The following is a 45822-nucleotide window of genomic DNA, read 5'->3' as shown; positions in this document are numbered from 1 at the left end:
TCGATACAGACCAATTAACTGCTGCAGTCTATCTTCACGATATNGGCNTNTAAGTATGTCGGGCGAGACTAAAGACATGCCGATATCGTGAAGATAGACTGCAGCAGTTAATTGGTCTGTATCGATAGGCTCTTCAAGGTCTTTGTTGGTAGATAAGCACAACTCTAGAATGGAATCTGTTCTACCTTGTTTGTATATGCCTAAGTCATCTAGCTGTAAGGCAAGCTTTCTAAAAAATGCTAAGTCAGGGTTGTCCTGATGCTCAAGGCTCAGCGCGATACTGCCGGGTTTTTCTTCTTCAGTGCTACTTTTCTTCGCCCCGACCAGCTGGTCCATTGCTTTATCAAGTGCTTTCAGGTCCTGGCCTGCAGTGCAGCCTCTGACATCTTCGATAACCTTAAGCATGGTCGCCTGAGGCGTACCTTCTACCTGGCCATCACTAATCAGTGTATTGATCATATCCCGTATACGAATAACGATGGCAAAGATAAATTCGCCGTACATAGGAAGATAGGTACGCTGGCCTTGGCGCATGTCAGAGACGATTTCTTCGAGAGCGTGAATTGTTTCGACCAAGGGGTCGAGAAATACCATACGGCAATTACCTTTTAGAGAGTGAATGTCTCTAAAAAGGCGATGAACAAGTTCCGGATCTTTTGAGTTATCAAGTAATGCGATACAAGCTTCGATCTGCTCAATATTCTCTTGTAAACACTCTGCAAAATCTTGCGTTATTTCATTGTCTAGCTCAGTAAACTGAGGGCAGGTGGTAACCATCATTTCAATCCCGTTTTGATAAGCGCTATTAAGTCCTACTTTTAAGAATAGACCATGAGAGGAAAAATAAACGAAATTTTTGACTAGTTCACAAACTTAGGCTTGGCTTATAAGATTCTACTTAAAGTCCGAACCATTCTGGTTTGATCAATAAGACCAAAAGAACGCTTACCTGAATCGCAATAAATGGCATTACACCACGGTAGATATCACTGGTTTTGATGCTCGGCGGTGCCACACCCTTTAAATAGAACAAACTAAAGCCAAAGGGAGGGGTGAGGAAGCTGGTTTGCAGGTTCATTGCAATCAGAATTGCAAACCAAAGCATGCTGATACCTAGGGTTTCTGCGATAGGTGCCAGAACAGGGATGATAATAAAAGAGATTTCAACAAAGTCGATAAAGAAGCCTAGAATCAGAATGACCAACATAGTGAGAATCAAGAAACCCCATTTTTCGCCTGGAAGTTGCAACAACCATTCTTCCAGTATCATATCGCCGCCAGAATAGCTGAAGGTCATAGAGAAGGCCGTGGCACCGATCAGAATAGCGAACACCATTGCTGTGACGTTGACGGTTTCCTTAGCGCTATCCCAGAGCATCTGGAAATTAAACTGCTTGTAGAGTAGAACCAGAAATATCGCACCAATACCACCTAATGCTGAACTTTCCGTTGGTGTAGCAATACCGGCAAAAATAGAACCGAGTACAACAAAAATCAGCGCTAAGGGAGGAATAATGGCTAATAAGGCTTTGCGTATTTGTTCGCTCTTATCTTCCTCTGAAATAGGCATAGCAGGAGCCAAGGCCGGGTTTCGACTTGTTACAAATACTATGTAGCCAATGTAAAGAGCTATCAGCAAAACCCCCGGCGCAACAGCGGCTCTAAACAGGTCGCCAACAGGTAAACCCAGTACATCGCCAAGAATAATTAAAATAATAGAAGGCGGCACGATTTGACCAAGGGTGCCCGATGCGCAAATGGTGCCGCAGCTGAGTTGTTTATCGTAGTTATACTTGAGCATGCAAGGCAGGGATATCAAACCCATCGCAACCACACTGGCACCGACTACACCGGTTGAGGCGGCGAGCAAAGAGCCGACGAGTATGGTGCTAATGGCTACGCCACCATTGAGTCTGCCGAATAACTGTGCCATCGATTCAAGGAGTTGCTCAGCCAGCTTGGTTTTCTGGAGTATGACGCCCATAAAAATGAACAAGGGAATAGCCATCAGAATGGTATTTTCCATAATGCTCTGTATGCGGTAGGGCATAAAAGCAAACAGCTCAAAACCCTCTGCCCAAATACCAAATGCCAGAGCCACTCCTGCAAAAGTAAAGGCGACGGGAAAGCCCAGCATCAGCATTAGCAGGGCAACCACGAACATGACGATACCGCTCATGACAAGCCGACCTCTTTGCTTCTTGGGTAAGCTTCTTTCCCAACGATTACACGGAGAGCCTGAGTGATCATGCTTAAACTTGCCAAACCAATCAGTATAAAAGACAAAGGAATCAGGCTCTTGATTAACCAGCGATGAGGTAGGCCGCCCGGGTCACCACTGCCTTCACCCATTTGATAAGACTCATAAGCAAAACCAAGGCTAAAGTGAGTCACAAGTATAATGAAGGGAAGGATAAGAATGAGCGTACCTAAGAGGTTAATCCAGGCCTTGGTCTGGTCTTGCCAGTGATCATAGAAAATATCCACGCGGACATGGGCATTTTCTTGAATCGCATAGGGAATACCTAGTAGAAACACGCAAGAGAAGAGATGCCACTCCAGTTCCTGCATACCGATCGATACATCATTAAAGCCATAGCGCATGACCACATCGTAGAAAACGTTGATGAGTAGTAAGAGCATGGCGCTAGCCGAGAGTACTCCGCATAAACGCGCAATGCTTTTAAACAGAGTATCCAGGGCTAGAATTACTTGCATAGTATTAACGTGCAGACCTTATCTTAGGGGGCTGTGCTATCTAAATAGGCCTTATCAGACATATTGGTCCAGGCACGTGCTTTTTCCAGATACTCTTTCTGAGACTTAAGCACTCGCGCAGCGAACTCATCTTTAGAGGCGCTTTCGGCTAGCAGGTCTTCATTTGCCTGACGCATCGCAGCAAGTACTTCAGTAGGGAAGGTTTTAACTTGAATATTCGGATATTCGGTACTAATCGTTGCCCAGTTCTTAGCGCTTTCATGCATAGCTTGCGCATACATATCGTATGAGGAAGCTTTCATAGCTGTTTTAAGGATTTCTTGAAGATCTGCCGGTAGGCCTTCAAACTTCTTCTTGTTAACCAGGAACTGAAGTTCAGCACCGGGCTCATGCCAACCGGTATAGTAATACGGTGCAATTTTGTGGAAACCCATGCGCAGGTCAAGAGAGGGGCCTACCCACTCGAGCGCATCAATGGTGCCGCGTTCAAGTGCGGTATATAACTCGCCTGGGGGAATATTCGTAGGTTTGGCGCCCAGTTTGGCAATGACTTCACCCGCGAAGCCAGGAATACGCATTTTCAATCCTTGCAGGTCTTCTACAGTATTAATTTCTTTCTGGAACCAGCCGCCCATCTGGTTAGCTGTGTTACCGCCAGGGAAGGACATGAGATTGTACTGGTCATATAGCTCATTCATTAATTCCATGCCACCGCCGTAGTAAAACCATGCATATTGTTCGGAGGCGATCATACCAAAAGGCATGGTAGTGAAGTACATGGTGGCAGGCACTTTACCTTTCCAATAGTAAGATGCAGAGTGGCCCATATCGTATTGGCCTGACTTAACCATATCGAAGATACCAAAAGGAGACTTATGCTTGTTTGAAGAGTGAATGACGACCTTTAAGCGACCGTTCGACATCTTCTCGACCATCGATGCCATATTCTTGGAGGTGTCACCAAAAATAGGAAAATTAGGCCCCCAGGTTTCTGCCAGTTTTAGCGTGTATGAGTCTTGTTTTTCTACTTTGTGGGTGTGTTCAACCTTGTCATCACAGGCAACTAAAAACTGAACTGATATGACGATTGCTAGAAAGCTCACGACTTTTCGTAGAGACATTTGTGGCATCCTTGTTATTTTTGAAAGTGGAGCGCGAAATTTAACAGAACTAGGGTGTGCTTGAAAGCGTGGAATTGCTTTTATAGGTTTCTATTCAGAGCCATTAAGGCTACTCTTCGAACTCTTTATATGGGACCAAAATACCTAATATGCATCGATTATTCGCACTTTTGTTATTTCCACTATCTGCTTGGTCTGGTGAAGATAATCTGCACTCTTTAAGCTTTAGTTATGGCGTGCATAGCGAAACGCTTAGCTTCAATAGTTTTGATGCTGATTTAAGCCCGGAATCTATAGATCTCACATACACCTTTATTAGCCAGAAAGGGCCGATGCTCACGCTGGATACTTGGCAAGAAACCGCAAATACTAGCTTTGCCCAAGATGCTGAGTTAGAGAAAAAGGTGTGGGGCTTTGGTGTTTCATTAGCCTACCCTGTTTTATCAGTTGATCTGGTATTGAGTTATGTCTATAGCAAACCCGAGATGAAGGCTTGGGCAGCGTCTGGTAATCGGCTTGAAGAATATAGCGAGACCAGTGAATACAGTGCGGGAGTTAGTGGCTATTTTGCTTATGATGCTTGGTCGCTCGTACCTTCACTTCAGCTTGGCTTCCAATATGTTGACTCCCTCAACCAAAGCTACCTCAATGAAAATGTTATTACTTTGGAAGCCAGTCAGTCTGGCTGGTTTGCGGCTCCGTCTTTGAGTTTAAGCTACTTCTATGAATTGAATAGCCACGCTGCATTAAGTCCATTTTTTGGTCTGTCCTGGACTAACTTCTTCCAAGGCGAAGGCTTGACGCGAACGAGTATCTTCCGCCGGAGTGCTTCATTAACGTCTAGCACTGAAAGTGATCTGGAAACCGATAGCTCTGGTTCAATCAACGCAGGCCTTGAGCTGTTAATCGATCGATATCAAGTCGAGTTATCGTTTGAAGAAGCGATTGACCTCGACAATATCGGTACCCAATGGAACCTGCGCTTTGGGCTGGTTTGGTAGAAGAAGTGACTAAGGCTTGCGAATATTACGTCTTAGCTTTGCTCTTTGGCTTGGGCTGAGCCGCTTGAAGCTCTGACGCAGCTTTTGCTTTTTTGCCTCTGGGAGTTGCTTAAATTTACGCATACTCTTTCTCAGAGAGTTCTGATGCTCAGCAGGCAGGGCTTTAAAGCGCTGCATTTTATCTTTTAAGGCCGAGCGTGCTTCAGGTGATAGCGTTTGCCATTTGGAAAAGCGCTGCTTCGCAAGTTCTCTTTGCTCCTTATCCATATTTGCCCAACGATTTGCCCCTGTAACCAAGGCTTCTTGCTTGGTTTTGTCTAAGCTATCCCATTGTGATTGAAAAGGGCTGAGTAATATTTGGGTTTCGTTTGGCAAAGATGACCATTCCTCTGCAAAAGAAAGCGAAACAAAGCTGGCCAGTAATAATGTGATTAAGTGCTTGGGAAGCTTATTCATGGTTTGCCTCCTGTTCGCTATTTTCAGGTTCACTGGGCACCAAGTCGTGATCCTTGGAGTTGGACAGCTCGTTATCGCTAATCTGCTGTAAGTCGATAGGCGTTACAAGTTCTTTGCCATTGACGATTGTCTCGGCCAGAAACAGAAAGAAGCTCATATCTTGAATAGGCGCTTCGTTAGCTCGAACTTGAAAAGTAGTGAATGCATTAGCCATTACGCAGCTCACTAACAGATAAGGTTTCAGGTATTGTTTCATTTTCTAGTTGTTCCGATAACCAATAGGAGAACTCTAAATCTTCTGCAATATCCAAGTCTGTTTCGTCGAAGTTCGATAGTAGAACAAAGTCGTCAATATTTGCTTGAACAAGGTTTGGAATATTTTCTCCTTGCTTCTGTGGCAAATAGTTTATCAACAGAACAGCCGAAAAGCTTGCTGCCACTGTGAATCCTACTAAGGGGTGCCTAAACCATGGCTTTGAATTTTGTGCCATAGCGTCTTGTCTTGCTTGATATAGGCTGCGCTGTACTTTAGGGGAAAGATTCCGGGTACTTTCGTCCAGCGCTTGCTTAGCTCGTTGTTGAATTTCTTTATCGTTCATTCTCTTGACCTGAACTCTGGTTTACTGCAATTGCGCTTTTGATGAGCGCAGCTTTTCCATAGCGCGAAAGTAATGGCTCTTCACACTATTTTCGTTGATCTTCATTACTTCTGCAGTCTCCCGAACCGATAAACCTTCCCACGTCCTGAGTAAGAAGCATTGCTGCTGCTTGACTGGAAGTTGTTCGATGACTTTAAGTAAATGTTCTCCTAGTTTTTCACTGTCCAATAAGTTCAGTGGGTCTGCGCTGAGGTCAGCCATTTCGACTTCGCTTTCGGCGTCACTTTCATCAATTCGCCAGAAGAATATTTTCTTTTTTAGCTGCTCCTTACGGTGCCAATCCAAAATGCTGTTTTCCAATATTCTGAAGAATAGGGGTCTCAAGTCAGCAAGCGGCTTGTTGCTATACTTGTTGACGAGCTTGATCATCGCTTCTTGTACGATATCTAGCGCATCAGCTTCGTTTCGCGTAGCAAATTGGGTCATACGGAATGCCCGTTGCTCGACTTCTTTCAAAAAGTGCTCTATTTCCTGCACAGTTTGCCCATTCTGTCTTTGCTTCCCGAAACAGTGATTTTAGTTTATTGGACTACACGAATGGTCGTGTAGTCCAATTCTTTCTATTCCTGATCTTGCTCTAGGTCCTGCGGTTCGCTTAAACGTAGCGTCACATAATTTACGTCTAGTGACTTAAGGCTGTCGGTATACTGCCCCGTTGCAGTTAACTGATGCACTGCAAGGCCATTTTGTAGATACTCACTTGCCGAGCCAATAAAGCTGTCAAAATCCGTAAACATATGGACGCCTTCACCGCGAATCAAAATACTGAAACGTCCTTCTTCAGCAGTACTAACAAGCTTTTCAGGAGAGAAGCTTAACTGGCTTGAGCCGGGGATACCTTTCAAGTGTAGCTTTGTTCTAGCATCTTCAAGTGATAATACGATTTCACTCGACTCAATTGTTAGCCCTGTCGTACTAGGCGACTGCCATAAAGCGAACATTCGGGCAGGGTGGGAGCTAAAGTCCGGGTTGATAATGCTTAAGGCGTCAAAGTCTGATGGTGATGAGCCGAAAGAACTGGGGTAACCGCGTACCTGCATCCACTCATCTTCTTCGATAGCGCTAATATCCAGTGTAGAGCTGTTGATTTCATACTGTTCAGGTGAAGCATCATTAGCCGCATCAAGGCCTGTGCCACTAAAGTCAAAAAGATCAATTGGTCGTTTGTTGATATGGCTAAGATCCAACTCCAAAGGAGATGCCTGCACCACTTCGCCCACAATGGCATTGAGCTTCATTCTGACATGGCCTTGACTACTATCGAATTCATTATTGTCAGCGTTAAATTCACCCAACGCTAGTATTCGTTGCCCTACCGATAAATTGGCGATGCTGGCATCACCTAAGCGATAACCTGTGACAACAGTATCTTCAGTAACCGCCAGTGTGACTTCTGTCTGAAAGTGAGCCGCCTGGTCGCCAGTCTCGACGACTGCACCTTGAATCGAAATGCTTGAGTCACTGCGTGCAGTGATGATGCCTTTCAATACATCTTGTTCAGCCCAAGGAACACTGTTACCGGCGAGTACCTGTGTTGCCAAGTAGCGTTGCTCACCTTCTTCTGAAGGGCCACCAAAAGCAATAAGAGGGGTCCCCTCAGCTTGTTCTGCTAGTAAGCTTAAGCCTTCTTCAGACGTGTACTCAACGCCATCAATCTCATACAGTGTATTGTCATCGACATGGAAGTTGAAATCGCCAAAGGTTCCGCGACGTAAGCGCATCGGAATTAGTTTCATGTCGATGGTATTAGTGGCCAGATCAACACTTTCGAGTAAACCCCTTAGTCGATGTTCCCTATCGATATCCAGCTCGGTACTGCCGACCATGAAAGGCTCTACAGTTACTAAGGGTGGCTCGAAAGACTCAATAGTATTTGAGGCAGCCAAGTCTAAATCAAGCGTCAATTGAGCGGTTTTGAAAGGGGATATATTGATGCTATTGCCTTCATTAAGATTTAGCTCCACATCAATTTGAGTAATCGCATTACCATTGGCATCTTGTATGGCAGCTTCATAAGAAGCACCCTCTTCGTCTTGAATAACGATATCAGCCTCACTGTAATCCAGGCCCAATATAACACTTTGGTATTCGCCTGCGGGTACAGACAATACGGCAAAAAGCTCAGAAAGCTCCTGATATTGTACAAAGTCTATTTCACTCTGAAGCGGTAGCACTTCGACAAGTGAGCCATTAGCTTTTTTGAGTTGTATGGATTCCAATTCAATTCGATAGGTCAAAAAGTCTTCTTCAGCGTCGGTGACGGCGACTTGCAAGTCTCCCATTAGTGCGGTGTCATCCTGGTTACTTGAGTCGCCACAGCCAGCCACAAAAAGACTGGTTGAAAAGGCAAAGGTATAAGCCAGTAGCTTTGATTGATTCATTTCTAACTCCATTTGTTTGTCGGTTGTATTGCGTAAACGAATGAAGTTAGAAAAGGTTTACACGGAGGAAGAAAAATTAATAACTTTTTGCAGATACATGATTTAGGAATAGAAATACATGTTAATCCGACATGGCTTCTTGCACGAAAGTTTGTACGATTTTCTGATAAGTGCCATCTTCGCGTATGCGCCTAAGTGCTGAATTAAAGTCGTTTAGAAATGGGGTCATCTTAAGTACTTTAGGAATAATTAGGTAAACATCATTGATTGAAAAGGCATTGGGCAAAGCGCTCACTTTATCTTCGATTCCCAAAATGCGTGTATAAGAATCGCCTGATATCTGATCTAGTATGACGCAGTCGATTCTTCCCAGGGCGAGAATTTTAAAATTATCGTGAGGGTCATTACGTACATTTGGAGTGAATAAACCATTTTCTCTGGCTGTATCGAATGCTTGGCCATAGGACCAGCCGCGATTAACGCCAACAACCTTTCCTTTCAGGTCTTCAATTGAATTGAATTCAAAAGGCTTATCTTTATTGATAAATAAAACCAGTTTTTCCTGGTACAGTGGTGCGGAGTAATCGTAGGTTTTTATGCGCTCATCACTTTTATACGCGCCGTCGACAGCGCCTTTGCCGCTTGCGCTATACAATAAAGCGCGCTTCCAGGGTAACGCTTTAATTTCAGTTTTGAGCCCGGCCTGTTTGATGGTTGCTTCTAGTAGTCTTGGATATAAACCGTCAGCTTCTGTTTTTTCAACTTGATACATATGAGGCGGGTAACTTTTGTCGACAAATATGATCAATTTGTCATCGCCTTGAGCGTTGGCATGTGAAAAGCAGATTAAGACCAATAGTGCGAGAGCAAAAAGTTTTTGAGCAAGTAGAGAGACTACCACAGTAAGCTTCTTCTCCATTTCTAGTTTGCGAGTAATTTATTGCATAGCAAGAGACCTTCTGTAATACGACAGGCAACCTCAACCTATCCCTTAATATTAGTTGGTTTTTGAAGATAAGCCTCAATTTGCATAAAAAAGGCAGTCTTTTAACTATACGTATAAAGTGACAAAGTACCTAAAGCTTAGGGGTAAGTTAAGTAATCCATTGTTTTATAGACGTAATTCTCTTATGGTTAAGAAAATTATTCTGGCTTAGGAAGGTTATGTATGAGTGAACTGTCTCAAGAAGTATTGCAGGAATTTTCGGACCAAGTTGCCGAAATTTGTGAAAACATGCAATTGGAGCCAGATCAGATGCTAGACGCGATTGGCAGCACCTTTATTGGAGCCGTGCTTAGTTTTGGCAAAACCGATTATCGGGTAGAAGTCTCTGGAGTTGCCTCTGCAATGGTAGAAACGATTTTTGAAGCTGGGGAGTGAGAGTAGAGCTAACTACAAAGTTTGCTTATAAGACCTTATGAAAGAGTATCCGACGACTGAAGGATGCGTACTTGATTGCTTGGTTATGGGTGCTTAACCATTATTGGGTATTAAATGGTATACGAGAGGTGACAAAGTGCCGAAGAATACAAGCACAACTTTAGGTGACCACTTTGATGGCTTTATTGCACAGCAAATTGATGAAGGTAGATAAACCTCGCGTCTTAATGAAAATCTCTAGAACGACTCTGTAAGCCTGCTAATTGTTCCGTCATGTCTTCTAGCTTGCCCGCAATCACATGGGTGACTTCTCCTTCACGTTCCAGGATGCCTTTGATCTTGAGGATTTTTGCGCTCAAGTAAGCTTTTTTTTGTGCCCGCGCCGTGCCTGCCCAAATAACGACATTGATGTTTCCGGTGTCATCTTCCAAGGTCATAAAGGTTACACCTGAAGCGGTTCCTGGGGATTGTTTTCCTGTGACGACACCGGCTATATCAACAAAGGATTGATGTTTAATCTTTGCTAGCTGTGTTGATCGGGTAAATTTTCCTAAGCAACCTATACGGTCTAATAAGGTAATAGGGTGCTGCTCAAGGCTTAGTTGTAGCGAGGCGTAATCTTCAATCAGGTTGTCAAAGTTGCTCGGCCGGTATTGGTATTGTGCTTCCTCTTTTACTTGCAGCTTTGAATCTTGCTCAGGTAGTGCCAAGTTTTGAGGCGGATTCATAAGCGCCCAGCGCGCTGCGTAGCGGTTTTCTGCAAAACATTGTAAAGCATTGGCAGAAGCGAGGGCCTCAAGGTCCTTTTGGTTCAATGTCAGCTGATGAAGTGCCTGTGCATTTTGATAACCAGCATTCGGGCGTTTGCTGAGAATTTCCCTGGCGCCTTTTTCGCTGAGGTTCTTTATCTGCCGTAAGCCTAACCTCATGGCGTGGCTGTAATGACTAGAGCCTTTTTCAGGCAGTTTTTCTAAACGATGGTCATAATCTGACTGGTTAATACATACGGGGCGTACTTCAATGTTGTGGCGTACAGCGTCTTGTACGAGCTGCGAAACGCTATAGAAACCCATGGGTAGGCTGTTGAGTAAGGATGTGTAGAACTCAACTGGGTAGTAATGCTTTAACCATGCAGAAGCGTATGCGAGTACGGCAAATGAAGCTGAATGACTCTCAGGAAAACCGTACTCTCCAAAGCCGCAGATTTGTTCAAAAATCCGTTCTGCAAAGGCTTGCTCATAGCCCCTTTCCAGCATCCCCTCAATCAGTTTCGATCTAAATTGCATCAGCTTACCCGTCTTTTTCCAAGAGGCCATGGCGCGTCTGAGTTGATCAGCTTCGCCCCCGGTAAATCCGGCGGCGACCATAGCCAGCTTGATCACTTGCTCCTGAAAAATGGGTACTCCCAGCGTGCGGGATAAGACTTCCTTAACAGCTTCCGAAGGATATTCGATGTTCTCTTCACCATTACGCCGCTTTAGGAAGGGGTGAACCATATCGCCCTGTATTGGCCCGGGTCTGACAATAGCGATCTGAATCACCAGGTCATAATAATTTTCTGGTTTTAAACGTGGCAGCATACTCATCTGTGCACGAGACTCGATCTGGAACACGCCAATAGTGTCGGCTCGCTGAATCATCTGATAAACCTTTGGGTCATCCTGCATACGGGTGATATCTGCGATGCTCAAGTCTCGTTGGTGGTATTGTTGAATAAGGGAAAATGTCTTACGGATAGCGCTGAGCATACCGAGCGCCAATACATCGACTTTCAGTAGCCCAAGGCTTTCCAGGTCATCTTTATCCCATTGAATGACGGTACGTGCCTCCATACTGGCATTTTCGACAGGTACGAGTTCGTATAGCGGTCCGGATGAAATGACAAAGCCACCAACATGTTGTGAAAGGTGACGAGGAAATCCCATAATTTCATTAACGAGATTAATAAACTGCTGGCCTTTACCTGTGTCTGGGTTGAGTCCTAATTCGATGATCTGTGACTGCCAAGTCAAGCTGTGGTCACGTCGATTAACGTTCTTAATAAAAAACTCAAGTTGTGTTTCGGCGATACCTAAGGCTTTACCAACATCCCTGACGGCGCTTTTAAAGCGATAAGTGATGACGCTTGCAGCTAAGGCTGCTCGTTCTCGGCCGTATTTCTGATAAATATACTGAATGACTTCTTCACGGCGTTCGTGTTCGAAATCGACGTCGATATCAGGCGGCTCATTGCGCTCCTTACTGATAAAGCGCTCAAACAATACAGATATCTGGCGAGGGTCGACAGAGGTGATTTCCAGGCAATAACACACTACCGAGTTGGCTGCAGAGCCTCTTCCTTGATAAAGAATTCCTCTTTGTTTGGCGAACATTACAATGTCGTGGATCGTTAGGAAGAAGTAGGCATAGTCCAGCTCTGCAATTAGATTCAGCTCTTTGTCTATGGTTGACTGAATATGATCAGGAATACCTTGAGGGAAACGAAACCTCACGCCTTGTGTGACTAAAGTACGCAGGTAAGAGATGGGTGTTTCATTGTTCGGGACTAGCTCGCTAGGGTATTCGTAACGAAGTTCATTAAGCTTGAATTGGCATTGTTGGGCGATAACAAGAGTTTCGTGTAAATACTCCTCGCGAAACAGTTTGCTTATTTTCTGTCTGGACCTTAAACAACGCTCGGTATTGTTAAGTAGCTGCTTGCCAGACTGAGCAATGGTACGGCCTTTTCTGATGGCTGTCAGAGCGTGCTGTAGCGGTAGGCGTGTTGCGGTATGCATTAATACACCACCGCAGGCGGTGATGGCTAAGTCCCAACTTTCGGCCAAACGCTGGCAGTGCTGGATATATTGTTTATCGTTGTATTTCAGGTGGCGCTGTAAGCCAAGCCAAAGTCTGTTGGCGTGATGCTTCTTCAGCCATTTGGCTTGGGAATGGTCATGCGCCTTACCGCTGGGTAACCAGATAAGCAGGCAATGCTGAATGCTCATGATATCCCAGTCTGTTAATTGGTATTCACCTTTCTTGGCTCGACGTCTAGCATTCGTAATTAAGCGACATAGCTCGGCATAAGCTTGTCGATGGGGGCAGAGTAGTATCAATTCTAGATGTTTGCCGAGGCGGAAGAGGCTGCCGACAATCAGCTTTATTGGTAGCTGATGCTCTTTTATCGCCGTATGTGCTTTGACTACACCGGCGACTGAACATTCATCGGTAATAGCGAGTGCTTGATAGCCTAAAAATGAAGCCTGGATAGCCAGTTCTTCAGCATGAGACGCGCCTTCCAAAAAAGAGAAGTTACTCTGGCAGAAAAGCTCGGCATAGTGAGGCTGCATTAGGCAAATACTCCATGTAAATACCAACGTTGTTCAGGTGTTCTGAATACCCATAGCCAAGCGCCGCTATGTGCACGCGCAATAAAGTAGTCACGAATAACGTTTTGCTCATCCCACCAGCCTGTCGCGATACGTTCAGGCCCCTCAATAAGCGTGACGCGTTCTCTTAATACTTTTGGTTTGGGGAATAAAAGGCTGGGACGAAGCTTTGCTTTGTCGATTGTCAGGTGGTTCGCCATGCCTTTTTTTATAGGCCGGTTTTGATAGTTACGTAAACAGGTGCTTAGCTCAGGCCGTGGGTCATCTACTAAATCAATATTCTTAATTGAATCAGGGCCCAGTTTTGCCTGAAGTGTTGAGATGAGCTCTAAAGAAGAGCCATTGCGCTGTCCGCCCTCAAAAAAATCCATGCTTTCTTCGTGCTTGGCTTTTGTTTTATGTGCCGAGATAGTGATGCCAATAACTGGCGAAGGGACTTTAACCGACTCAAAACGTAAGCTGAATAAATCCAGCCATACCTTTGCCAGATAATCACCTTTTGCTGAGCTGGCAAAAACTTCTTGAAAGCCTTTATCTCGTAAATGAAGTTGTAGTTTTAACTCATAGGCATAAAGATTTTGGATTCGTAAAAACTCTTCCAGTGCATTGAGTAAGCGCAGTAAGGGCTTTTCAAGAAGCTGAAGATTAGAGAGTTCAAATAGTAATTCCAAATAACGTGAAAACTGCATGGGAGGATGATAGAAATGGACGGCTTGTGGCAGAGTGCCGGTGAGTTGTCCGACATAATTAACCAGGGATAGGTCAAAACGTTTGGCAAGCTCTGCTGAGGGAACAGCCAGGAGTGCTTGCATGTCTCGAATACCGACACGTTGCAAGCGCTCAATTTGTTTATCAGGCAAGCGGCTTTCACTAAGCTTTTGCTGCTTGAGGTGCGCTAGCACTTGTTTACGTTCGTCACTAATCAGATTTAGGCCCGATCTTGCGAGTAGTTCAGCCGCTAGAGGTGAGTATGCACTGGCGTATTGATAATGGACTTGCTGTTTTTCCAAATGCTGTTTTAGGGTTTGCCAATAACTCGTGAGCCCATCATATAGGCTCAACATATTACTGACCCGTAACAACAAACCATTTGAACCGCAAAGGCTTATGTCGGAGGTGACTAAATAGAGCCAGTGAGCTATTTCAAGCAGTTTCTTTCTTTCTATTTCGGGATCATAAGCATGCACACAGAGCTCACGACATAAGGAGGCAGCGCTACCTAGCCCCATTCCCAAATGAATACCTTGCTGTAGGGCATGATCATTGGCTTGAACTACGATGTTTTTTTGACCATTGATTACGATAACGGCTTGCTGTTCGTCCTGATTGCATGCTGCCTGGTTTAAAAACAGGCTATCGATTTGTAGTGAAGGGAAGTGGAGGTAAAGCCATAAAGTTGATAGAGACATAGCATCACCTTTATACCGCTTTAGAAGCAGGGAAAGGGATGATGTTGTTCGTGTTTTGTAGTGCCAGTGAAGGCCAATAAGAAGACATATTGAGAGAGAATTCGGGTTTTGGCCAGGCACCTTTTTGTTTTGCGATGGTAATCGCGATACCTCGCTCTTCAGCCTTTAGTTGCAAGCTCAAATTGACTGGTAGTGAAAGGCTTTGCTGCTTTGCTGTTCGAAAGATGAACTGACGGCACTGCCCCTGATTACTGGCTAATTGTAAGCGTTGAATATGATGAACTTCTAGTTGGTTTTGCCACAGGAGTACGGCCTCACAGGCACCACTTTTCAAGCACTGTTCTGCAGACCACAAGGCTTCATTCGCAGAGTTAGTATTAATAAGTAGTATGCGCTCTAACTCAATGCCTTGATGATAAAAGAACTCAGCACTCAAAATACCTGGCGGGTTGATAAATATGCAGAGGCCTTGTTTGTTTATTAACGAGGGTAATAACAGGCGAAGCTCGCCGATACCACAAGTTGAGTGCAGCATTACAACGCCTTTTTTTGGAAAGCCGCCAGACAAGTGAACATCGAGCTCGGAGTAGCCGGATGTTTCGAACTCAGGTGCTTGTTGCCTACTCCGGCCATGCCAGATTAGCTGTTTCTTTTCGAGTAAATCAATGAAGTTTTTCATAGTAAATGCCTGTATGGATATACAGTATATTATTTCTTGAATATATTCTGCAAGTGTAATTTCAGTCGCCTATTTGTAGCGCTTAGTTTAGTGTCTGTTCAAAAAATAAGCGGGAATGGCCTGATACTTGCTGTATGACTGCGTAAAACCATGAAAGAAAATAATAACGGAAGAGATGATGGCAATGACCAATCGTGCGGTTAAAGACGAGGCTGATGAGCTAAATGGACCTGATTCGCTACTGTATGAGCCTTTGAGGGTTTATCTTGCGGATGTATCTTACTTTAGCGGTAAGCTTGAAGCCTTACTGCGTTATAAAGAGATTCCCTTTGAACGGGTAAATGCTTCTGTAGGGGACTTGGTGAATAAGGTTTACCCTCATACAGGTTTAATGAAAGTCCCCGTGGTGCGTTTAGCCAATGGGCAGTGGTTAAAGGATACGACGCCTATGTTCGATTGGTTGGAGTCGAATTTTCCACAGCACTCAATTATGCCAGAAGACCCTGTTGACTTATTCATGTCAAAATTAATTGAAGACTATGCTGATGAATGGTGTTGGCGCTCAGCGATGTTTTGGCGTTGGCGTTACCCCGAGACTCGTCAGCTTCTTGCTCAGAGAATTAGTGAAGAAGTCTTGTCAGACTGGCCTTTGCCTAAAAAAATCGGTGCTTGGTATTTTGCGCAACGACAAACCAAAACCTTTCTAGAAGGGGATGGCGTGTCTTCAAAAACAGAACCCTATGTTAGAAATCATTATTATCATTTGCTTTGTGCAATGAAAGTATTATTGAGAGATCAGCCCTTTCTATTGGGTAATCGGCCAAGTCTGGTTGATTTTGCTTTTTTTGGGCCGATGTTTCGTCACTTTTCACTAGACCCAGCACCGGCCCAAGTAATGCGAGAAGAAGCTCCGGAAGTCTATGAATGGGTAGCTAGAATGTGGAATGTCAAAGGAAGTGGGGTTAAAGGAAGGGCGCACCAGAGTGACTTTAGCCATAAAGGTTGGCATTACTTTTTGAAAGATATTATGAAAACTTATTGGCCTATGCTGCTGAAAAATGCAGAAGCTTGGCTGGATGGGCGAGCTGTCATGGATTTTGCGAATGAAGACGTTTCATTTTCAAACTTGAAGGTCGTGCATTACCGGGTTTATTGCTTGGAAGTTCTTCAGGATTTGTACTGTTCATTAAATAAGTCAGACCGCCTAAGGGTTGATACCTTGTTAGCACCCTATGGCCGACTTGTGTTGATGGAGGGGCTTGATTCAGGTCTGAAAGAAGATTACCAGCTACCCTTAGATAGTGAAGCTCGTCCGGTGAATTTACTGCAAAAACTAAGTTTAATGGCAACAGGAACACCTTGGGATAAGCCGTTTGGACGCCTATTTTCTTAGAAAGCTGGCACCGGGATACAAAAGCGTTTGCTCCCGGTGTTTGAATATTAAGTAAACAAAGGTTTAATCGGAAGCAAAGGTTCAAAGTCTGGGTCAGTCTTCATCGCTTTGGCCTGGAAGCACTTCATCATATCCTGTGGACGGAACATGCCTGATTGCCAGGTGGCCATGTATTTGAGGCTGTCAGCAACGCTATGGTCGCGGCTATAGTTGATCATTTCCTTACAACCAGCCACAGCAACCGGAGACTGTTTGGCTATCTCGGCTGCGATACTCATTACGCCTTCCAGCATTTCTTCTTGGTTTGCGAAAACCTTGTTCACTAAACCGATTTCTTTTGCTTCTGCAGCGTCGAACTTACGTCCGGTATAAGCCAACTCACGCATGATGCCTTCTGGAATGAGTTTAGGTAGGCGTTGCATGGTGCCTAAATCTGCTGTCATACCAAGCTGGGTTTCTTTGATGGTGAAGAATGATTCTTCAGTACAGTAACGGCTGTCACTCGCACAAACCATATCTACAGCACCACCAATGCAGCCACCTTGAATGGCAGTCAGAACCGGGATACGCGCCTCTTCTAATACGTTAAAAGCATCTTGAAGTTCTAGCACGGCACGGCGTAGGTTTTCAGCCATGCGTGAAGGGTCGCCGCCCATTGGAATTGAGTTACCGCTGGTGAATACAGCTAGGTCCATGCCCGCGCTGAAGTGCTTGCCAGTAGAAGATATCACTATTACGCGCGCTTCTGCTGAGGCATCGATTTCACGGATAGCAACAGGTAGCTCTTGCCAGAAATCGATATTCATCGCGTTAAGCGCATCAGGGCGATTAAGCTTAAGGTGAGCGATGTGATTTTCGGTGGTGATCTCGAGAGTTTTGAAGCTCATTTTGCATCTTCTCCTACGGTAGCAGTAGATAAATAGTGATTTAAGGTCAAAGTTGACAGTGTCAAGATAAGCATTAATCTTGACGTTGTCAAGATGGCGTGCGAGCATTGAGTTATGAGTGAACAACAGCAATATCATCATGGTGACCTTCGAAACAAGCTGATCTCAATCTCGCTGGAGATGCTACAAGAGAATGGTATGCCGGGTTTATCTTTGCGTAAGCTCGCCGAGCGGGCGGGCGTGTCAAGATCAGCGCCGTATCATCATTTTAAAGATAAGAATGACTTATTAGCGGCGGTGGCAGAGCAAGGCTTTGAGGTGTTGACCGAACAGCTTTCCTCTGCAATTTCAAGAACCGACTTAAGTATGCAGGAGCGTCTGGAGCTAACGATTCAGTGCTATTTATCTTTTGCGATGGAGAACGACACCCAATATGAGTTAATGTTCGGTAGAGAGCTATGGCGCGATAACCCTTCGCCCCGTTTGCAGCGAACAGCCAAGGATTGCTTTCGTGCCTATGCGCAGCTGCCCGAGCAGTTTCATCAACAAGGTTTGTTAAAAGCAGATGATGACCCACTTCGACTAGCACAGGTGATGTGGTCTACTTTACATGGCTTGATTAAAATATCTCATGATGGCATTGTGGTTCGTAAGGAAGATTTAGCTGACATATCACGCTATGCTCTCGCTCATCTCATTCCCGTAACTACAAGCTCGTAAACCAGAAGAATAAAGGTTTAAAAAGGATAAAACAATCAGCCAGCCTTTGCGTGTTTATGCAGGTGAACAGGCTTTACAACATGTGCGTGCTCAGGGCTTAAGTCCGTTCGATATCAAAGTGTTATTAGGTGCTTCAAGTGGGCCGAAATGGTTGGTATTACATGGTATCGATTGTTTCTTGCAGCAATTTTTTAAGGCCAGCGAGTCGGACTTGGAGCTACTAGGTACGTCTGCAGGTGCCTGGCGCATGGCAACTTACGCTCACCAAAATCCTGAAACAGCATATCGAAATTTAAGCGAAGCCTATATTGAGCAAACGTATTCGGCGAAACCCAGCGGCAAAGAAATTCAGGAAGGTTGTAGAAAGGTAATTCACCAGCTGTTGGGAGAACAAGGTGCAGAGGCGGTGCTTGCGACGAAGGGGCGGCACCTTAATGTGATTGCGACGCAATGTCATGGCTTGACCGCTAGCAAAAATAAACACCTCAAATCACTCGGCTATGGCTTAGCTGCGATAAACAATCGCTGCTCACGAAAAACACTTGCCTGGCAGTTTTCCCGCATCTTAATACATGACCCGAGAAGTCAGTTGTTCAATAGACGGCTCACCGATTTACCGACACGTTATGCAGACCTCTATAGCGGAAATCTGGAGGACACCTTACTTGCGACAGGTGCTATTCCCGTCATTATTGATGGCGTGGAAGGCCTCGCGGGTGAAGGCGTCTACCAAGATGGGGGCATTACAGATTATGCTTTTGACTTACCTTTGTTGCCTAAAGATGGTTTTGTTCTGTTTCCACACTTTGCGAATATTCCGGTGCCATCAGAAGAATTTGTGGCCAGCCTGCCTTATAAGAAAATCCCTGATCGTCATGACTTCTTGAATCTAAGTGACCAAGAGCGAATAAGCTACTGGCGAAAGGTAGTGGCGCAAACAGAGGTCTTAACAGATGACCTGGCTACGATGCATTGGCAATCAAGAGTTGAGCCTCTGCCTTGGTAAGGCTTAGAGAGCTAGTTCTTAGTACTTTTTCCAATTCGCTAACTGAGTAAACTGTTCCACCGTCAGGTTCTCTGGTCGCAGCCCTGCATCGATATTCAAATCCTCAAGTGCTTCAGGTTCTACTGCGCCGCTGAGCGCATTACGTAGAGTTTTACGACGCTTAGTGAAGGCTGTGCGTACAATATGCTGAAGACGCTCTACCGATTCAACAGGATAAGGAAGCGTAGCATGCGGAACCAGGCGGACAATGGCTGACTCAACTTTTGGTGCCGGGTCAAATGATTCAGGGCCGACAATAAACAGTGGTTGAACACGGCAATAGTACTGAGTCATGATACCCAAGCGGCCATAGTGTGAAGTGCTCGGTGCTGCAGCCATACGCTCTACTACTTCTTTTTGTAGCATAAAATGCATGTCTTTCAGGTTAGTAATGCTTTCCAGCAAATGAAAGATGAGCGGTGTTGATATGTTATAAGGCAGGTTGCCGACGATTCTTAACTTATGTTCGTCATCTGCCAGTTGATCAAAGTCGAACTTCAAGGCATCTGATTCGTGAATGACGAAGTCGGGATAGTTAAAGAATTTTGTGCGCAGGATAGGGATCAAGTCACGATCAAGCTCTACGACTTGGAGATTTCCTTCGCTTGCCTCAAGCAAGGGTTCAGTAAGCGCACCAAGACCAGGCCCAATCTCTACCAAACGATCATCAGGTTGGGGGTTGATGCCGCTAATGATTCGGCTGATGACTGCGTCGTCATGAAGAAAGTTTTGACCAAAGCGCTTACGAGCCTGGTGACCTGCTTTCTGATTGTGTTTAGCCATCTTGCCTGCCTTCTCTTGAATTTTGGGTGTTAAACTGTTTGTTTAGCCTTGAGCGGACGCCATTTGCAAAGCGATATCTACGGCCGTTTTCAAACTACCGACATCTGCTTGCCCGCTGCCAGCGAGATCTAGTGCTGTGCCATGGTCTACTGAAGTACGGATGATCGGCAGGCCGAGCGTAATATTGACCGACTCACCAAAGCCATCGAACTTTAACACAGGTAGGCCCTGATCGTGATACATGGCCAGTACTGCATCGGCTTCTTCTAAGTATTTTTTATTGAATAAGGTATCGGCAGGTAAGGGGCCTAGTAATTCTGCCTGGCTCTTAAAGCTTGCCATAACAGGCGCAATAATATCGATTTCTTCCCTGCCCATATGGCCGTTTTCACCTGCATGAGGGTTTAAGCCTGCCACGAGAATACGTGGTTGCTTGATACCAAACTTGCTCTTCAGGTCGTCAATGAGAATCTGAATGACCTGTTTCAGGTTGTCAGGGGCAATATTACGACTAACTTCTGCTAAAGGAAGATGAGTCGTTGCTAGTGCCACTTTCATACGAGGGCTTGCTAGCATCATCACAACTTTACTAACGCCGCATCGCATTTGCAGGTGTTCGGTGTGCCCTGTGAAAGCAGTACCCGAGTCATTGATGATGCCTTTGTGTAAGGGGGCAGTAACCAAGGCATCGGCACGACCTGATGAGCAAGCATCAATCGCCTGGTCAAGGCATTCAACGACATAGGAGGCGTTGGCCACATTGAGCTGACCGGCTTGGCAAGGGCGAGCGAGCGAGACGTGTTGAATATATAGCCCAGGTTCATTTTGCCGAGAATACTCCTGCCAATCTTTTACTGAGAAGCCAAGATTCAAGAGTGCCGCCCGTTCTTCCATCATTTGCTTATCAGCAAAAATAAGCAGTGAACAGGCTAGCTCGCTTTGCGCTAGTTGAATGACTAATTCAGGGCCAATACCGGCTGGCTCACCAGGCGTGAGTGCCAGTACAGGAGGGGCGTTAGAAATATTCTCGGCCATGCTTAGGATTCTTCTGCAAACTCTTCTTTAATTTCGATATAAGCTTCGCCCTTTATTTCGAGCAGCCAGTTGGATAGCTCCTCTTCAAATTTGCGGCGATGTAGGGTTTGCTGAGCCTGGTTATTCTGAATCAACTCTGCCATATCTTTCACGCGTCGCTCTGTTACTTGAAGGATGTGCCAGCCAAATTGAGAACGGAAAGGCTCACTTAACTCGCCTACGTTTGTCTGAGTCATTGTTTGTTCAAAAGCAGGAACCATTTGACCAGGATTAACCCAATCAAGATTACCACCATCAATAGCGGAAACCGGGTCATCTGAATTGGACTTGGCTATGGCAGCAAAGTCGTCTCCACCCAGTAGGCGTTCGTGAAGTTTGTAGATGATTTCTTTTGCTTCTTCTTCAGTTCTAATCTCGCTTGGTGAAATCAGAATATGTCTGACTTGCGATTGCTCAATTAGCTTTTCCTGACCACCGCGTTTATCTAGCACGGTAACAATGTGGAAGCCACTTCCGGTACGAATAAGTGATGAGGGCTCCTGAATGGCCAAACTGGGTATGATGTCAGCTGCGATAGTTGGTAGCTCACTTTCTTTACGCCAGCCAATTACACCGCCTTCAAGTGCTTGGCGACCGTCAGATTGCGCAACAGCCGTTTTCTGGAAATCTTCACCTGCCTTGAGTTCTTTAAGAATGTTGTTTGCTTTATCTAGCGCTACTCTTTCTTGTTCTTTATCTGCTGATTCAGGGAGTGCGATTAAGATATGGCCAATCAAGTACTCAAGGCCAGATTGTGTTCGACCTTCTTTTGAGGCTAAGAATGCTTGAACCTCTTGCTCGGTGACTCTTACGCGTTGGTCAACCTGTCTTTTTTGAACTCTGGAGATGACCATTTCCCGGTGTATTTGTTCACGAGCACTGGCGTAGGTGTCGCCTTCTAGCTCAAGTTGCGCTTCAAACTGAGAGAGCGTCATGTTATTCGAACGAGCGATATTCTCTAGAGTGGTATTAAGCTGGGCATCACCAATACGAATACCGGTACGATTTGCCATTTGTAGCTGGATGCTTTCAAGAATTAATTGATCAAGCACACGCTGTCGCATAACTGACAACGAGGGAAGAGGGGTATTCTGGCGCTGTAAGCGTTTAGTGATCGAGTTTACACGTTGGGCTAGCTCAGACTGCATCACGATATCGTCATCGACAATGGCGATGACTTTGTCTAGAAGTACTGCATTTGGCCTCAGTTCAGGTCTAGAGTTTTCTTCAGCATGAGCCACAGAGGCCATACAGCTAAGTCCTAGTAGGGTGCTAAATAATAGGCTCAGAATTGAAGGTGATTTTTTGTGGGTGTGAGTAAACATCGCCATAACTATAAATAACTCTAATTTAAAATTTCTTCTCGGGCCGCATAGCCCGGAATATGTTGATCCATTCTACGGGTACTTTGTCCAAAACCGCCAACACCACTTAGTTGAAAACGGAACAAAAACCCATGTAAGACTTCGCTATCACTATCTAGATAAGATTGACTTAGCAATTGAACGCGCCAGCAGCAGCTACTATATTCAATGCCTGCAAGCGAACCAATGCTGCGCTCTTCCTCAAGGTCGTAACGAAGACGGCCTATTAGACTGGTTTGAGGATAAATAGGCGCAATAAAAGAGGTGTCGATTTGCTCTAGCTCACCCTGGATATAGCGATGGCTGAAATTCAGCACATGACGGTAGTCTTGACTGTGTAAGTGCAAACTCGTATTGCCTTCCTGGGTCTGGTTGTTTCTGGCATCCCATAAACCACTCGTTGCCAGCTCTACACCTGGATAGGGACGGAAGATAAACTCGGTCGCCAGCAGGGAGTCTTTGCGGTCGGCCTCTCCAACGCCATTTATGCCAACTTCGCGATCATCGTAGTGGTAAACCTGGCCAATGCTGACAATAGCTTTCTCTTGCCCAGTTTGCATGTCGGTCCAACGATTGGTGATACCTATCGTCAGGCTGTTATTGTCACCGACTCGATCACCGCCACTAAAGCGATAGGGACTAAACAGTCGCTGATAGTTGAAGCTAGGTAAGGTACTGTCGAAATTAGGAAGAGCATCTTGGTCTACGCTCTTGGCATTCACATAGTAAGCTCGTGGTTCCAAGCTGTGGCGAATCGTGGATGACTTGAAGAATTGGCTTTCACTGAATAAAGAACTTCGGTCGAAGAATAAAGCCGCATCAAGTTCATAAATTGGAATGGTGCGAGAGATATTATTGTCGACAGGCGTATAATCTTCAAGAAAGTAGTCGGTATGGTCGATACTTACAGATGGGCTGATATAGCCCCAGCTCTTAGATAAAGGCAATGATACCTTGGGCTGGTGTCGAACGCGTGAGCCTATAATACGTTCATCCCCGACGAGACCTTCCTGGTCACGGTAGAAGTAGACATATTGGCTGTGCCAGTCGAGTTGCAGTTGTTTGTAGATAGAACCGAATTGATAATTTAGTTCAGGTAAGCGTTGATAAGCTTGTTCGCTTGCCAGCAGTGTTTCATCGATACTTTTGTATTGCTGCATCAAGAAGCTGAATCGCCAGTTATCCTCTGAATAATGGAGTTCAGCCCTTCGATCAAGGTTATCACTTCGGTTTATATTCAGCCCCTGGTTCAAATCATCCAGGTAGTCAAAGTCGCTGATCTGGCTATATTTGAGCGTGCCATACCAGCCGTCATGATGCGCATTGATATCCTGACTAAAGCTGAGGCCCCAGCGAGCGTCCGTGTCATCTGGGCCGATTGCTTTCTGCTCGCTATTATAGAACTTGTCTTTGCTGATGTAGCCTAAGTTGAGCTCGCTATTGGTATAAGTGCTAGCATGCCGAAGTTCTAGATCGGAATGTACCCCTCTGCCATGAACATAGCTGGGCGTAAACGTCGCATCGTAGTCGGGCGCTAAGTTAAAATAATAGGGGGTCGATAGAAATATGCCGTTCTCTGTATTTGAGGTACCGAATGAAGGATATAAGAAGCCCGACTTACGGCGGTCATCGATCGGAAACGAAAACCAGGGAATGTACATCACAGGCGTATCTTTAATCAGAAAACGGGTGTTTTTTGCTTGGCCGAAGCCTTCTTCTCTATTGAGAGAAATGTTTTCTGCAGCGAAGGCCCAGTCTCTTTTCTCGGGCGGACAGCTGGTAAATAAGCCATCATGAATGAGCAGCGTATTTTCGTCTGCCCGTGTTATTTCTGAAGCTTTGCCGTTAATTGAAGTTTTGGGGTTCGAGAAGCTGGCATTGATGACCGAAACTCTATCGCTGGTCATATTTACCGTTGCGCTGTCACCTTTTAGTATCAGATCGGGGCTGCTTAGTACGATGTCGCCTTTAAGTTCAGCTGTCTGGCTAATTTTGTTAATGGATGCTTCATTACTTTGAGCATGGTAAGGCCCGTGAGTAAATTCGATATCGCCCTTAAGCTCCAGGTTTTCATCAGGAAGGTAGTTAACTTCCTTGGCGTGAATCACAATACCTTCTTCAGGCTTAACCGGTTTTTCTGATGTCAGCTCTGTTGAAGGTGACGCAGACTTTGCTGATGAGCATGCCTCTGTTGTTAGCGAACTATTATCATTTGCCCAGACAGATGCGCTCATGCTTAACATTAAAGGCACTGCTCTTATGAAGATGCGCTTTGATGGAGCTTTAAATGGCGATAATGTTGGCAATGCAGAGATCCAGTATGAGTAGCGAGAGGGTTAGCTAGTTTAATGAACAAACCTAGTTGCGAATAATAAACGCTGCCAGGAGGGATGTCATTTAACTTTTGTTGAGACTCAAAGCCAGTCGCTTGGATTTATTCTCTCATTTTTTTAATTCGCTAAGTTTTGCTGCGCACATATAATTTGATTAGGATAGCCGCAGCGAATGAAGGTCATGCCTTTCTTAGTCATATACACTGACGCATACATAGCCAAAGCGATAAAGTCTTATTCAACTCAATAGAAGAAAACACATTAGGATTAATTGATGGATCAACGGTATCAAGCACTCTGTACCTGGGTTGCCGAAGCATTGGAGATAGAAAAAGCCGAGCTCTCGGTTGTCTCGGGCGATGCAAGTTTCAGGCGCTACTTCCGCTTTCAACAGCCCGGCCAGTCTTTAATCGCAATGGATGCTCCCCCTGAAAAGGAAGACTCTAATAGCTTTGTTTGCTTGGCACGTAGTTGGCGAGAGCAAGGGGTCAATGTTCCGGCTTTGATAAAAGTTGATTTGGATAAAGGCTTTCTATTATTAAGCGATTTGGGAGATGAGCTATTGTTGCCTTACCTGAATCCCGATAGCCCGGTGATAGAAAGTGGTAATAAACACTATGCGCAAGCCATGAAGGCGCTGCTAAAGATCCAAAGTCTTAAGCCAGCAAATGATTATGCTCTACCACTCTATGATAGTGCACTGCTGCAACGGGAAATGGCCCTGTTCCCAGACTGGTTGCTTGAGAAAAAGCTTGGTCTTGATTTGAGTGAAGACGAGAGGCAGCTTTTAAAGGCAAGCTTTCATGCTTTGGAAGAAAGTGCTTTGGCTCAACCACAAGTCGTTGTCCATCGTGACTATCATGCGCGAAATTTGATGGTGGTTGGTGAAGAGCTGGGAATAATCGATTTTCAGGATGCGGTGCAAGGTCCTAACACCTACGACCTGGTTTCCCTGCTTCGTGATTGTTACATCGTTTGGCCAAACGAGCAGCTTGAGTCTTGGTGCAGAGACTTTTACGACTTATTGAGTGATTCGGCTGAGCGACAAGCGAGCTTTGAACAGTTCAAACGAGATTTCGACTTAATGGGCATGCAGCGGCATCTGAAAGCGGCCGGTATTTTTGCTCGTCTATCCCTGCGAGATGGAAAGCATGGCTATTTGAATGATATTCCAAGAACGGTGCAGTATATCGTTAAAGTCAGTGCGGCTTACCCTGAGTTTCAGGAGCTGACTCACTTTCTTGAGCAGAGGGTATTGCCTGGGCTATCAGAAAAGCTGGGAGCTTCTTCATGAAAGCGATGATTCTTGCAGCAGGCCTTGGCAAGCGTATGCGGCCTTTGACGGAGCATGTCCCCAAGCCTTTATTGAGGATAGGTGAGAAGTACCTGATCGAATTTCACTTAGAGAAGCTCGCTGCGGCAGGTATTCAAGATGTGGTGATTAATACGCATTGGTTAGCTCAGCAAATTCCGGCTAGCCTGGGGAATGGCGAAAAGTGGGGCCTACGTATACATTACAGTCACGAATCTGAACTTCTGGAAACGGCGGGTGGTATTGTTCAAGCGCTTTCAATGTTGACGGACGAAGCCGAGCCAGAGTTTTTGCTTATCAATGGCGATGTTTATAGTGAGTTGAATATTGCTGAATTTCTGAATAACGCTTCTACTCACAATGAGTCGCGGGAGGCTTATCTCGCGCTAGTGGATAATCCTGAGCACAATTTAAAAGGGGATTTTGTCTTACAAAGTAGCGGTAAGTTGTCAGCGAATACAAATGATGGCAAGCACCTGACCTATGCCGGAATTGCTTTGTTTCACCGAGATTTCTTTAAGGATATAAAACCTGGCCCTTCGCAATTGGGCCCTCAGCTACGAACTGCGATTGAAGCACAGCGAGTTGGTGGTGAGCGTATCCAGAGCTATTGGCTCGATGTTGGAACGCCGGAGCGCTTACAAACACTCAGGGATAGAGTGTCAGCATAAACAGGCAAAAATATGACGGTTTTATTTGTTTGTGTTGACGAACTTTTGGCTCCTTTCTTCATACCTTAGATTGAAAGGCTAGTTTTTAATATTAGCTTTATATAAAGTATTTCAAGTTAATTTGTTATTTAACAATAGCTTAAGTTTAGTTTTCTAGGCTTTGCTTATCGCTTCAGGTTTTGTTTTTTCCAAAATCACCATTAGGCGCAGTTTATGCATATTCCATTAGAAATATTTATTGATGGAATAATCTCATGTCTTTTAAAGCTCTTTCCCGGCAGAAGCTAACGGGCCGCACTCTTGTTTTATTACTGTTGGCTGCCTTTGTTCTGGTGCTGGCCTTATCAAGCCTTGAACCTTTAAAGTTTTTGAACCTTCCAGGTTTGTTGCTTGTGGTTTTGGGAACTTTTACCGGGGCTGTCTTGAGTCACTCATTTGACGATTGCCTTGCCGCATTTCGACAAGCTTTTCCAAGAAATAAAGCCGAGCACTCTGACGTGGCAAACGAAGCCAATATCATTCTTCATTTTGCTCAGCTTTGGTTTAGAAACCAATACACCCTGATCGACCGGGATTTATCAAAACTGGATAAACCTTTTTTGAAAAAGGGGCTGCAGATGATCAGGGATCGCCAGCCAAGCGACGATATTCTTTCACTTCTCAATTGGCAGATTAGCCAGGTAAATTTAAATGAAGGGCGCTATATAGGCATCTTCCGCACCCTGGCGAATCTTGCACCGACTTTTGGTATTGCCGGTACCGTGCTGGCCTTGCTCAATATGGCTTTTATCTTGGAGCAGGGCAGAGCCGTTTCTGAGGCGGCAAGCCTTATGGGTTTTGCCTTGGTTAGTACCTTTTATGGTTTAATCCTGGCGAGCTTTGTATTCAAACCGATTGCTGAAAGGCTGGAGCAGCGTCGATTAAAAGAGGTTCAGCATATTACCTTGCTTGCAGAAGGTATTGTTCTGATTCACGAGCGTCGGACGCCTGCGGTGATTCGCGAGACCTTGATGACTTACATCGAAAGCATGAACGCATTATCAGCTAATCAGCAAACCACTAAAAAGCCAAAGCGAGCTTCGAAGAAGCCAATGTTAGTGAAATTTGGGCTTCAGCGCTCTGCTTAATAAACTTCTACTGCTTGAGAAACGTAAATGAGTAGTGCATTAAATCGCTCAGATAATTATTCAGACTTACGCCATAGGCGTCCTGCTGATAATTTCAAGGCCATGTTATCTAAAGTCGATGGCTTCGCAGAGAAGGCTCAGAAGAAGGACGCAAGCTCTTGGTCTGAAAAACTTCGACTTGCTAAGTTTCAATCAAGTGAAGGTGTGTCTGAGCAAGGCTCGAACTCTTCCATATTTGTTGATTTATTCCTGCTCATGCTAGCGCTGGGCTTATTGCTGTATTTAACGTTTCGCTCAGTGCAGGCACCTGTTTTGGCGCCTGTTGAGAAGCCTGCTGATTTGTCTGTGTTCACTGATGAACTGATGGATTTGACCGGTATTGGCCAAGAGGGTGGCGAACTTGATGCTTCAGTACTCGCCACGCTTATCAATACAGGAAACTTAAAACAGCATGTTCAAATAGAAGATTCTGAACCCTACCTAAGCTTGCAACTTAGTTCTCGTGTTCTTTTTAATGCAGGGTCTTATGACTTGGCTCGTTCAGGGGCGTCTATTTTGGATAGCTTGCTACCAGAGCTTCGAAAGCAAGCAAAGCCAATTGTTATTGAGGTTCACACAAATGGCTATGCATCCTTGTATGGCGAAATCACCTCCGAGCAGGAACTAAGCGAAAGACGCGCGGAAACCTTAATGGACTTCTTTATTTCTGAGGGAGTCGCAGAAGCTCGTATCAGTGCTAAAGGCTATGGTGACTCTAGACCAGCCAGAAAAGAAGACTCGGCTCAGGCGCAAGAGCTGAATCGCAGGGTGCTTTTGAAGCTAGAGAAATAGTGCTTTAGCTAAGCTTTGAATTTGCAGTTGTGCAAAAAAATAGATGAAGCTTAGCGTCGCTAAATTTGTTGCTATGATTAATACGCCACTTTTTTTGCTTTTGAAAGCAGACCTAAACCTAGCATTGCCGGCGAGATCTAAAGCAAGCATTTCGAAGCGCCACAAGCCTCATATTGGCGGGCTGTTTTTCACCTTCTGAAACAGAGGTAATATTGCAAGGTCTAAGAAATTCTAACGGTGCTGGATAAATTCATTAAGAATATCCAATACGCTATCTGATAAGCCAATAAGCTCTTCAACTGCACCCTGCAGAGATAATGGTTCAGCGCCTGCTCGTGCGACCTTATAGATTTCTATGCCCTTAGCGTGTACTTTCGGATGAACATCTTCATAAAGCTCTTTGAAGCGACTCTTGGAACTTAGCTGCTGTCCTTTATCAGACATTAGGTATTTCCCAAGGCGACATTGGGTATGATCTTTTAGCTCACTCTCTTGTACGCTGTTTTGTCCAAATAATGCAAAACGGATAACCTTATCTACCCACACAATATGGTCACTCTTGGCCATGCGAAGCAGTACATCATCGTTGCTTACATCAAAGTAGCTCAAACACTCTACTTGCAGGTCACGTAGATATTCGACATTTTTATACATATCTTTGAAAATGGTGAATGATTCATTAATGCCATCAGCGGTATTTTGCACACCTCTTGCCATATCTTGTGCTACGGAAGCTTGCTCTGTTGCTGCTGAGGCAATTTGAGCTGTTGCATCAACATTTTCTGTAGCAGCGGTTTGAGCATCAGAAATTGTTTGAACTAACTGTTTTCGGTCTTGATGAGAGTCTTCTAGTACACCAATAGTTTCTCCTACGATGCGTTCTACATCATTAGCTCCATTTACTACACCGCTCACAATAGATTGAATTTCACTCGCTGCTTCAGCACTGCGGTGAGCGAGTCCACGCACTTCATCGGCGACTACGGAAAATCCGCGTCCAAACTCTCCTGCTCGTGCGGCTTCAATAGCAGCGTTTAACGCGAGTAAATTCGTCTGATCAGCGATTTCATTAACAGTAGTCGTCAACTGAATGATACTTTTAGTTTGTTCAACAAAAGTTTCGGCATTACGCCCAACATCTTTGATAGATGATTCAATTGAGTCTAGTTTTTGAACAAGTAAACTAAGGGCGTCACTGCCTCTACCAGCCTCATCGCATGTATGCTGGGCACGCTCAAGTACCTGTTGACCAAGTGACTCTATTTCTTGCGCGGTAGCAGACATTTCTTCGATAGCGCTCGCTAGTTGAATCGATTCGGATACAACCTCATCTAACCGGCTGTTTAGCTGTAAACCTTCACGTCCAAACCTTGATACCACTTTTGCCGAATCAACTGTCTTGTCGGCGATTTTAAGAAGATCGGCGTCAGACTCGTTTTTTACGAACGGTAACAGCCATGCTGGGGCATTTGTTTCTGTCACTTCTCCGCTAGCAAGCTTTGAAAGCCAAAGAGTTACAGTAGATTCTTTTAAAAACATCAAGTATCCGCAGAATTAGAAAGGTATGGGTTATTATTTATAAAGCATCCATTAAATGAATATTAGACTGTAATTAAAATTATCGCCATACAAGGTCGCTTATTCTTATGGCGCTCGGTAATGTCTGCTTACGAGCTTTCTACGCCCCTCGTACTGGTTAATTAATTTAAAGGTGAATTTTTCCATTGGGTGCTCAGATCACACAAACGCTGGCTTTAGATCTTCTTCTTTTAGCAAATCAACTACGGATGAAACGATATCTTGTTTTTGCGACGCATCACTATGAACAGCATAAACTTCCCTTACAAATGACTCGGCACCGTGAATAGGGAATAACTGCTTAGATTGAACAAACTGTTCAACGAGTACCTTTGGTAATAAAGCTACCCCACCGTATGTCATTAGAAATTCCAAGGCTATATGAGTTTGTCCTGTATGTAGAATCGGTGTGTGTGGTTGATTGAAGAGGCGAGCTTGAAGGACATTTACAGATGTTCCCCAGTCAACAAAAATATGTTTAGTTTTGGCAAGCTCTTCAGTTGCAGCCCAGTTTTGGTCAGATACAAACATTAACTCGACCTTGCCAATTTTAGTGAGAACTAATTCCGTAACACTTGGCGGGTCTAGTAAAACAGCTATATCGATACGTCCACCTAACAAGGCCCTCGTCAAATCTTGAGGACTGCTAATTTCAGTCCGAATGTTTAAACCGTCAAAGGTATCGACCACTTTTGGTAAAAGTGACTGTAGAAAAGTGTCCCAGAGGTTTGAGGTGCTGCCCAAAGCGATCTGCATATCCAGCTGGCCAGCCGCACCTACATCCTGTAGTGCTGACTGCCACGATGTGAGTACATTTTCAGCATGGGGTAATAAACGTTCGCCCGAGGGGGTTAATAGTATGTTATTACGCTCGCGCGTAAACAAACTCATTCCAACACTTTCTTCCAGCTGCTTAATTCGAAAGCTTACAGCAGATTGGGTTAAGCAAAGATTTTCTGCTGCTTTCCCGAAGTGTCGAGTCTTGGAAACTTCCATAAAAGTGCGCAGAAGATCTGTATTCATATCGATTAAAAATATTTATCGTAATTAGAAAAAAAGTTCATTTTACAGCATAAATCGATTGAAAGCATAATCGCGCGAAATAAGATGGTTAGATTATATTAGGCAAAAATATGGCTAATAAACAAGCATTCCACACAACGGGTAAATTTTGGGCTATAGAGCATTTTCCAAAAGGAATAGCAAGAAGCGGCCACTTTACTAAAGAACAAGCACAATTACTCGAAGATTATGGTAAGTCATACAAGGCTCTCTATGGCGGAGAGCTAAAGCCTAGGTGTGATGAAGAGAAAGAGTTTGTATCCGTTTTTATGGGGAAAAAAGAGGCCTCTAGCATTCATGAAAGAGCGTGGAAACGCTTCTTAGAAGTAAGCAATCAAAGGCAGCGCTTACACATTTCTATGGGCGCCCAGCCTTCTTCATCAGTAGATTTTTCATCTTATGATGATGACAGCAACTTAAGCGATTAGGCCTTCTCAATAAGGGGATCTAATTTACTAATCGATAATTTTTATTTATCAGGAAATTATGAACATGAATATGAATAAGTTCATCGCTGTTCTGGCCTTGGTCATACCTATGTTGATTCCGAACTTTTCTCTCGCAGAAGAACCTCAAACTAAAGAAGAGCAATGCGCTCAATACGGCTCCTATCAAGATAGTGATGGTATTTGGCAAACATGCGACCCTGAGGAAACTGAATCCACTGATTAGTGATTCCGTTCCCTCACCAGTAACGCTATACGTCTTTTATATTCAACCTATTCGCACACCGGAGTCACCTATGTCACCAAGCGATAACAAAGTAGTCATTGGTAGCGAGGAGTGGTGCGCATTTCCCGAGCTAGGAATCCCGGCCATAAAAGCGCGTGTGGATTCGGGGGCAAAAACATCGTCTATTCATGCTTTCAACATTCAGCAATTTCGTAGAGATGGGGCTGCATGGGTGAGTTTTGAAGTGCACCCGCTTCAGAATAATCGCCGTACAGTTATCAGGTGTGAGCGCCCGATCATAGACAAGCGAGTTGTTAAAAGCTCTAGTGGCGTCTCAGAAACCCGTTTTGTTGTGCAAGCGCCACTAAAAATTGGTGAAATGATTTGGGAAGTAGAGTTAACGCTTGCTAATAGAGACTCCATGGGTTTCAGAATGCTTCTTGGGAGAGAAGCTATGGTAGGCCGGATGCTTGTTGACCCTGAACAAGAAGACTTGATGGGTGCAATTTCACAAGAAACAATCGATGGATATTATGGAAAAAAGGAACCTGAAAAGAGTGGTCTTAAGATCGCCCTGCTCGCAAGCAATGAAGAGCTGTATAGCAACCAGAGATTACTGGAGGCTGGCGAAGAGCGAGGCCATGAAATGGTTTTCCTCAATGTTAAGCAATGCTATATGAAACTGGATGCACTGGAACCTGAAGCGCATTATCGCGGAGGAACGATACTTAATGATTTGGATGCTGTCATTACAAGAATAAGACCTAGCGTGACATTTTACGGAACCGCATTAGCTCGCCAATTTGAAAGCATGGGGATCTATACAACGAACTCCTCAGCTGCAATTTCACAGTCCAGAGACAAACTGTTCTCTTTGCAACTCATGCTCAAGAGTGGCATCAATATTCCAACGACTGGTTTTGCTAACTCACCAATAGACACAAATGACCTCATTGAAATGGTGGGCGGCGCACCCTTGATCGTGAAACTTCTTGAAGGCACACAGGGGCGAGGTGTCGTTCTGGCCGAAACAAAAAAAGCAGCAGAAAGTGTTATCAACGCCTTCAAGTCTTTGAGGGCTAACTTGCTTGTGCAAAAATTTATTAAAGAGGCAAATGGCAAAGATTTACGATGTTTTGTTATTGATGGAAAAGTTGTTGCTTCAATAGAGCGCTCAGCAGCCCCTGGTGAGTTCAGAGCGAATATCCATCAAGGCGGGTCGGCGTCAATCGTAAAAATAACCAAAGAAGAAAGAGCATTAGCAGTGAAGGCTGCTAAAGTATTAGGTCTTCAGGTTGCTGGCGTTGATATTATACGGTCTGATTCCGGTCCGTTATTGCTTGAGGTGAATTCTTCCCCAGGTCTTGAAGGCATTGAGACAGCGACACGTAAAGATATCGCTGGCATGGTTATATCTTCGATAGAGAAGAAGCTTAAGTGGAAGAGACAGCTACCAACTATTGAAAGCGAGTAAGTCGACTTCTTCGCATCAAACGATAACAACGATTCAGGAGCTAGTATTGGATCAGCAACAAGATAAACCGAGTAAAATTAAGCAGAACATCGACCGGTACGGTATAGATCACTGGGGTAATGACTACTTCGGAGTTTCTGATGAAGGCTGTGTCACGGCGAAAACCTTGAATGTCTCTATTCCTTTGATGAACATTGTAGAAGGAATGATCGATCGGGACCTTCAGATGCCGGTTTTGTTGCGAGTCGAAAATATTCTAGATGCTCAAATTAAGCGCCTAAATGATGCCTTTGCTGAGGCGATAGAAAAGTTAAACTATCAATCACCTTATCGGGGTGTTTATCCGATCAAGGTAAATCAACAAGCGCAGGTTGTTGAAGAGATTGCCAGTTTTGGTGCTCGTTTCAAGCATGGCCTTGAAGTCGGCAGTAAACCTGAAATGATTGCTGCGCTATCGACACTTGAAGAGCCGGGCAGTTTGATTATCTGTAACGGCTATAAAGATGAAGAGTTTATTGAGCTTGGTTTACAAGCAACCAAACTGGGCTTCCTATGCTTTTTTGTGATTGAAACCTTAACCGAGCTGCCCATTATTATAAGATTGAGCCGCCAAATGAACATTCAACCCCACATTGGTGTGCGGGTGAAAATGACCTCTCAAGTCAGTGGGCATTGGAATTCAACGAGCGGTGATCGCAGTGTGTTTGGTCTAACTAGCACACAACTTATCGATGTGGTTGATAAGCTAAAGCAAGAGAACATGCTGCACTGCCTCGAATTATTGCACTGCCACTTAGGTTCACAAATCCCCAGCATTCATGATATTCGAAGTGGTGTCGTAGAAGCCTGCCGCTATTTTACTGACCTAATGAGTGAGGGTGCAGAATTAACCCATATAGATTTGGGTGGTGGCTTAGCGGTTGATTATACCGGCGCACAAAGCAATGACGATAAAAGTCGTAACTACACGCTTGAAGAATATTGTGAAGATATTGTCGATACTCTCAAGCAAACCTTGGACGACCATAATATTCCTCACCCAACGATTGTCACGGAATCTGGGCGAGCAACTGTCGCTTACTCTTCAATTCTGCTGTTCAATATTCTAGATACCAATATTTTTGAACCAATCAGTCTGCCCGAACCATCGCCTGAGGAGCATCAACTACTCACAAAGATTCGTGAGATAAAAGACTACCTATCGCCACGGCGAGTACAGGAGTGTTATAACGATGCGCATTTTTATCGTGATGAAGTGCGTGCTTTATTCAAGCGTGGGCAGCTCTCATTAAGAGAGCGATCAATCGCAGAAAACTTATTTCTCGATGTTCTTCATTGTATCGCAGACCTGTTAGATACAATGGATAAAACGCCACCAGACCTGGAAGACCTTAAGCTATCGTTGGCAGATATCTACTATGGAAACTTTAGCCTATTTCAATCGCTGCCAGACATATGGGCGATTGATCAACTGTTTCCGATTATGCCAATTCACAGGCTGCATGAGACGCCAACACGTCAGGCAGTGCTGGCGGATATAACCTGTGACTGCGATGGAAAAATTGATAAATTTATCAACGAATTCGGCACAGCAAAAACACTCCCATTACACCCGATTAAAGAAGGTGAAGAGTATTACTTGGGGGTGTTTCTGGTCGGCGCTTATCAGGAAACCTTAGGTGATCTGCATAACTTGTTTGGCGATACTAATGTCGTCAGCGTGCGTCTGAACGCTGATGGCAGCTTTGATTTCGTTAAAGAAATTCATGGAGACACCATATCTGACGTACTCAGCTATGTAGAGTATCAACCTAAAAATATGATGCTCAACTACCGAAATACGGCTGAGAGAGCGGTAAAAGAAGGACGAATTACAGCACGAGAGCGTCAGCAGATGATCAAAACCTTTAACTCGAGTATGCAAGGTTACACCTACTACGAGAGAGAACATTGAGCCGTAATAGCGCTTAGCTAAGGCTATATTATTGAATAAGATTATTGTAACAACTGAAAGAACAGGACTATGACTATGGCAAAAGTATTGATTATCGGCGCTGGTGGCGTCGGTCAAGTCGTTGCGCAAAAATGCGCTCAATTACCCGATATTTTTACCGAGATTACGCTTGCTAGCCGGACAGAATCTAAGTGCAAAGCAATCGCCAAGCAGATACAAGAAAACTATCAGCGGACAATCGAAACGGCTCAGGTTGACGCCGATAAGGTTCCTGAATTAGTCGCGCTCTTAGAGAAAGTTAAACCGTTTATGGTCATTAATGTTGCCTTGCCTTATCAGGATCTGACGATCATGGATGCCTGCTTGGAAGCGGGTGTTCACTACCTTGATACGGCGAATTACGAACCATTAGATACGGCAAAATTCGAGTATAAATGGCAGTGGGAATATCAAGAACGTTTTGAGAAAGCAGGCTTGATGGCATTGCTGGGCTCAGGGTTTGACCCAGGTGCAACCAACATGTTTACTGCCTATATTGCCAAACACTATTTCGATGAGATCCACTATCTTGACATTATCGATGTAAACGGTGGTGATCACGGCTACCCCTTCGCGACAAACTTCAACCCTGAAATCAACATTAGAGAAGTCACCGCAGAGTGCCGCCATTGGGAAGATGGTGAGTTTGTAGCGACGCCTGCCATGTCGACACAGCAGAGCTTCACCTGCCCAGATGGCGTAGGCACCTACAATATTTTCCGAATGTATCATGAAGAGCTTGAGTCCTTAACCAAGCACTACCCTTCAATTAAGCGTGCGCAATTTTGGATGAGTTTTGGCGATAGCTATCTCAAACACCTAGAGGTCTTAGGGAATGTTGGGATGACAGGAATTGAGCCGATTGAATTCCAAGGCCAGGAAATTGTACCTATCCAGTTTCTGAAAGCCTTGCTACCAGACCCGTCTACTCTAGGCCCTCGCACTAAGGGTAAAACCTGCATCGGTTGTGTGGTCCGTGGCCTTAAAGATGGCAAAGAGAAAACAGTTTATTTGTACAACGTCAAAGATCATCAAGACTGCTACCAAGAGGTTCAATCTCAAGCGATCTCGTATACCACAGGAGTTCCAGCGATGATTGGTGCGAAAATGATGATCGAAGGCCATTGGATGAAGCCCGGTGTCTGGAATATGGAGCAGCTTGATCCAGACGCCTTTATGAGTGATATGAATGCCTATGGCTTATCGTGGAAAGTCATTGAAAACCCAGGGTTTGATTTGATCTAATGCTTAGTTCTATTTGCTTAGACGTTGGTAGGAAATAGGCATGGTTAAAGCAAAAACCTTTGAAGCGTTCGACCCAGCACGGGTGCCTTCTCCTTGCTTTGTCGTGGATGAAGTCGCAATAGAAAAGAACCTTAAAATACTGAACGAGGTACAGGAAAAGTCGGGCGCCAAAATATTATTGGCGCTTAAGGCTTTCTCTATGTTTAGCCTCGCGCCGCTTATCAACAAATACCTGGTAGGCACTTGTGCCAGTGGTTTGCACGAGGCACGTTTAGGCTATGAAGAGTTCGGTGGCAAAGACTTGGGTCAAGAGGTTCATACCTTTTCAGCCGCCTACACTGAGCATGACTTAGAAGAGATTATGGCAATCTCGAAACACGTCGTGTTCAACTCGTTCGGTCAGTGGGAGCGATTTAAAGAGAATGCCAAACGAGCCAAACAGGCTCGGCCTGACTTAGAGTTCGGTTTAAGGATCAACCCTTTGCACTCCGAGGGCACAACACCGATCTACGACCCTTGTGCGCCAGGCTCACGTCTGGGGATTCCAAGATCGGCGTTTAAAGATTGTAGCCTGGATGGTATAAGCGGTTTACACTTTCATACCTTATGCGAACAAGGTTTTGACGCGCTTGATAGAACACTTGCCGAAATTGAAAAACAATTTGCTGACATTCTACCTCGGCTTGAATGGGTGAATTTTGGTGGCGGACATCATATTACCCATCCAGACTACGACGTTGGCGCTTTGATCGAACGCATCAAACTATTTCAAGATCGCTACCAACTGCAAGTTTATTTAGAGCCAGGTGAAGCCATTGCAATTCACACAGGAGTATTAGTATCAGAGGTACTAGACCTTACCTACAATACTGTTGATCTTGCGATTCTGGACACCTCTGCCACCTGTCATATGCCTGATACAATTGAAATGCCTTATCGAGCTGATATTTTTGGTGCCGGAGCAAGTGATGAATTTACTTATAACTATCGTTTAGGCGGGCAGACTTGTTTAGCGGGTGACGTCATGGGCGATTACAGTTTTCAAGAGCCCTTAAGCATTGGCCAAAGACTGATGTTTGACGACATGACACATTACACCATGGTCAAAACCAATACCTTTAATGGCATTGGTTTACCGGCTATCGCGATCTGGAATTCAGAAACTGATACGCTTCGAATAGTCAAAGAGTTCGGCTATGACGACTTCAAAAACCGTTTATCATAAGGGGCATAGAGCATGGATTTAGACACAAACGAATTTGACCAACTCGCAGCGCCTGGCTATCCCATTTTTTTAGGTTCAGAGTTTAAACACCCTAAACCTGAAGACGCCTTTTTTCATATTTTGCCCATACCCTATGAGGAGTCTGTTTCTTACGGCGGCGGCACAGGCTTAGGTCCAGCGGCTATTTTAGAAGCTTCCTGGCAGCTTGAAACTTGGGACGGTACAAGTAATCCTAGTACGAAAGGTATTTATACTCACCCTCCTGTCGACATGGCAGGAAGTGCAGAGCAAGTCATTGCAAACATCGCACTTGCCACAACAAATATAATTGAGCGCGGTGGTTTCCCTATTGGCTTAGGCGGCGAACATACGGTGACCTATGGCATTATTAAAGGGCTTCTGGATGCTGGCATAGATGACTTTGGTGTGGTGCAAATCGATGCCCATGCCGACTTGCGCGAAGCGTACGAAGGCAACCCGTATAGCCACGCCTCCGTAATGAAACGCATCGTTGATTTGGGTGTCCCTTTATTTCAGCTGGGTATTCGCGCGTACTGCGAAGAAGAAATGCGGACTCGCAAAGCACACGGTGTACGTCATATCGATGCGGACATTTTAGTGCCCCAAAATATCCAAAAAATAGATTTGCCTGATAACTTCCCGAGCAAAGTGTTCTTTACGCTAGACATTGATGGCATGGACCCTTCCGTATTTCCCTCAACAGGCACGCCCGTGCCAGGTGGGCTTGGCTGGTATCAAACATTGTCCTTATTTGAGTCAGTCGCAAAACAATGCGAAATCATCGGTTTCGATATTACCGAGTTCGCACCAATCAAAGGCTTTCATGCTTACGAATTTTCGGCAGCACTCCTGACATATAAAATGATGGGCATTATTGAAAGGCTTCAATCTAGGTAATTTACCCACCGGTAAGATTCATTTCTCATTATTGTGGCTCTCTTTAAGTCTGAATTGGCATTACTCTAACTGACCAAATAAATGTCCATCTCACAGAGTGTTTGTTCTTTGTGGGTAAGGTTATATGAGTTCCTTAAGATAGGTTGATTATGAGAATTAGAAAAAAAGCCGCGCTAACTGTTTTGGGTCTGCTGATATGTGTTGTCAGTGTAAGCTTCTTGTATGTAAAGCGCCTTGCTAAAGGTGACCTGCCAAAGTGGGACCCTGAAGGCTATTTAACAGTCGATGCCAATGGCATGAAATTCTCGGTAAATGTTCGTGGCGATAAGGTAAATACGCCGGTTATATTACTTCATGGCTTTCCTGAGTCTGCGGTTATGTGGGATAAGCTTATGGATGAGCTTGCGACCAAAGATTACTACGCTATTGCCCCCAACCAGCGTGGCTATAGTTCAGACGCTAGACCTGGCGAGCTTAAGTCGTATGAATTAGATTACCTGGTTTCTGATGTGTTACAGATTGCTGATAATCTAGGGATAAAGAAATTTCACTTAGTGGGCCATGATTGGGGTGCTGGTGTGGGTTGGAAGCTCGCGGCTGACTATCCCGATCGTGTGATCAGTTATGTGGCTATTTCAGTGCCTCATATTGATTCTTTCGGAAAGGCCTACAGAGAAGATCCGGATCAATACGAATCAAGTGACTATATTCGCTTCTTTCAGAAAAAGACCATACCCGAATATGTCTTAGCTCAAAATGATTATGAAAAATTGCGAGCTGTTTGGACTAGTCATGAGGATGCAGAAACTGAACACTACTTAAATATCCTCAAACAAGAGCATGCACTAACGAGCGCTTTAAACTGGTATCGCGCAAACTTTCCAGCATTTGATGTCGGTTTAAACATTGGACAAGTTGATGTACCAACGACTTTTATATGGGGTAATCAGGATGTAGCGTTAAAGCGCTCGGGGGTTGTGGGTACGCGTGACTTGGTTAGTGCTGAGTATGAGGTTATTGAGATGGAAGCGGGCCACTGGGTTATTCAAGAAAAATACGAAGAGTTATCTCGCCATATTCTTGGCCATCTTGCAAAGCAGCGTTGAAATTTGCTGCCTGGATTTTGAGGCAAAAAAATACCCACCAAGTTTAATTAGATTAGTATCTGATAAACAGGGCGGGTGAAACTTCGCTGCTAAAGGGGTTGGTATAGCAGCGTTGTTTTTAAAACTCTAGAGTAAGCTAAGCTGTTTCAGCTTCTTTCTTTGGTGCTGCTTTTTTAGCTGGTGCTTTTTTAGCTGCTGCTTTTTTAGCTGGTGCCTTCTTTGCTGGAGCTGCTTCTTCTTTCTCGATTTTAGAGATGATGTCTGAAGCGTAGTCAGCAACGATCTTGTTTACTTCACGTGCTTTGCTATAAGCGATGTCAGAAACTTCGTCGTGCTTAGCTTTTACAGTGTCTAGCTTGTATAGCTTTTCGATGTACTCGAAAGATGCAGCTGCAAGTGCTTTGTGCTGCTCTTCAACAGTAGCGATTGCTTTTTCAACGATGTCTTGAACTTGCTCTTGGTAAGATTTGATAGTGCCCATGATAGTATCCTTTTCTCTGTAAGTATCTCAGCGCTGTGGATTTAATTTCCACAAATTCTTAATTCACCACCAACGATACGCTGATAAATTAGAATATTCATACTAAGCAAAGGTATTAACGCAAATAAATTGTTGGGCTTGGCAAGGAGGACGTTAAGAGGGAAGTGCTACCACTCGAACAATACCCAGCTAGGCACAAGGACTTGTGAGCGATCTTCGCGGATCCAGGCATTGCCATCCTGAGGCACTAAATAATAAGTAGGGCCAATCTTTGGAACGACTTTAATTTCTTTTAGAACGCCATTCACACGATATTCGTAAAAAGTTTTGTTATCCTCATTGCGAATAACGATCTCAGGCTCAGCAGGCTGAATAGATTCCTCTGCATGTGCGGATGTTATAGCGAACATGCTGGCTTGAGTTGCGAGTAGAGTTACTAATAAAGTTGGGCGTAATATCTTTCGCATATGAACTCCTGTATGAGCGTTGACGAATAAAAATATCTGTTCTGTATTGTCGTTTTTTCTTACTATACCACTGTGCCAGTGATTACTCACCGGACTTTTAATTTCAAAACCCAGCTCTTACCAGCATCTAAACAATTATAGATACGCAATTTATGACAACAAATACCGAGCAATCTCAAACACTTCCTACCGTTTTGGTGGATGGATCATCTTATTTATTCCGGGCTTTTCATGGTTTACCTCCTTTAGTTAATTCTAAAGGCCAGCCAACCGGAGCAATTAAAGGTGTGATCAGCATGCTTAGAAGGCTGGAAACCGACTATCCAGGCTCTAAAGTAATTGTGGTTTTTGACGCTAAAGGTAAGAACTTTCGTCATGAAATTTACCCTGACTATAAAGCGAATCGTCCACCGATGCCTGATGATTTACGTTCTCAGATCGCGCCGATTCACGAGATCATTGAAGCAATGGGTTTGCCTTTACTCATCATTCCTGATGTCGAAGCGGATGATGTGATTGGTGCCTTGGCGCATCAGGCAACGCAAAAGAAGATCGATGTGGTGATCTCAACTGGCGATAAGGATATGGCTCAGTTAGTGACAGAGCATGTGACGCTGATCAATACCATGACCGATACCAAAATGGATATTCAAGGCGTCGAAGATAAGTTCGGCGTTCGCCCTGATCAGATCATTGACTACTTAGCTTTGGTTGGCGATTCGGTTGATAATATTCCCGGCGTGCCGAAGTGTGGCCCGAAGACGGCGGTAAAGTGGTTAACGGCTTATGGTAGCATGCAGGGTGTTATTGATAGTGCCGATGAGGTGAAAGGTAAAGTTGGCGAGAACCTGCGTGATAGCTTATCGTTTCTACCGATGTCTTATGAGTTGGCAACGATCAAAACTGAAATAGATTTGCCGGAAGCGCTAGAGGATATCAGCCACAAAGAAACTGACCACCGACGATTGTTAGCACTATTTAGCGAGTATGAATTCCGGTCTTGGGTCACTGCCCAAGAAAGAGCCTTGAACAGTGCGGGAGATGATGCGGAACAAGCAGAAGAGCCGGTAGTTGAGCATAATTGCGACTACCAGACTATTCTTGACAAAGATGCGTTTGCGCTTTGGTTTAACAAACTTAAGTCGGCGGACTTATTTGCTTTTGATACCGAGACCACCAGCCTCAACTATATGGAAGCCGAGGTGGTAGGTGTTTCCTTCGCCTGTAATGCAGAGGAAGCAGCTTATGTGCCTTTTTGTCATGATTACTTGGATGCGCCCGAGCAGTTAGATAAAGATTGGGTACTTGATCAACTAAAGCCACTTCTGGAGAGTAGTGAGCAGCTTAAAGTTGGCCAAAACCTGAAATACGATAAAAGTGTATTGGCCAATCATGGTATTGAGCTTCAAGGTATTGCGCACGATACGATGATTGAATCTTATGTGCTGAACTCCACGGGAAGTCGTCACGACATGGATACTCTGGCCGAGAAGTACTTGGGCAGAAAAACCATCCACTTTGAAGATATCGCCGGGAAGGGAGCCAAACAGCTTACCTTCAACCAAATAGCTCTAGAGCAAGCCGGGCCTTATGCCGCAGAAGATGCCGAGATTACTTTGGCGCTTCACCATGCAATCTATCCGCAATTAGAAAAGATTGAAGGGCTGGCGAAGGTTTATCATGAAATAGATAAGCCTCTGTTGTCGATTCTGTCAAAAATAGAACGCACAGGTGCGGTGGTTGACGCTCATATTCTAGGGCAGCAGAGTCAGGAATTAGCCGAACGAATTGTTGAGCTAGAGCGTGAAGCTTATGACTTGGCGGGTGAAGAGTTCAACTTAAGTTCACCAAAACAGTTGCAAGCGATATTCTTTGAGAAACTAGGGTTGCCGATCATCAAGAAGACGCCCAAGGGTCAACCTTCAACCGCCGAGCCGGTCTTACAGGAATTAGCACTTGACTACCCGCTGCCTAAGTTAATTCTTGAGCACCGTAGTCTGGCAAAACTCAAGTCGACTTATACCGATAAACTTCCGCAGTTGATTAATCCGGGAACAGGGAGAATTCATACTTCTTATCATCAGGCTGTCACCGCGACAGGGCGTTTATCTTCTAGTGATCCGAACTTGCAGAATATTCCGATTCGAAGCACCGAAGGTCGAAAGATTCGTCAGGCTTTTGTTGCACCCGACGGTTATAAGCTTATCGCAGCCGACTATTCGCAAATAGAACTGAGAATTATGGCGCACTTGTCTCAAGATAAGGGCTTGTTGGAGGCATTTGCTCAAGGAGAAGACGTACACCGTGCGACTGCTGCAGAAGTCTTCGATGTTTCTGTTGAAGAGGTGAGTGCTGATCAGCGCCGCAAAGCCAAAGCCATTAACTTTGGTTTGATTTACGGTATGTCGGCATTTGGTTTGGCGAAGCAAATCAATGTATCTCGAAAAGAAGCAGCGCAATATATTGATCGTTATTTCGAACGTTACCCAGGTGTACTTGAGTACATGGATAGAATCCGGGCTCAAGCACATGATGATGGTTATGTCGAAACCGTTTTTGGTCGTCGTTTATATCTTCCTGAGATAAATGCTCGAAATAAAATGCTTCAGCAAGCAGCAGAGCGGACGGCGATTAATGCACCAATGCAAGGTACGGCGGCAGATATTATCAAAAAGGCGATGATAAAGGTCGATGCCGCACTTGAAGGTGCTGGTCTTGACGCAAAAATGATTATGCAGGTGCATGATGAATTGGTGGTTGAAGTCGCTGAGGGCCAGGTTGAAGGTGTCAAAGCTTTACTGATTGAAAATATGATGTCTGCCGCAGATCTTGATGTTCCGCTTATTGTTGAGGCTGAAGTAGGTGACAATTGGGATCAGGCGCATTAATGAGTGACTCCCAACGCATACTTGAATCGTTGCTTAAGAACGATACAAAGCTTTGGCAGGCGATGCCGATGTCAGAATGGTTTGCTCATTTCAAACAAGCTACAGGCAGCTTTTCCAACTCGATTGATCGGGCGATACTAGCAGGCAGAATGAGTGCCAGTGTCGGTTTTGCTTTTGCAGGTGCATACCAGTCTGCTATCGAAGCGCTTTTTGGTTTGGAGGAAGCCCTACTGGCTTCGGTGTGTGTGACGGAAGCAGGAGGAAATCACCCTCGTGCTATTAATGCCCGGCTTTATACAGAAAAGGCGCAGCTCTATCTCTCAGGAGAGAAGTCTTTCGTTTCGGGAGCCGAAGATGCCGGCATGATTTACGTTGCTTGCCGAGATGAGCGTAGAGGAGATGGCCTTGATTTGTCGGGCCGCCCTCTGATTAAAGTTATCGCCTTAAATACGCAGCTTGAAGGAATTGCGATTCAGGAGATGCCGTCTCTCGGTTTTGTGCCTGAAATCAGCCACGGAAAAGTCATTCTTGACCGAGTCGCTATCAAGGAAAGTTATATCTTGCAGGGGGATGGCTACCTTCAATATGTAAAGGCCTTTCGCACTTATGAAGACTTGCATGTGTGTGCCGCGATTGCCGCTAACCGTATGGCCGAAGCCATTGCTTCAGATTGGGGGCAAGGCGCAATTGAAAAACATATCGCGCTAATACTGTCACTGCGAGAAGTGAATGCCATGCAACTAGATTCTTCTGCGGCACATATTGCCTTGTCTGCTTGTCGCTCACAGCTGAATGAACTAATCGCTGCAACGAATACTTTGTTCGAACAGAGTAATCCTCAAAAATACCAAAATTGGCAGCGTGATAGCCGCCTTTTGAAAGTGGCGGGTAAGGCCCTTGAAACGAGAACTCGAAAAGCTTGGGAAGATATCCTGAGCTAAAAATATTTTATGTGCCTTTCATGAGCTTCCTTTATCAGTAGATTATTGAAATAAAAGAACTTGTATCAATAACTTGAATCTGCCCTCAAAAATTATTTTCTCCTAAGTCTAAAAAATACCCACTTTGAACGTTTTGTGAGCTGGCGCACACAAAAATCTTTACTATCTTAAAAGGTCTGAATAATAAAAATTAACGCTATTTTCCGGGCGGAAGGTAGCGTCAATAGCTCATAGAAATGAGGAAACATCATGCGCCTTTCCGATCTGAATAAACTCTTACTAACGCTTTGTTGCTTAAGTTTAGCCGCTTGTAATGGGGGCAGTAGTGGAGGGGGATCTGGGGGCAGTGATGAGCCGGAGGCGGTTAGTCTGACAGGCGGTGGTATTAAAGGGCCTCTAGTTAATGCAATTGTTACTGTCTATACGGTTGATACCACAGCAGAAGACTTTAAAGGTGCAATAGTAGGTGAACCGGGCTCAACTAATGAACAAGCACAGATTATTGACCTGGTGCTGCCAACACCAATTGAGCCTCCTTATATTCTGGAGTTTACATCAGACGAAAATACGACTGATATTCTAACGGGGCAGGCACCCGTTATTTCCGAAATGCGAACCGTTATTACCCAAGCACTTCTTGATAATGGCGAGCAAATCTATGGCACACCTCTTACAACCATGGCGGTTGACTTGGCGATTCGTAATGCCGATGTCGATACCGGCCCTTGGGCTGACCGTGATGGCGATGAAATTACTGACCCGGGTTTAGGTGACGGCACTGCAACACCGGCTGAACTAGTGAGCGCGCTTCCAATAGCCGCGGCTCACGGCGTTTTTCAAGGTAGTTGTCGCCTGAGCATTTAAGCTGCTTGTTTTTCCTTCTCCGGGTTCAACTTAACGTCACCCACTTTCTCCCAGTTCCGCGTAGCTTTTGACCACCTTATTTGGTTCTTTCTTTTCATCTTGCGATAAAGCTCATCCCTCTTCGATAATATTTCTTCATCCAGACCTAAGTGCCTTTGCTCTGGGGTAACAAAGTTAATTCGACTATGCCGG

At 44.8% G+C, this 45822-nt stretch carries 42 protein-coding genes and 3 pseudogenes; 22 read left to right on the top strand and 23 right to left on the bottom strand.

All coding sequences use genetic code 11. The features are described from left to right. From A3729_RS22310 to A3729_RS22295, 4 genes are all read right to left on the bottom strand, one after another. The coding region (locus A3729_RS22310) for an Hpt domain-containing protein (RefSeq protein ID WP_197475986.1) at positions 1 to 780 on the bottom strand (780 nt) is incomplete at its 3' end. Between the two features lie 118 nt (positions 781 to 898). Beyond that, on the bottom strand, positions 899 to 2179 hold the full coding sequence (locus A3729_RS22305) for a TRAP transporter large permease subunit (RefSeq protein WP_068512414.1): 1281 nt from the start codon (positions 2177 to 2179) through the stop codon (positions 899 to 901). Continuing rightward, positions 2176 to 2718 carry a TRAP transporter small permease subunit gene (locus A3729_RS22300; protein ID WP_068512411.1) on the bottom strand — a complete coding sequence of 181 codons (543 nt, stop codon included), beginning with the start codon at positions 2716 to 2718 and terminating at the stop codon, positions 2176 to 2178. Before A3729_RS22300 ends, A3729_RS22305 begins: the two co-directional genes overlap by 4 nt. A gap of 23 nt (positions 2719 to 2741) precedes the next feature. Next, positions 2742 to 3848, bottom strand: coding sequence for a TRAP transporter substrate-binding protein (locus A3729_RS22295; protein ID WP_068512408.1), 1107 nt, complete (start codon positions 3846 to 3848; stop codon positions 2742 to 2744). Between the two features lie 140 nt (positions 3849 to 3988). Between A3729_RS22295 and A3729_RS22290 the strand changes: the two genes are divergently transcribed. After that, entirely contained in the window at positions 3989 to 4840 is an 852-nt protein-coding gene (locus tag A3729_RS22290) for an autotransporter domain-containing protein (RefSeq protein ID WP_068512404.1), read from the top strand. Positions 4841 to 4849: 9 nt separating this feature from the next. Here the strand turns inward: A3729_RS22290 and A3729_RS22285 are convergent, their stop codons facing one another. The 6 genes and pseudogenes from A3729_RS22285 to A3729_RS22260 all read right to left on the bottom strand — a co-directional run bounded on the left by A3729_RS22285 (position 4850) and on the right by A3729_RS22260 (position 9255). Beyond that, positions 4850 to 5296, bottom strand: a complete 447-nt coding sequence (locus A3729_RS22285; protein WP_068512401.1) for a DUF3106 domain-containing protein — start codon at positions 5294 to 5296, stop codon at positions 4850 to 4852. Beyond that, positions 5289 to 5510 carry a hypothetical protein gene (locus A3729_RS22280; protein ID WP_068512398.1) on the bottom strand — a complete coding sequence of 74 codons (222 nt, stop codon included), beginning with the start codon at positions 5508 to 5510 and terminating at the stop codon, positions 5289 to 5291. Before A3729_RS22280 ends, A3729_RS22285 begins: the two co-directional genes overlap by 8 nt. Further along, positions 5503 to 5895: a DUF3619 family protein gene (locus A3729_RS22275; RefSeq protein ID WP_068512395.1), complete on the bottom strand. Its 393-nt coding sequence runs from the start codon at positions 5893 to 5895 to the stop codon at positions 5503 to 5505. Before A3729_RS22275 ends, A3729_RS22280 begins: the two co-directional genes overlap by 8 nt. A gap of 21 nt (positions 5896 to 5916) precedes the next feature. After that, positions 5917 to 6435, bottom strand: a pseudogene (locus A3729_RS22270) (RNA polymerase sigma factor); the annotation flags it as partial. Positions 6436 to 6515: 80 nt separating this feature from the next. Further along, complete coding sequence (locus A3729_RS22265; protein WP_068634294.1) at positions 6516 to 8336, bottom strand: DUF4382 domain-containing protein; 1821 nt, start codon at positions 8334 to 8336, stop codon at positions 6516 to 6518. 121 nt (positions 8337 to 8457) lie between these two features. Beyond that, positions 8458 to 9255: an ABC transporter substrate-binding protein gene (locus A3729_RS22260; protein ID WP_068759958.1), complete on the bottom strand. Its 798-nt coding sequence runs from the start codon at positions 9253 to 9255 to the stop codon at positions 8458 to 8460. Between the two features lie 249 nt (positions 9256 to 9504). Here A3729_RS22260 and A3729_RS22255 point away from each other — a divergent pair, with 249 nt between their 5' ends. Both A3729_RS22255 and A3729_RS34685 read left to right on the top strand, forming a co-directional pair. Continuing rightward, entirely contained in the window at positions 9505 to 9717 is a 213-nt protein-coding gene (locus tag A3729_RS22255) for a hypothetical protein (protein WP_068634292.1), read from the top strand. Between the two features lie 136 nt (positions 9718 to 9853). Beyond that, positions 9854 to 9931 (top strand): type II toxin-antitoxin system ParD family antitoxin, encoded by a 78-nt coding sequence (locus A3729_RS34685; protein ID WP_156490383.1) that lies wholly within the window; start codon positions 9854 to 9856, stop codon positions 9929 to 9931. 10 nt (positions 9932 to 9941) lie between these two features. Here the strand turns inward: A3729_RS34685 and A3729_RS22250 are convergent, their stop codons facing one another. Genes A3729_RS22250 through imuA form a run of 3 tightly spaced genes read right to left on the bottom strand, consistent with a single transcriptional unit; the run spans position 9942 to position 15176 of the window. After that, entirely contained in the window at positions 9942 to 13049 is a 3108-nt protein-coding gene (locus tag A3729_RS22250; protein ID WP_068634291.1) for an error-prone DNA polymerase, read from the bottom strand. Beyond that, the gene (locus A3729_RS22245; RefSeq protein WP_068509143.1) at positions 13049 to 14497 is read right to left on the bottom strand and encodes a DNA polymerase Y family protein; all 1449 of its coding nucleotides are present in this window, start codon (positions 14495 to 14497) and stop codon (positions 13049 to 13051) included. Before A3729_RS22245 ends, A3729_RS22250 begins: the two co-directional genes overlap by 1 nt. Positions 14498 to 14507: 10 nt before the next feature. Next, entirely contained in the window at positions 14508 to 15176 is a 669-nt protein-coding gene (gene imuA / locus A3729_RS22240; protein ID WP_068509144.1) for a translesion DNA synthesis-associated protein ImuA, read from the bottom strand. Positions 15177 to 15360: 184 nt separating this feature from the next. On the opposite strand from imuA, the gene A3729_RS22235 reads away from it, so the two are divergent. Continuing rightward, positions 15361 to 16569: a glutathione S-transferase family protein gene (locus tag A3729_RS22235; RefSeq protein ID WP_068634290.1), complete on the top strand. Its 1209-nt coding sequence runs from the start codon at positions 15361 to 15363 to the stop codon at positions 16567 to 16569. A 47-nt stretch (positions 16570 to 16616) separates the two neighbouring features. Here A3729_RS22235 and A3729_RS22230 read toward each other — a convergent pair whose 3' ends face one another. After that, positions 16617 to 17456, bottom strand: a complete 840-nt coding sequence (locus tag A3729_RS22230; protein ID WP_068634289.1) for a crotonase/enoyl-CoA hydratase family protein — start codon at positions 17454 to 17456, stop codon at positions 16617 to 16619. 114 nt (positions 17457 to 17570) lie between these two features. On the opposite strand from A3729_RS22230, the gene A3729_RS22225 reads away from it, so the two are divergent. Then, positions 17571 to 18176, top strand: a complete 606-nt coding sequence (locus tag A3729_RS22225; protein ID WP_068634288.1) for a TetR/AcrR family transcriptional regulator — start codon at positions 17571 to 17573, stop codon at positions 18174 to 18176. A 46-nt stretch (positions 18177 to 18222) separates the two neighbouring features. After that, positions 18223 to 19182 carry a hypothetical protein gene (locus A3729_RS22220; protein ID WP_082880406.1) on the top strand — a complete coding sequence of 320 codons (960 nt, stop codon included), beginning with the start codon at positions 18223 to 18225 and terminating at the stop codon, positions 19180 to 19182. A gap of 18 nt (positions 19183 to 19200) precedes the next feature. Here the strand turns inward: A3729_RS22220 and rsmA are convergent, their stop codons facing one another. From rsmA to A3729_RS22200, 4 genes are all read right to left on the bottom strand, one after another. Continuing rightward, positions 19201 to 20004, bottom strand: a complete 804-nt coding sequence (gene rsmA, locus A3729_RS22215; RefSeq protein WP_068511087.1) for a 16S rRNA (adenine(1518)-N(6)/adenine(1519)-N(6))-dimethyltransferase RsmA — start codon at positions 20002 to 20004, stop codon at positions 19201 to 19203. 42 nt (positions 20005 to 20046) lie between these two features. Further along, the gene (gene pdxA, locus A3729_RS22210; protein WP_197475985.1) at positions 20047 to 21039 is read right to left on the bottom strand and encodes a 4-hydroxythreonine-4-phosphate dehydrogenase PdxA; all 993 of its coding nucleotides are present in this window, start codon (positions 21037 to 21039) and stop codon (positions 20047 to 20049) included. A gap of 2 nt (positions 21040 to 21041) precedes the next feature. Further along, the gene (locus tag A3729_RS22205) at positions 21042 to 22328 is read right to left on the bottom strand and encodes a peptidylprolyl isomerase (protein ID WP_068511090.1); all 1287 of its coding nucleotides are present in this window, start codon (positions 22326 to 22328) and stop codon (positions 21042 to 21044) included. A gap of 95 nt (positions 22329 to 22423) precedes the next feature. Further along, a complete protein-coding gene (locus tag A3729_RS22200; protein ID WP_068553418.1) occupies positions 22424 to 24676 on the bottom strand; it encodes an LPS-assembly protein LptD in 2253 nt (750 codons plus the stop codon). A gap of 373 nt (positions 24677 to 25049) precedes the next feature. On the opposite strand from A3729_RS22200, the gene A3729_RS22195 reads away from it, so the two are divergent. The 4 genes from A3729_RS22195 to A3729_RS22180 all read left to right on the top strand — a co-directional run bounded on the left by A3729_RS22195 (position 25050) and on the right by A3729_RS22180 (position 28716). Then, on the top strand, positions 25050 to 26069 hold the full coding sequence (locus A3729_RS22195; RefSeq protein ID WP_068508884.1) for an aminoglycoside phosphotransferase family protein: 1020 nt from the start codon (positions 25050 to 25052) through the stop codon (positions 26067 to 26069). Further along, a complete protein-coding gene (murU, locus tag A3729_RS22190) occupies positions 26066 to 26758 on the top strand; it encodes an N-acetylmuramate alpha-1-phosphate uridylyltransferase MurU (protein ID WP_068508882.1) in 693 nt (230 codons plus the stop codon). The genes A3729_RS22195 and murU overlap by 4 nt, the downstream gene beginning before the upstream one ends. Positions 26759 to 27012: 254 nt before the next feature. Continuing rightward, positions 27013 to 27885, top strand: a complete 873-nt coding sequence (locus A3729_RS22185; protein ID WP_068634285.1) for a motility protein A — start codon at positions 27013 to 27015, stop codon at positions 27883 to 27885. A 27-nt stretch (positions 27886 to 27912) separates the two neighbouring features. Next, positions 27913 to 28716, top strand: coding sequence for an OmpA family protein (locus A3729_RS22180; RefSeq protein WP_068508878.1), 804 nt, complete (start codon positions 27913 to 27915; stop codon positions 28714 to 28716). Between the two features lie 231 nt (positions 28717 to 28947). Here A3729_RS22180 and A3729_RS22175 read toward each other — a convergent pair whose 3' ends face one another. Together A3729_RS22175 and A3729_RS22170 are read right to left on the bottom strand one after the other, a co-directional pair. Next, a complete protein-coding gene (locus A3729_RS22175; RefSeq protein WP_082865343.1) occupies positions 28948 to 30255 on the bottom strand; it encodes a methyl-accepting chemotaxis protein in 1308 nt (435 codons plus the stop codon). A gap of 198 nt (positions 30256 to 30453) precedes the next feature. Further along, positions 30454 to 31317, bottom strand: a complete 864-nt coding sequence (locus tag A3729_RS22170; RefSeq protein WP_068508875.1) for a LysR family transcriptional regulator — start codon at positions 31315 to 31317, stop codon at positions 30454 to 30456. Between the two features lie 110 nt (positions 31318 to 31427). Between A3729_RS22170 and maoP the strand changes: the two genes are divergently transcribed. The 9 genes and pseudogenes from maoP to A3729_RS22130 all read left to right on the top strand — a co-directional run bounded on the left by maoP (position 31428) and on the right by A3729_RS22130 (position 39989). Then, positions 31428 to 31784, top strand: a complete 357-nt coding sequence (maoP, locus tag A3729_RS22165) for a DUF413 domain-containing protein (RefSeq protein ID WP_068508873.1) — start codon at positions 31428 to 31430, stop codon at positions 31782 to 31784. Between the two features lie 64 nt (positions 31785 to 31848). Beyond that, entirely contained in the window at positions 31849 to 32028 is a 180-nt protein-coding gene (locus A3729_RS22160) for a hypothetical protein (RefSeq protein ID WP_068508871.1), read from the top strand. Continuing rightward, positions 31979 to 32506, top strand: a pseudogene (locus tag A3729_RS33345) (ATP-dependent zinc protease); the annotation flags it as partial. The gene A3729_RS22160 and the pseudogene A3729_RS33345, both read left to right, overlap by 50 nt. Positions 32507 to 32524: 18 nt before the next feature. Next, entirely contained in the window at positions 32525 to 33502 is a 978-nt protein-coding gene (gene rimK / locus A3729_RS22155) for a 30S ribosomal protein S6--L-glutamate ligase (RefSeq protein ID WP_197470084.1), read from the top strand. 46 nt (positions 33503 to 33548) lie between these two features. Then, positions 33549 to 35456 carry a biosynthetic arginine decarboxylase gene (gene speA, locus A3729_RS22150; protein ID WP_068634295.1) on the top strand — a complete coding sequence of 636 codons (1908 nt, stop codon included), beginning with the start codon at positions 33549 to 33551 and terminating at the stop codon, positions 35454 to 35456. Positions 35457 to 35531: 75 nt separating this feature from the next. After that, positions 35532 to 36740, top strand: a complete 1209-nt coding sequence (locus tag A3729_RS22145) for a saccharopine dehydrogenase family protein (protein WP_068509216.1) — start codon at positions 35532 to 35534, stop codon at positions 36738 to 36740. Between the two features lie 40 nt (positions 36741 to 36780). Beyond that, on the top strand, positions 36781 to 37965 hold the full coding sequence (nspC, locus tag A3729_RS22140) for a carboxynorspermidine decarboxylase (protein WP_068509218.1): 1185 nt from the start codon (positions 36781 to 36783) through the stop codon (positions 37963 to 37965). A gap of 12 nt (positions 37966 to 37977) precedes the next feature. After that, positions 37978 to 38883, top strand: a complete 906-nt coding sequence (speB, locus tag A3729_RS22135) for an agmatinase (protein WP_068509222.1) — start codon at positions 37978 to 37980, stop codon at positions 38881 to 38883. 149 nt (positions 38884 to 39032) lie between these two features. After that, positions 39033 to 39989 (top strand): alpha/beta fold hydrolase, encoded by a 957-nt coding sequence (locus A3729_RS22130; RefSeq protein ID WP_082865344.1) that lies wholly within the window; start codon positions 39033 to 39035, stop codon positions 39987 to 39989. Positions 39990 to 40125: 136 nt separating this feature from the next. Here A3729_RS22130 and A3729_RS22125 read toward each other — a convergent pair whose 3' ends face one another. Then, complete coding sequence (locus A3729_RS22125) at positions 40126 to 40470, bottom strand: hypothetical protein (protein ID WP_068509224.1); 345 nt, start codon at positions 40468 to 40470, stop codon at positions 40126 to 40128. Positions 40471 to 40637: 167 nt separating this feature from the next. After that, positions 40638 to 40937 (bottom strand): DUF2782 domain-containing protein, encoded by a 300-nt coding sequence (locus A3729_RS22120; RefSeq protein WP_068509226.1) that lies wholly within the window; start codon positions 40935 to 40937, stop codon positions 40638 to 40640. A gap of 152 nt (positions 40938 to 41089) precedes the next feature. Here A3729_RS22120 and polA point away from each other — a divergent pair, with 152 nt between their 5' ends. The 3 genes from polA to A3729_RS22105 all read left to right on the top strand — a co-directional run bounded on the left by polA (position 41090) and on the right by A3729_RS22105 (position 45630). Then, positions 41090 to 43825, top strand: coding sequence for a DNA polymerase I (gene polA / locus A3729_RS22115; RefSeq protein WP_068509228.1), 2736 nt, complete (start codon positions 41090 to 41092; stop codon positions 43823 to 43825). Then, positions 43825 to 44766 (top strand): acyl-CoA dehydrogenase family protein, encoded by a 942-nt coding sequence (locus tag A3729_RS22110; protein WP_068509230.1) that lies wholly within the window; start codon positions 43825 to 43827, stop codon positions 44764 to 44766. The genes polA and A3729_RS22110 overlap by 1 nt, the downstream gene beginning before the upstream one ends. Before the next feature lie 249 nt (positions 44767 to 45015). Beyond that, positions 45016 to 45630, top strand: a complete 615-nt coding sequence (locus A3729_RS22105; protein ID WP_068634284.1) for a hypothetical protein — start codon at positions 45016 to 45018, stop codon at positions 45628 to 45630. Here the strand turns inward: A3729_RS22105 and A3729_RS33340 are convergent. After that, a pseudogene (locus tag A3729_RS33340) lies at positions 45627 to 45822 on the bottom strand (IS3 family transposase); the annotation flags it as partial. The gene A3729_RS22105 and the pseudogene A3729_RS33340 sit on opposite strands and share 4 nt — an antisense overlap.

The organism is Oleiphilus sp. HI0043 (assembly GCF_001634935.1).
The sequence above is the reverse complement of the archived record's forward strand: the minus strand, read 5'-3'. Positions and strand labels throughout refer to the sequence as shown.

What these genes read in the sequence shown, in the direction of transcription:
- rsmA (WP_068511087.1), bottom strand. Translation starts at nt 20,004, where the DNA reads ATGGCTAAACACAATCAGAAAGCAGGTCACCAGGCTCGTAAGCGCTTT.
- A3729_RS22110 (WP_068509230.1), top strand. Translation starts at nt 43,825, where the DNA reads ATGAGTGACTCCCAACGCATACTTGAATCGTTGCTTAAGAACGATACA.
- polA (WP_068509228.1), top strand. Translation starts at nt 41,090, where the DNA reads ATGACAACAAATACCGAGCAATCTCAAACACTTCCTACCGTTTTGGTG.
- A3729_RS22260 (WP_068759958.1), bottom strand. Translation starts at nt 9,255, where the DNA reads ATGGAGAAGAAGCTTACTGTGGTAGTCTCTCTACTTGCTCAAAAACTT.
- rimK (WP_197470084.1), top strand. Translation starts at nt 32,525, where the DNA reads ATGGGTGCAATTTCACAAGAAACAATCGATGGATATTATGGAAAAAAG.
- A3729_RS22285 (WP_068512401.1), bottom strand. Translation starts at nt 5,296, where the DNA reads ATGAATAAGCTTCCCAAGCACTTAATCACATTATTACTGGCCAGCTTT.
- A3729_RS22130 (WP_082865344.1), top strand. Translation starts at nt 39,033, where the DNA reads ATGAGAATTAGAAAAAAAGCCGCGCTAACTGTTTTGGGTCTGCTGATA.
- A3729_RS22275 (WP_068512395.1), bottom strand. Translation starts at nt 5,895, where the DNA reads ATGAACGATAAAGAAATTCAACAACGAGCTAAGCAAGCGCTGGACGAA.
- A3729_RS22120 (WP_068509226.1), bottom strand. Translation starts at nt 40,937, where the DNA reads ATGCGAAAGATATTACGCCCAACTTTATTAGTAACTCTACTCGCAACT.
- A3729_RS22170 (WP_068508875.1), bottom strand. Translation starts at nt 31,317, where the DNA reads ATGAATACAGATCTTCTGCGCACTTTTATGGAAGTTTCCAAGACTCGA.
- imuA (WP_068509144.1), bottom strand. Translation starts at nt 15,176, where the DNA reads ATGAAAAACTTCATTGATTTACTCGAAAAGAAACAGCTAATCTGGCAT.
- A3729_RS22125 (WP_068509224.1), bottom strand. Translation starts at nt 40,470, where the DNA reads ATGGGCACTATCAAATCTTACCAAGAGCAAGTTCAAGACATCGTTGAA.
- A3729_RS22160 (WP_068508871.1), top strand. Translation starts at nt 31,849, where the DNA reads ATGAATATGAATAAGTTCATCGCTGTTCTGGCCTTGGTCATACCTATG.
- A3729_RS22295 (WP_068512408.1), bottom strand. Translation starts at nt 3,848, where the DNA reads ATGCCACAAATGTCTCTACGAAAAGTCGTGAGCTTTCTAGCAATCGTC.
- A3729_RS22265 (WP_068634294.1), bottom strand. Translation starts at nt 8,336, where the DNA reads ATGAATCAATCAAAGCTACTGGCTTATACCTTTGCCTTTTCAACCAGT.
- A3729_RS22255 (WP_068634292.1), top strand. Translation starts at nt 9,505, where the DNA reads ATGAGTGAACTGTCTCAAGAAGTATTGCAGGAATTTTCGGACCAAGTT.
- A3729_RS22185 (WP_068634285.1), top strand. Translation starts at nt 27,013, where the DNA reads ATGTCTTTTAAAGCTCTTTCCCGGCAGAAGCTAACGGGCCGCACTCTT.
- nspC (WP_068509218.1), top strand. Translation starts at nt 36,781, where the DNA reads ATGGTTAAAGCAAAAACCTTTGAAGCGTTCGACCCAGCACGGGTGCCT.
- A3729_RS22245 (WP_068509143.1), bottom strand. Translation starts at nt 14,497, where the DNA reads ATGTCTCTATCAACTTTATGGCTTTACCTCCACTTCCCTTCACTACAA.
- A3729_RS22225 (WP_068634288.1), top strand. Translation starts at nt 17,571, where the DNA reads ATGAGTGAACAACAGCAATATCATCATGGTGACCTTCGAAACAAGCTG.
- murU (WP_068508882.1), top strand. Translation starts at nt 26,066, where the DNA reads ATGAAAGCGATGATTCTTGCAGCAGGCCTTGGCAAGCGTATGCGGCCT.
- A3729_RS22205 (WP_068511090.1), bottom strand. Translation starts at nt 22,328, where the DNA reads ATGGCCTCTGTGGCTCATGCTGAAGAAAACTCTAGACCTGAACTGAGG.
- A3729_RS22290 (WP_068512404.1), top strand. Translation starts at nt 3,989, where the DNA reads ATGCATCGATTATTCGCACTTTTGTTATTTCCACTATCTGCTTGGTCT.
- A3729_RS22195 (WP_068508884.1), top strand. Translation starts at nt 25,050, where the DNA reads ATGGATCAACGGTATCAAGCACTCTGTACCTGGGTTGCCGAAGCATTG.
- A3729_RS22250 (WP_068634291.1), bottom strand. Translation starts at nt 13,049, where the DNA reads ATGCAGCCTCACTATGCCGAGCTTTTCTGCCAGAGTAACTTCTCTTTT.
- A3729_RS22235 (WP_068634290.1), top strand. Translation starts at nt 15,361, where the DNA reads ATGACCAATCGTGCGGTTAAAGACGAGGCTGATGAGCTAAATGGACCT.
- A3729_RS22300 (WP_068512411.1), bottom strand. Translation starts at nt 2,718, where the DNA reads ATGCAAGTAATTCTAGCCCTGGATACTCTGTTTAAAAGCATTGCGCGT.
- A3729_RS22145 (WP_068509216.1), top strand. Translation starts at nt 35,532, where the DNA reads ATGGCAAAAGTATTGATTATCGGCGCTGGTGGCGTCGGTCAAGTCGTT.
- A3729_RS22230 (WP_068634289.1), bottom strand. Translation starts at nt 17,456, where the DNA reads ATGAGCTTCAAAACTCTCGAGATCACCACCGAAAATCACATCGCTCAC.
- speB (WP_068509222.1), top strand. Translation starts at nt 37,978, where the DNA reads ATGGATTTAGACACAAACGAATTTGACCAACTCGCAGCGCCTGGCTAT.
- pdxA (WP_197475985.1), bottom strand. Translation starts at nt 21,039, where the DNA reads ATGGCCGAGAATATTTCTAACGCCCCTCCTGTACTGGCACTCACGCCT.
- A3729_RS22105 (WP_068634284.1), top strand. Translation starts at nt 45,016, where the DNA reads ATGCGCCTTTCCGATCTGAATAAACTCTTACTAACGCTTTGTTGCTTA.
- maoP (WP_068508873.1), top strand. Translation starts at nt 31,428, where the DNA reads ATGGCTAATAAACAAGCATTCCACACAACGGGTAAATTTTGGGCTATA.
- A3729_RS22280 (WP_068512398.1), bottom strand. Translation starts at nt 5,510, where the DNA reads ATGGCTAATGCATTCACTACTTTTCAAGTTCGAGCTAACGAAGCGCCT.
- A3729_RS22305 (WP_068512414.1), bottom strand. Translation starts at nt 2,179, where the DNA reads ATGAGCGGTATCGTCATGTTCGTGGTTGCCCTGCTAATGCTGATGCTG.
- A3729_RS22180 (WP_068508878.1), top strand. Translation starts at nt 27,913, where the DNA reads ATGAGTAGTGCATTAAATCGCTCAGATAATTATTCAGACTTACGCCAT.
- A3729_RS22175 (WP_082865343.1), bottom strand. Translation starts at nt 30,255, where the DNA reads ATGTTTTTAAAAGAATCTACTGTAACTCTTTGGCTTTCAAAGCTTGCT.
- A3729_RS22200 (WP_068553418.1), bottom strand. Translation starts at nt 24,676, where the DNA reads ATGAGCGCATCTGTCTGGGCAAATGATAATAGTTCGCTAACAACAGAG.